We start from the raw sequence: 55,913 nt of genomic DNA, 5'->3' as shown, positions 1-55,913 counted from the left end.
ACCGCGGCCACACCGTCACCGCCGTCGTCCGTGACCCCGCCAAGGTCACCGAACACCACGCGAACCTGGCCATCACCACCGGCGACGTCCTCGACGCCCCGTCGATCGCCGCCGCCGCGAAGGGCCACGACGTCGTCGTCAGCGCTGTCGGCGGCGGTGACGGCCCCGGCCACATCGCCACCATCAAGCCTGCCGCCGTCGCCCTCACCGAAGTACTGCGGACCCTCGGTGAGCAGGCACCCCGCCTGATCACCGTCGGCGGGGCCGGGTCCCTGCGCACCCCCGACGGCAAGCAGGTGTGGGACGCCCCGGGCCTGCCCGACTTCCTGCTGCAGATCATGCACGCCCACGGCGACGCCCTCGACTACTACCGGACCGTCAACGACGTCGACTGGACCAGCATCAGCCCCTCGGCCACGATCGAGCCCGGCACCCGCACCGGCAGCTACCGCACCGCCCTGGACGACCTCATCACCGACGACGACGGCAACAGCGCCATCAGTGTGGAGGACTACGCGGTCGCCCTCCTCGACGAGATCGAGCAGCCCAGCCACCGCCGGCAGCGCTTCACCGTCGGCTACTGACCGACAGGCGCACGGGCTTTTCGGCCCGCCACTTTCCGTGGGAAGTGGCGGGCTTCCCACAGCGTCGCCCTGCGATCAGCGATCGGTATCGCTCCTCGCACTGCCTGGATCGACACATCGACAAGCAGAACACGGCCCCGGCCGTGCGCCCGGCCGCAGCCGTTCGCCGCAAGCCCCGCAGTCCGGCGTCCTCGGACACCAGGCCAGCCTAGGGCTCGCCTGGGTCGCCGTCTGACCGAGGACCTGCGTCATCCATGGGAGAAACCGGCCGCGCGGGGTCGGCTCACTCCCGCCCGCGTCCGGCGCGGGTTTCGAAACCTGCGTCCCGCGCTTGCCCAGCCGGCCGATGAACCCAAATCCTCCAAGCCCGGCCCCGGACGCCCACCCGGCATCCCCAACTGCCGGCCCGCACCCCGCTACGACGTCGGCAAAACCGTCAAACGCGGCCGCACCCTCGCAGCACTACAACAATCCGGAGGATGGCGGGATCTTTTGTGTGCAGGTTGGCGTCGGGGTCACGCCCCTGCCGCATCCGCGATAATCGACGCATGCGCTTCCAGATCCTCGGGCCCACGATCGCGCTGGGCGAGGATGGCGAGCCCGTCGCGCTCGGCGGCCCCCGGGGGCGGGCCCTGCTCACGCTGCTCGCCCTGCATGCCGGGCGCATCGTGGGTGCGGAGCAGCTGGCGGCGGGCATGTACGGCGCTCGTCCCCCAGAGGGCGTGGCCAACGCGCTGCAGTCGCAGGTGTCCAGGCTGCGCCGATCGCTGGGCAGGGACCTGGTGGAGTTCCACCCGGCCGGCTACCGGCTGATCGCCGACCCGCAGGACGTGGACGTGCGGCGATTCGAGCAGCTCGCGCGGGCAGGCGGGCAGGCGCTGGCCGGCGGCGACCCGGGCCGGGCGGCCACGCTGCTGCGGGAGGCGCTGAAGCTATGGCGGGGCGCTCCGCTGGTCGACGCCCCGCACGCCGAGGCCGCCGCGACGGCGCTGGAGGAGCAGTGGCTGGCCGCCGTCGAGGACCGCGTGCAGGCCGATCTGGACCTGGGCCGGCATCGGGAGCTGGTCGCCGAGCTGAGCCGGCTCATCGCCGCTCACCCCCTGCAGGAGCGGCTGCGGGCACAGCTCATGCGCGCTCTCTACGGCAGCGGCCGCCAAGCCGAAGCGCTGACCGTCTACGACGAGGCCAGGAAGATCCTGGACGAGGAGCTCGGCGTCAAGCCGGGTCCCGAACTGGCCGCCGCGCACCTGGCCGTGCTGCGGGCCGACCCGGCGTTGGGCACGTCCGCGCCACGCACGGCCGTTGAACGGCACGGGCTGCGGGCGCAGCTCACCAGCTTCGTCGGCCGCGCCGAGGAGCTCGCCCAGGTCGGCGCGAGCCTGCGGGTCGCCAGGCTGATCACGTTGATCGGACCGGGCGGCGCGGGCAAGACCCGGCTCGCGATCGAGGCGGCCGAGCAGGAGCCGGGGGACGTCTGCTTCGTGCCGCTCGCGCCGGTCTCCGACGTCGCGGACGTGCCCAGGGCCGTGCTGGCCGCACTCGGCATCCGCGACGCCCTGCGCACACCGCCGGCGGGACCGGTCGTGGAGCCGGTCACACGACTGGTCACCGCGCTCGCCGACCGCGAGCTGCTGCTGGTGCTGGACAACTGCGAACACCTCATCGCGGCCACCGCTGAGCTGGCCGACGTGCTGCTGGCCGCCTGCCAGGGGCTGCGGGTGCTGGCGACCGGCCGGGAGGCTCTGGGCATCACCGGCGAGGCGATTCTGCCCGTGGCGCCGCTGCGGCTGCCGCCGCCCGAGGCGGTCTACCCGCTGAACTACCCGGCCGTCCGGCTGTTCGCCGACCGGGCCGCGGCCGTTCATCCGGGCTTTGCCGTGGACAAGGGCAACGCTGCGCAGGTCGTGCGCATCTGCCGGTCGCTGGACGGGCTGCCGCTGGCCATCGAGCTGGCGGCGGCGCGGCTGCGTACGCTGTCGGTGTCCGACGTGGCGGCGCGGCTGGACGACCGGTTCCGGTTGCTGACGCGCGGCAGTCGTACGGCGCTGCCCCGGCACCAGACGTTGCGCGCGGTCGTCGCGTGGAGCTGGGACCTGCTGGACGAGGACGAGCAGCGGATGGCCAGGCGGCTGACCGTGTTCGTGGGCGGCGCGCGGCCCGAGGCGGCCGAGCTGGTGTGCGGTCTGCCGGAGGAGGTGCTGTTCTCGCTGGCGGAGAAGTCGCTGGTGGAGTTCGTGGGCGGGCGTTACCGGATGCTGGAGACCATCCAGGCGTTCTGCGCGGAGCGGCTGGTCGAGTCCGGCGAGGTGGAGGCGATGCGTGACGCGCATGCCGCGTACTACCTGGACCTGGTCGTCGCGGCCGACGCGCGGCTGCGCACCTGCGAGCAGCTGGAGTGGCTGGCCAGGCTGGACGAGGAGAGCGACGACCTCAGCGCGGCCGTGCGCTGGGCGACCCAGTCGGGGCGGCTGGAGACGGCGCTGCGGCTGCTGGCGCACAGCGCCTGCTACTGGTGGATGCGCGGCAACCGCACCGCCACCGCCGGTCTGGCCGACGCGCTGCTGACCATGCTGGGCTCACACCGGTTCGACGGCATGGAGGAGGAGTACGTCATGTGCGTGCTCGTCACTGCCTGGGCCGGCGAGATCGACGACGAGCTCCGTGCCCACCTGCAGGAGGTCCGCGAGCTGCTTCCGCTGACCTACGTGCCACAGCGCGTCGAGTTCCTGATGATGCTGCTGTCGATGTTCACGGGACCGCCCGGCGACTTCATGGACGCCTACGGAGAGGTCATGCGGAAGTCCGCCAGTCTTTCCCCCTGGCAGGCGGCGCTGGCCATGGCCGGCTGGGCGTTCGTGCTCGACGTGCTCGGCGACGTGGAGCAGGCCCTGACCCATTTCGAACGGAGCCTGGCCGCGTTCAAGGCCATCGGCGAGCGCTGGGGCACCGTGCTGGTGCTGTCCGGACTTGGCTCTCTGCACCAGAAGCAGGGCGACCACCGCAAGGCCCACACCCTGGCCGGTGAAGCGCTGGCGACGGCACGCGAGCTGGGCGCCGGGACGGAGATCGCCGAGGCGCTGTGCCGGCGGGGCGACGCCCTGCTGAGCCTGGGCGATCCGGCGGGCGCGGGGGCCGACTACCAGCTGGCCGCCGAGCTGTCGCGCAGATACGGCTCCATGGAGACGATGGCTTGGGCATATCTCGGTATGGGAGAGGTGGAGCTGTCACGCGGCGACCTGGCGGAGGCGCGCGCCCTCCTCGCCCGGGCCCGTGACGAGTGCCCCGCGGAGTGGTACAGCACCGAGGACACCCGCACGCGCATTGACGCCGCGCTGACCGAGATCAGCCGGATGGCCGGCGAACGGTAGGCGCACGGTCGGTACGCCTGCCGGGAACCTGTCGTTGCAGGCACGATCAGTGAGTACCACCACGCCGATTAACCGTAGTTCAGGGCGGCTCGCGCACGGCGTCCGACCGCAAGTCCGACACGGTATGCCGCCGGTCAGTGCGCGGTAGGTGAGTGGTAAGCGCCTGACCCCAAGCTCCGTGCATGACTGATTTCGCGAAACCAGCACATCACGCCACGCCGCCGCCTGCCGTACAGAAGCTGCGGCTGTGGAAGCGCCCCTGGGTCGTGCCGCTGATGCTGGTGGTGCTCGGCTTCCTCGCGTTCTCCATTCCGCCCTATACCTCGCTCGATCCGGCCTTGTCTCGCGTGCCGCCGCCAGAAGGCTTTCCGCTCTACTATCCCTTCCTGGCCGCGCATGTGATGTTCTCCTCGGTGGCGTTACTGACCTGCGGCTTGCAGGTCTGGCCGTGGTTCCGGGAGCGTCACCCGGTCGCGCACCGCAGGATCGGACGCGTGTACATCTTCGGTGGGGTTATACCGGGCGGTCTCGCCGGCTTCGTCGTGGGCGCGAGCACCCCGTACGGCGATGGCGCGCGAGTCAGCAACATGCTGCTCGCGACGCTGTGGACCCTGTTCACCGTCACCGGATTTCGCATGGCCCGCCAGCACAGGTACGCCGATCACCGTCGGTGGATGCTGCGCAGCTTCGCGCTGACCGCCTCGATCATCACCAACCGCATCTGGGGCCTGGTGATGTTCCTCATTCTCCTGCCCGAGTTCGAGACGACCTACGGCGGGGACATGCAGGAGGTGATCAAGGCATCCGCCGGCGTGACGACCTGGCTCGGCTGGACCGTCCCCCTGCTGATCGTGGAATGGTGGCTGGTGGAGCGCGGTCGCGCCCGGCGCCGCGCCGGCGCCGGGCGGCGCTCTGGGCCGGCGGATCCGCCGATGGACGCCGCAGCGGCGATGGCCTCGGACAAGGTCTCGGCAGGAGACACTCAGGCACCGTAGGAGACGAACTGGCGCACTGGCTGTTCCAGCGCTATTCGACTGGTTCTTCGGTATCTACAAGGATGTGGCCGCGAAGATCGCGTCCACACCGTCGGCCCGTTTTCGTCGGCGGCTCTCAGCTCACCGTGGTCCTCCCAGCGCGGATGCCCCGGTGGCGGGCTCTTGGCCGGCGCGATGATCTGAGAGCGTTCGGCCTGCGCGAGACGCGGCTTGCGGCCCGGTCCCGGCAGATCGGTCGACCAGACTATTTCGGTGGCACCCGTGGGTCACCCGCTACATGCGCAGCGGGCTCGGCTACGAGTTCAGCGCCCGCGACGCAGGGTGTCGGCTCCGAGTTGGAGGCGCAGTGGCGGCTCGGGGGCTGCGGCCATCTCCACGATGGAGCGGGCGGCCTTGGCGTGGTTGAGCCCCGTGGCCGCTTCACGCGTGGTGCCGGCGGTGGCCGCGTAGTCGTCGATCAGGTCGGTGCCGGCGTTGTTGGCCAGGACGTCGATGCGTCCGAACCGTTCGACTGCTGCGTCGATGCTCTCGGGGCCGGTCAAGTTCAATGGCACGGTCAGCAGCGCGTCACCGGCGTCGGGGAACTGCTCGCGGACGGTCGTACAGTTGCCGGCACCTGATGTCCTGCCGCGAGCGCCGCGCGTGATTCCAGGCCGAATCCACGAGACGATCTTGTGATAATCCAAACACTTACCGTTTTCTCCTGGGTTTTAGACGGTGTGTGAGTCGTAGAACGCCCGGTTCTGGGCGACGAAGCTCTCGACATCGAGGGGGTCGGTGCCGCCGATCTTCTTCACGAGGTTGTTCGTGCCGGCGAAGATGCCGTTGCGGTAGTCGACCGCGACGGCGAGAAGGTGCTGGATCATGTGGGGCGATGTGCCGCGCTTCTCCAGGATGGCGGCGAATTCGTCGAGGTCGATGGGCACGTAGGTCACCTGACGGCCGAGCGCCTTCGACATCTTCTCGGCGATCTCGTAGTGGTTGAGCTCCACCGGCCCGTAGAGGGGGTAGATCTTGCCGGCGTGTGGGGCGGGGTCCTCCAGGATGGCCGCGATCACCCTTGCCTGATCACTGGCAGCGATCGGGGCGTGCCGTCCGTCGGCGAAGGGAAACCGCAGCTCGCCACTTCCGTCCCACATGTTGATCAGCCACTGGGCGAAGAAGGTGGGACGGATGTGGGTGACGGCCACCGGGAAGCGGTCCAGAATACGCTCGGCGACCCAGTGCTGGCGTGCTGCGTTGCTGGCGGATTCACGGCGAGCGGAGATCTGCGACATGTTCACGATCGCCTGCACCCCGTTCTCCTCCGCCGCCACGGCCACGTTTGCCGTGGCGTCCATCAGGCCGGGAAAGATCGGGTACGTGAAGTACAGGGCATCGATCCCCTTCGCCGCCTCCGTCAGGGAGTTGAGGTCCTGGACATCGCCTTCCACGATCTGCGCCCCGAGGCCGGCAAGTCTCTCGGAGCGCTCGTCGACTCGGCGGACGAGCGCGCGAACGTGGTGGCCGCGCTGAAGCAGCAGTTCGGCGGTGTGGCCACCGGTCTTGCCGGTCGCCCCGATCACCAGAAGATTGCGTTCCGTGATGATTTTCCGTTTCTGGAGAAGTGCCGGTGCGGGGGAGTGAGCCCTTTGAGTAGGCCCCGCACCGGCTTAGGGCGTGTCCTGTAGGTCGGCAAGCAGCCATAACACGATGGCGGCGATGATGATTTCTGAGCGGTAGTAGGTGACGCGTTTGGCGTAGCGGGTGGCGATTGCACGGAACTGTTTGAGTCGGTTGAAGCAGCGCTCGACGACGTTGCGGCCGGTGTAGCGCTCGGGATCGAAGGCGGGTGGGCGTCCGCCGCGGGAGCCCTTGGCTTTGCGGCGGGCGATCTGGTCGCTGCGTTCCGGGCTGGTGAACGCGATCCCGCGAGCTCAACAATCGACCGGCTCCGCTGATCGACATCCACGCCGTTTGAACAGAGTCCCGATTTCACCCACCTCGCCAGACCACGCGGGGTTACACCGAGTGACCGGCCTCGAACGTCGAAACGATGCCGCCGACCGCAGATCGGCAGGTCCGATCGGTCCGAGCGTCGATGCCGTTCCCATTCCCGGCTTCCCAGCGTCGTGTGCGCATAACGCTAGGCTGACCGGCAAAAGAGACACTCATTCATGCGATCACGAAGACCACGCGCGATCCTCGCTGCCGCGTTCTTTGCGGCGGTGACCGCGGTGGTGCTCACCAGACGTTACCGGCCGGCGCTCAAGACGACGGGGCTTCGCAACCCGGTACCCGGCCGGCGGTTATGGGTGTCGGCAGGCTGGCCGTCACAGCCGCGTCCACCAGCGGACTCCAGTTGATCGCCAACGAGCGTGAACACATCTCGAAGTCCATCGCGGCGGTTACCACCGATTCCGATATCGGTGCTGCGCTCACCGTTCGGCCGTCGGTCGCCGGCGCGACTGAGCCGTCCACCGCGTGCACCAGAGCCTGGTAGAGCAGATGCGGGCCGGCGCCGCTGTAACCCGCCGCCGAACACCGTGCCTGAGCAGAAGTGTCGCCGTTATCATTGACCGGTGATCGGCAACCTTGAGTCGTTCCAGGACGAGCTGGCCGCCAGCGGGTTTCCGCCGCTGATCAACAAGCTGGCCGGGGCCAGCTTCCGGGGCGGGATCGCCACCCGTGACCTCGGGCCGCTGCGGCTGGTCTCCCTCGACACGCCCGAGAGCGCCTGCATCGGGCGGGAGCGCGACGCCTCCGACGGCGAGAACCTGGCGGTCAAGGTGATGACCCGGGGCCGGACGCGGATCGAGCAAGGGCGCGGCGACGCCGAACTCGGGCCGACCGACCTGGTACTGCTCGATCCCACGCGTACGCTCCGGTTCGAGAGCACCGCCGCGGCGCACGTCACCATCCTGGTTCCGCGCCGGGAGCTTCGGATCCGGCCCGCGCAGATCGACCGGCTCATCGGCGTACGCATCGACGGCAGCCACGGCCCGGGCGCTCTCGTCTCCGTGCTGGCCCGGGAGTCGGCGTGGTCGGCGACCGAGTTCCGCGAGGCGGAGGCGCTGCGGTCGGCGGCGGCCGTCGTCGAGCTGATCGCGGTCGCACTGGAGGCCCGGCTCGGCGACGAACAACCGGCCCCGGACGAGTGGCTGCGGAGCCGGATCGCCGGCTACATCGAGACCCGGCTGGCCGATCCCGATCTGTCCCCGCCTGGCATCGCCGCCACCCACAACATATCCGTACGCCGGCTGCACAAGCTGTTCGAGGACCAGCCGCTCACCGTCGCGGCCCTGATCCGCCGTCGCCGCCTGGAGCGCTGCCGGGCCGAGCTGACCGGAAGCGGACGTACGGTCACCGCCGTGGCCGCCCGGTGGGGATTCTCCGATCCCACCCATTTCAGCAAGCTCTTCAAGGCGACGTACGGCTACAACGCCCGTGCACTGGTAACCAGCAACCGTGCACAGACGACCAAGACGCGCACAGCCGGCCCGGACAAGGATGGTGGTGACCAAGGCAGGCAATAGCAATAGGAGAAGTCGTGGCGAAGGTAAACATCGTCCGCCCCGGTGAGGGCGAGATCCTCGGCAGCGGGGCGCAGCAGATCCGCATCCTGGAGAACGGCGAGCACACCGACCACCGGCTGGGGTTCGCCGAGGTCACCATTCCGCCGGGCACCCCGAGCCCGTTGCAGCATCGCCACGCCCAGCATGACGAGGGCTTCTACGTGCTGGCGGGAACTTTCCGGTTCACCGTCGGCGAGGACCAATACGACGCCGGGCCGGGCACCTGGGTCATCGTGCCGACCGGGGCGCCGCACACGTTCGCCAACGTCGGCGACGAGAACGCGGTCATGCTGAACACCTTCACGCCGGACCTGTATGTGCAGTACTTCCGCGACTTCAAGGCCATGATCGATTCCGGGCAGCCGGTCAACGCCGAGACCATGCAACCGCTCTGGAAGAACTACGCCACCGAGATCTCGAACGAATACGCCTCGTGAAGCGCCTTCAATACGACCGCTACGGCGGCCCGGAGGTGATGCGGCTCGCTGAGTTCGAGCCACCACGCTCGGGTCCGGATGAGGTTCTCGTCCGCGTCCGAGCGGCGGCTTCCAACGCGCTGGACTGGAAGATGCGCAACGGCGAGATGAAGCTGATGACCGGCCGCTCCTTTCCCCGGGCGATGGGGCACGACTTCGCCGGAGTCGTCGAGGCGGTCGGCGCCGGCGTCACCCGCCTGAAGGCCGGCGACGCGGTACTCGGCCGGGCTCGGTTCCGGCAGGCGGGGGCGTTCGCCGAGATGGTGACGGCCCCGGAGAAGGCGGTCGTGCTCAAACCGGTGGACCTTTCGTACGAGCAGGCCGCCGCCCTGCCGCCCGTGGGCGTGACCGCCTACCAGGCCACGGCGGAAATCCGGCCCGGGCAGGCGGTCTTCGTCAACGGGTACCTGGGCGGGGTGAGCCGGGCCGCCGCCCAGTTCGCCCGGGCGCGGGGAGCCTCGGTCGCCGGCAGCTGCCGCAACCCTGCGGCCGACGAAGCCCACGAGCTCGGCGTCGAGCCGGTCGTGGGTTTCGGCTTCGACCCGGCCGCCCTCGCGGAACGGTTCGATCTCGTCCTCGACACGCCCGGCATGCTTCCCTTCGCCGCGGCCCGAACGCTGCTGAAGCCTGGCGGAACCATCGTCGACATCGTCCCAACCCCGGCCAAAATGATCAGAAGCGCACTGCCCGGCCCGTTCCGGGCGATGATGGGCCGGCCGGTGACCGCCGACCTGGAGGAGGTGGCCCGGACCCTGCGCCTGCCCATCGCCCGTACGGTCCCGTTGGCCGAGGCGATTCCCGCCCTGACGGAGCTGGAGCGCGAGCAGCGCCCGATGGGCGGCAAACTGGTCATCGCCATGGCCGGAAGCTAAGTGGTCTCGCCCGTAAGTTCTTCGGGGGTTCACGTAGCTGCTGGTAGTGCGGCAGGCTGGTGGGCGTAGCCGGTGGGCTGCTGGGAGTGCTCTTTCTGTTCGTGTCGCTCGATCCGGGTCAGCAGGTCCTCGAGGTCGGCGGGCCTTCGTTCTCCTGCCGGAGAGCCGCACCATTGCTGGGTCCCAGACCGATTCCGCCTCGGCGCTCTCACGGTCGCCGACCACCAGCGGGCAGCGGAGGACCGGGCTTTGTCGATCAAGGTGGTGGTCCGGGTTGGAGGTGCCGATAATGGCGTGTGCCCTTCACCGTGAGCCATATTGCAGCGATCTTGCCGATGCGGCGGTGGTTGCCCTCGTCGGCGCTGGCCATCGGGACTGTGATGCCTGACGCGCCGTACTATCTGCCGCTGCCGTTCTCGTCGGCGAGCACGCACGCGTGGTGGGGGCCGCTTGTCCTGGGCCTGCCGGCAGGTGTGGTGCTGCTGGTGCTGTTCCACCGGGTGCTGCGGGCGCCGCTGACCGTGCTGGCTCCTGCCGGGCTGCGTGTCCGGTTGCCGGAGCCGGCGCGGCCGGCGCCTGTGGCGGTGGTGGTGGCGCTGCTGGCCGGGATGGCCACGCATCTGCTCTGGGACGCCTTTACGCAGGTCGGCGGGTTCGCGGTGGCGCACTGGCAGGCGTTGCGGCAGCCGGTCATCGGCGCGCACCGGGTGTTCAACATGCTGATGTACGTCAGCTCGGCAGGCGGGCTGGTGATCCTGGCCGGATGGCTCGTGCTGTGGTATCGGCGCGCGCCGGTCCAGCCTGGGCGGGGCCCGGGGGTGGTGCTGGGCCGGACGCGCGGCGTGGTGCTGGCCGCGGCCGCGCTGGCGATGGCAGCGGGCGCCTCTTACGGGGCGGCCTCGGATCGTGCCGCGGTGAGCGACTACGACCTGGTACGAAGCATGATCTTGGGTGGGGCCGACGGAGCAGCGTTGATTCTTGCCTGCTACGTGCTCGCCTGGCACGGCTGGACGGCGTTGCGGGGCCGGGGGCCGACGCGTGAGGCGGTGGCCGCCGACCAGCCCCGCAGCGGCCGGTGAGGCCAGTATCTCCGCAGGTAATCAGCAACCCTTGAGTTTCGCTGGGCTCGGCGCAACGGCCCGTGCGGCACCAGGGCGCTCGGCCGGCCCCCGACCTCAGACGTCGAACTCGGCCTGGAGATCGCGGTCGGCGAGACCGCTGCCGTCGCCTATTCGAACAGGGACGTGTCTCCCGTGCCCCTGCGGAGAATCTCGGGTTCCTCCTGCGAGAAGTCGACGACGGTCGTCGGGGTGGCGCCGCATTCGCCGGAGTCGATGACCGCGTCCACCACGTGGTCGAGCCGCTCCTTGATCTCCCAGCCCTGCGTCGAGGGTTCGGTCTCGTCGGGCAGCAGCAGGGTGCTGGACACCAGCGGCTCGCCGAGCTCGGCCAGCAGCGCCTGGGTGACGACGTGATCAGGGATGCGAACGCCGACCGTCTTCTTCCGGGGATGCAGCAGTCGCCGCGGCACCTCCTTGGTCGCGGGCAGAATGAACGTGTAACCGCCGGGAGTCGCCGCCTTGACCTGGCGGAACAGCGCATTGCTCAGGTGAACGAACTGACCGAATTGCGCGAAGTCACGGCATACCAGGGTGAAGTGGTGGTCGCTGCCAAGGCCGCGGATCTCCCTGATCCGGTCAAGGCCCTCCTTGTTGCCCGGTCGGCATCCAAGGGCATAGCACGAGTCGGTGGGATAGGCGATGAGCCCGTCCGTCCGCAGGATCTCGGCGATCTGGCTGATCAGGCGAGGCTGGGGATTGTCTGGATGAAGATCGAAGTATCTGGCCACGTCTCGGATCCTAGGGTCCAGCACCATGGCATGACAGGCGGCCCCAGGGCGATGCGGTGTCGCCGCGCGCTGGTCAGGCGATGCTCAGGACGATGCGGCCACCCGCTGTGCCCGCCGCCTGCCGTTGCCACGCCTCTCCGGCCGACTCCAGGGGCACCACCTCGTGAGCCACCGCCAGCCGTCCCAGCGCCGCCTGTTCCGCGATCATGGTGATGGCCGCGGCGCGCTGTTCCAGGGTCAGCCCGTTGTTGGTTTGACGCGCTCCTCGGGGTGAAGCCTGAGGATTCTCGCCCGTGTCGCATGAGTTCATGCGGCACCTCGAAGGCTTCCTGTTTCATCGACCTGCGCCACTGCACGCGGTGGTCTTACCTGGTCTCCGCAGGCATTTAGCCTCTCCGCCCGTCCGGCGGTGAGGATGTTGATCGCAGCATTGACGTCCCGGTCATGGACTGCCCCGCACGAGCAGGCCCATTCCCGGACGTTCAGCGGCATCTGCCCGGCGACGCTTCCGCACGACGAGCACAGCTTGGAGGAGGGGAAGAATCTGCCGATCTTGGCGAACGTTCTGCCGTACAGGTTCGCCTTGTACTCCAGCATGGCGACGAACGTCGACCAGCCCGCGTCGTGCACGCTCTTGGCCAGTTTGGTGCGGGCGAGCCCCTTGACCGCCAGGTCCTCCACGAACACCGCTTGGTTCTCACCGATGATCCGTGTGGAGGTCTGGTGATGGAACTCACGACGCGCGTCGGCGACCTTGGCGTGCTGCCGGGCGACCTTCAGGCGAGCCTTGCCCCGGTTCTTCGATCCCTTCTGCTTGCGCGACAGCGCCCGCTGAAGCTTGCGGAGTTTCTTCTCCGCCCGGCGCAGGAAACGCGGGGAGTCGATCTTCCGCCCGTCGGACAGGACCGCGAAGTGTCCCACCCCCAGATCGATCCCGATTTCCTCCTCGGTCCCAGACAAGGGTTGTCCGTTCGTCTCGACCACGAACGAGGCGAAGTATCGGCCGGCCGCATCCTTGATCACCGTCACGCTGGAGGGGTCGGACGGCAACCGGCGTGACCACCGGACCGTGATATCGCCGACCTTCGGCAGGGACAGTTTCTCCCCAACCTTGAACCGGGCGTTGCGGGTGAACCGGATCGCCTGCCGGTTGTCCTTGCGAGAGCGGAACCGAGGCGCGCCAAACCTTGGGCCTTTCCGCCCTCCGCACAGGCTGGCGAAGAAGTGGCGGTAGGCGGTGTTCAGATCGGCGAGCGCCTGCTGCAACACCACCGCTGACACCTCGCCCAGCCACTCCCGCTCGGGCGAGGTCTTGGCCTGGGTGATGACCCGCTTGGACAGATCCACGTCCGAGATGTACGGCAAACCGGCCTGGCGAGCATCCTGCCTGGCACGCAGCCCGTCATTGAACAGCACACGCGCACAGCCGAACGCGCGGGCCAGCGCTTCACGCTGCGCGGCGTCGGGATACAGCCGGTAGTTGTAACGGAGCTGCACGCGCTGATCATATCGCTGACCTATGACCGAGAGTGGTGACACGAAAACCTAAAGACACGGCGCACGGGTGCGGTCGGCCACCACGGGCGGCCGGCCGCAGGTCTCGATCCGGGCCGTGCGCATCAGGTCGCGATGTCCGGGTACGGCAGCCGCATGTGCGCCAGCCGCCGCGCGTACTCGGTCTGGAAGCCCAGCGGCGGATGGTCGCGCTCGAACATCGCGATGAACAGCGTCAGCGTGAGGAACGGGTGCGCACCCAGCTCGAACAGCTTCGGATAGTCGTGGGTCACCAGCGCCTCGCGCTCGACGTCGTCGAAGCGCAGCCACGTGGACGACTCGCCGGAGTGGCAGCCGAGGATGCGGTTGGCGTATTCGGACTCCCACCAGCCGACGGTGGCGCGCGGCTCCTCGCGGTAGCGCTCGACCAGTTCGGCATCGCGGTCGACGGTGAAGAGGAACTTGTTCAGCAGGTATTTGCTCACGATCGGCCGCCTCCGCTCGGGTACCAGGTGAAGTACGCCTCCATGGTGTGGAACAGGTCGTACGTGTCCACGTAGTCGGCCTTCTGGCCCTCGCCCGCCACGCCCATCATCAGCATGAAGTCCATGAAGCCGTGCGTGGCGTTGCCCGGCAGGTGGAGGCTGTCGAGGGTGACCTCGGCCAGGCAGCCCTCGATGTCGCCGGAGGAGATCCATTCGACGGCGCGCCGGTCGAACTCGGGGTCGGGTCCGTGCGGCCCGAACTGGCGTGGCCCGCCCAGCTCCAGTGACAGATGCCCGGTGCCGATGACCGCGACCCGCCGGCCGGACGGCCACGACTCGACGAGCTGCCGGATGGTCTGCCCGAGCTGCACGAACCGCTTCGGCCGCGGTAAGGGAGGGGCGAAGATGTTGGTGTAGACGGGCACGATCGGCAGGTCGTTCTGCGGGCGCAGAGTGATGATCGGGCACGTGATCGAGTGGTCGATCCGCAGCTCGTTGGAGAAGGCCAGGTCGAAGCCGGCGTCCAGCCCTTCACGCAGGATGTGGGAGGACAGGTCCTCCTGCCCCGTGAACAGCATCCTGGGCAGCCCGAACTCGCGCTCCTCGTTGTAGAAGTTCGCGTCGTAGAAGGGCGCCTTCCCGACCAGGAACTGCGGCATGTTGTCCAGCCACAGCTGGTGGAAGTGGTCGGAGCCGACCATGACCAGCACATCCGGCCTGGCCCTGGTCAGGGTCTCCCTGAACGCCTCCACCTTGCGCACCCACTCGTCGGCGAACGGCGGTCGCTCCTCGCCGGTGGAGGTGCTGGCTCGGTAGTAGAAGGGGTGGTGGGTGGATGCGATGACCGCGACGAGTTCAGCCATGCGGACCTCCGTCAGCGAAGGGCTCGGGCGGGATGGAAACGTTGTTCAGGTCCACCGAGAGGAAGATGTCGTTGGCCACGGGACGCCGCAACTCCTCGGCGAGCTGCCCGATCAGCCCGGCGGTCCTGGCCAGCAGCGCGAACCCGCGCAGCAACTCCAGCGGCAGCCCCAGATCGGCCAGCGCCGCTCCGCAGGCGCCCGCGCCGTTGAGCGGCAGTGTCCTGCCCAGGACCCGCGGGTGCACGCGGCCGACAGCGGCGAACAGCGACAGGTGCGGCCCGAACAGGCCCTCCTCGGCCGCGATCTCGAACAGCCGGGGCGTGCGGGGGTCGCCGTCCTTGTGCACGTGGTGGCCGAGCCCGGGGATCAGCTGCCGAGCCTCCCGCCGGGCCCGTACGGCCTCCAGGGCGAGATCGTCCCAGCCGGCGTCGTCGGCGGGGAGCTCCTCCCGCGCGGTCAGCACGTCGTGGAGGTATCGGCCGCAGTCCTCGGTGACGCCGAGGAAGCGGGAGCCGCCGCCGAGCAGCCCAGCGGCCAGAGCCCCCTGTACGGAGTCCGGCGCCGACAGGTACGTCAGCCGTGTCACGATCGCGGTCGGCGTGAACCCGTGATCGGCCAGCGCGGCCAGCACGGCCTCGAACAGGCGTACCTCTCCCCGGGAGGGACGGCGCTGGGTGGCGAGCCAGAAGGCCAGCTCGCCGAAGCCCACCTCGCCCATCACCTCCGAGGCCAGGTCCCGGCCGAGCAGGGTGATCGACGTCGGCGACGACGCCCCGAGCGCGGTGGGGTATTCCCGCTCCCGCGTCACGTCCGCTCGCCTTCCCCGGGGCCGGTGAGCCACTTGCGCAGCTCCGCGCCGTGCTCGTCCAGCTCCGGTGGCGGCAGTGTGTAGGCGGCCGGCGTCTCGGAGAACCGGATCGGGTGCCGCGTCGTCGGCATCGCCCGCTCGCCCTCGCCCACCACCACGACAGGATCGAGCCCGAACCGCTCCGCCGCGGCGAACCCGCCGTCGATGGTGTTGATCGGCCCGCTCGGCACCCCGGCCTCCACCAGCAGCTCGAACCACTCGTCCGCGGAGCGCAGGACGAGCCGCTCGACCAGGATCGGCCGCAGCTCCTCGCGGTTGGCGGTGCGGCCGGCGTTCCTGGCGAAGCGCGGGTCCTCGGCCACCTCCGGGATGCCGAGCACCTCGCACAGCTTCCTGAACTGGCCGTCGTTCGCGGCCGCGACGATCAGCTCGTGGTCGGCCGTGGGCAGCGGCTCGTACGGGAACACGCTCGGATGCGCATTCCCCATCCGGTACGGCACCACGCCCCCGGCCACGTACGCGGAGCTCTGGTTGACCAGCCCGGTCAGCGCCGACGACATCAGGTTCACCTCGACGTGCTGCCCGCTCCCCGTGGCCTCGCGGTGGCGCAGCGCGGCGAGGATGCCGATGACGGCGTGGTTACCCGCCATCACGTCGAACACCGAGATCCCGGCCCGGTACGGCGGCCCGTCCGGGTCACCCGTGAGGCTCATCAGCCCGGACATGGCCTGCACCATCAGGTCGTAGCCCGGCACCCGAGCCCCGGCCCCGGAGCCGAACCCGCTGATGGAGGCGTACACGATCCCCGGGTTCGCGGCCCGCACCGAGGCATAGTCGAGCCCGTACTTGCCCAGCCCGCCCGGCCGGAAGTTCTCCACCAGCACGTCCGCACGCGCGGCCAGCTCCCTGGCCACCCCGGCGTCGGCTTCGTCGCGCAGGTCGAGCGCGATCGACCGCTTCCCCCGGTTGACCCCGAGGTAGTACGTGGACACCTCGCCGCGCGAGGGTGGCGTCCACGTCCGGGTGTCGTCCCCGCCCGGGCCTTCGACCTTGACGACGTCGGCGCCCAGGTCCGCCAGCAGCATCGTGGCGTACGGGCCGGCCAGGATCCTGGAGAAGTCGGCCACCAGCACGCCGGACAGCGGCCCCGGCACGGTGTCTGTCATCAAGCTCCATCCCCACGTCCGTACAACGGACGTCTGTCCGCTAAAGCGATCCCAGCATCTACGGAAGCTCGCGTCAACACTCTTGACATGGTCGAAGACGCTCATCACAGTGGCGTTGACCGTATGGCGGACAGATGTTCGCAGGCGAGGAGCATGCCATGAACGACTTCGAGGCTGGACGGCCCGTAGTGCTGCGCGGCGGCACGGTGCTGCCCATGGACGGGCGGCAAGGGGAGGGCGGGCGGGTGCTGCCCCGCACGGACGTCCTCGTCATCGGGGACAGGATCGCCGCCGTCGGCCCCGGGTTGGCGGCGCCGCCGGACGCCGTGGAGATCGACGCCTCCGGCGGCATCGTCATGCCCGGCATGATCGACACCCACCGGCACATGTGGCAGACCGCCCTGCGCGGCTACGGCGCCGACTGGACCCTCACCCAGTACTTCGTCTGGTTCTACCTGGAGCACGGCAAGCTGTTCCGGCCCGAGGACGTGCACGCGGGCAACACGCTGGCCGCGATCGAGGCGCTCGACGCCGGGGTCACGACCGTCGTCGACTGGTCGCACGGGCTCCAGACCGTCGACCACGCCGACGCCGCCGCCGACGCGCTCCAGTCCGTGCCCGGACGGTACGTGCTCGCGTACGGCAACCTCCAGCAATCGCCCGCCGAGTGGACGGCCGCGCCGGAGTTCAGGGACTTCGTGCGCAGGCGCGTCACCGGCGACGACCTGCTCGGCTTCCAGATCGCCTTCGACGTGCTCGGCGACCCCGCCTTCCCTGAGAAGGCCGCCTTCGAGGCCGCCCGCGAGCTCGGCGCCGCGGTCACCACGCACGCCGGCGTGTGGGGCGCCACCGGCGACGACGGCATCAAGCTGATGTACGAGCACGGCTTCATGACCTCCGGCACGATCTACGTGCACGCCGCCTCGCTGTCGGCCGATTCCTACCACCGCATCGCGGCCACCGGCGGCTCCATCTCGGTCTCCACGGAGAGCGAGCAGAGCGCGGGCCAGGGCTACCCGCCCACCTGGGCGATCCGCGCCCACGGCATCCCGGTGTCGTTGTCCATGGACACCAGCGTGTGGTGGAGCGGCGACCTGTTCTCCGCCATGCGCGCCACCCTCGGCGCCGACCGGTCGCGCGAGCACCTGGAGGCGCACGCCAAGGGCGAGACCGTCACGCACTGCGGCCTGCGCGCCGACCAGGTCGTCGAGTGGGCCACCCGCGGCGGCGCCCGCGCGCTCGGCCGCGACGACCTCGGCAGCCTGGAGCCGGGTAAGAAGGCCGACCTCGTGCTCATCAAGAACGACCTGTCGCCGGTCTCGTTCCCCTTGCTCAACCCGTTCGGGCACGTGGCGTTCCAGGCGCAGCGCGGCGACGTGCACACCGTCCTGGTCAACGGCCGCGTGGTCAAGCACGAGCACCGCCTGCTCGGGATCGACCTCGCCGCGGCGCGCCACGAGGTCGAGGGGACGGTCGAGTACCTGCGGTCGGAGATGGGCGAGGAGGCCTGGGAGCAGGGCATGAACCCGGACATCCCTGCGACGAAGCTTCTTGATAACCCGTACACATACACCGACTACCGCAGTGACTCCACGCACCGCCTGTGATCGGCCGCTGTGCGGACGTACGACCGTACCGACCGTCTAAAGTCGGATCAACGGATCCGAGCGAGTGAGGGCGTTCATGACACGTGGCGACACCGGACCTGACTTCATCGAGGCGCTGGCCCGCGGCCTCGATGTGATCAGGGTCTTCCGGCCGGGGCGCCCGGTCATGTCCCTGACGGAGGTGGCGGCCGCGGCCGGCCTGGCCAGGCCGACGGCCCGCCGCATCCTGCTCACCCTCCAGGAGCTGGGCTACGCCAGGAGCGAGCAGGGAGGCTTCGCCCTCACGCCCCGGGTGCTGGAGCTGGGCGTCGCCTACGTCCGTTCCATGGGGTTGTGGGAGGTGGCCAGGCCGCACCTGGAGCGGCTCGTCACGCAGACGCACGAGTCGTGCTCGATCGCCCAGCTCGACGGCTCCGACATCGTCTACGTCGCCAGGGTCGCCGTACCGAAGATCGTCACCCTCTCGGTGCAGATCGGCACCCGCTTCCCCGCGCTCCAGACGTCGCTGGGCAAGGTGCTGCTGGCCGCGCTGTCGCCCGCCGAGGTGGATCGGGTCCTGGCTGAGCCGAGCCGCTCGGGCATCGAGCCGCGCTGGCAGCCGGACGCAAAGGAACGCGAGGCGGTGCTGCGCGCGGTGCGCGCCAAGGGGTGGGCGATGACGGACGAGCAGCTCGCCCTGGGGATCCGGTCGGTGGCGGCACCGCTCAGGGACGGGCTGGGCAACGTCATCGCGGCCGTCAACGTCAACGCCCACGCCGCCGAGACCTCCATCGAGAAGCTGACCGAGGAGCACCTCCCGCTGCTGCTGAAGACGGCGAGCGCGATCAGCGCCGACTGGGCCCTGTACGAAGCCGTGCCGCACGTCACGGCTTCCTGATCGGGTCCTGTTTCAAGGCTTTGACCTGGCGTTGGATCTGCGGGGCCCGGGTGCCACGCTGAACTCCAGAGGTCTCATCGTGCTCGACTCCGTATCCGGCGCTCGATCCCGGCCCCAGGGGACGGCTGTCCGGCGGTCACCCGGTTGGCGGGGGAGCGGGGTGAGCGCGCTCGGCGTCGAGGGCGCTGATGGGGATCGTCGTGGAGGGCTTCGGGGCGCTCGGAGGCGTTCAGCGAGACGACAGAGGGCCCGGCCGACATGGTCGATTCCCGCAGGCAACCGGAGCCTCGGCAGGACTCACCCGTTCGCTCTCATAACGCTTTTCCCGTTGCTGACCAAGAAGGGGTGTAGTCGACGAAGGGAGCACGGCCGGTGCGTCGCAGACAGGCGGACATCGCCACAGATCCGGAGGCTTTCGAAGCCTTCTACCGGCGCCACGTCGACGCGATCACGTCGTTCCTCGCCCGCCGGGTCGATGATCCGAACACGGTCGCCGACCTGGTGGCGGAGGTCTTCCTCGCGGTGCTCGACTCCGCCCACACCTACCGGCCCGGACTCGGCAGCGAGATCGCCTGGCTGTACGGCGTGGCGCGCAACACCCTGTCGGCCGAACGGCGGCGGGCGTTCAAGGAGACGAGACTGGCCGATCGCGTAGGCGGACGACGACCGCTCGACTGCGACGACGTCGCCGAGCTCGAAGAGCGGATCGACGCGGAGAGCGTGGCCAGGCGGGCCTTCCAGGCCATGGCCGGATTACCGGACGGTGATCGCGCGATGCTCGAACTGGTCGTCATCGACCAGCTCACGATCGGCGAGGCGGCCACCGCTCTGGGCATCCGCCAGGGCGCCGCCAGGGCCAGACTGCACCGCGCCCGCCACACGCTCAGGAACGTGCCGGAGATGGCTCCCTTCGTCATGGAAGGAACGCGATGAACTTCAAGGAGCACGTACTGATGGAACTCAAAGCCGAAATCGTGGCCCGCAACAAGGCCCGCCGCCTGCTCGTCAGACGACGCCTGCTCGCCACAGGAGCGGTCGCCACGATCGCGGCCACGGCGGCCGTCGCGGTGCCGCTCCTGACCGGATCCGAGACCCCGGCCTACGCGGTCACCAAGAACACCGACGGCACGATCACCCTGAAGATCAACGAATTCAGGGACCCGGACCAGGTGGAGAAGGACCTGGCGAAACTCGGCGTCACCGCCGACGTCTCCTACGTCAAGCCCGGCAGCCGGTGCGCCCCCGGCCGCGGCGAGGGCGAAGGCGCCGCCTCCTTCTCCAAGGAAGAGCTCAAGAGCAAGGATCCCAAGGTCCAGAAGAGAATCGAGGAAGCGATCGCGAACTCGCCGAACGGCAAGACGTTCAAGATGGGCCGCGGCCAGGTACGGATCAACCCGCAGTACATCAAGCCGGGGCAGACGGCCGTCATGGAGTTCACCGAGAACGCGGACCAAACCTCGGGCCCGGACAAGCCCAGAGTCCTGTGGGGGTTCAGCGGCTACCTCGTCACCAGCCCGGCCAAGCCCTGCAAGGTCATCGCCGACCCGTCCTGGGACAAACTGCCCGACCCCAAGACGAACCCCGAGGCATACCCGCCACCCGGCAGCTGACCCTCGCCGGGCGGGGCCGCCTACCGTGCCCCCGCTCGGCGACCACCCTCGCCGCTACCCGGCTCCGGCCTGTGGCGGTCGATGCGCTGGGAGCACACCTGTGAGGCCCGCAGGCGGGCGAATACGCGCTTCCAGTTTGGTCTCTGTTCTGGATTGGATTCCGCATGCGCGTATACCTGACCATGGCCGCGAAGCGTCAAGGGGTGAATCTCAACCCTTATCTCTCTCTGGCTCGTTCGCTTCTGGGTGACGTGTTCCCCGTGCCGTTGGAAACAGTCGACGCCGCTGAATGGGTGGCCACGGGTGCCGCGTTGCTTGCCTGGTTCCAACGAGGAAGGAGCCGACGAGCGCCCACCGCTGATCGTGCGGGACGACCGCGGCGGCCTGGGGGTGAGCGGCACGCTCGCTGGAGAACGCGACGTGCGGTGGCTCGCTCAAGCGTCCGAACTGGGTGATGTGATGGCGGACCTGTCCGGATGCTTGTCCGTCATCCGGGTGACCGAAGAGGGAATTCAGGCCGCCACCGCAAGCACCAGGGCCTTGTCCGTCTTCCACGCCGAGAACGACGACCTGCACCTGGTGGGAACCCGCGCTCTGCACGTGCACCTCGTGGCGAACAACGGCAGGATCGTCTGGAACGAGATCGCCCTTCAAACGATGATCCGCCAGGGATACTTCCTGTCCGATGAAACCCCTTACCGAGGTGTGACAGCGCTTGGGCCGTCCTCCGTCATCACGGTGAAAGGCGGTCGCAGGAGTATCGACACGCGTGCGCTGCCACCGGCGCAACCGATGCCGACCTCGGCCAGGGCCAAGCGCAGGGCGATCAGCCAGTTATGTGATGCTCTCGCCGCCGCCGTCGAGCCACTGCGTACCGGCCCCGAATCGGTGAACCTCGCATTGACGGGCGGGCGCGACAGCCGATTGATGGCCGCGCTTCTCCACGCGGGCCGCGTCCCTTTCCGGGCGACCACCAACGGGCTTGACACGCACCCAGACGTGATCATCCCCAGAGCGATCTCCGCCCGCTTGCGCATCGACCATACGATCATCCCGCCGGTGCGGACTGAGGCGAAGGACGCCGTCCTCGTCCCGCACCCGAGCATGCGCACCTATGAGGTCATCCGCGCCTGCGAAGGCATGACCTCTGCGTACGAGAGCATCGTGGACTACCGTCCGTACTCCACAACGCCGACCATGTCCGGGCAGAGCGGCGAGATCCTCAGAGGCGGCTTCCTGTACAGCCAGGGCCAGCCCACCGGCAAGGCGATGCATCGCAGGGTCAATGACTTCTTCCTCAAGAACGAACCCTTCTTCACCGATCAGGCGAATGAGCATGCACGCGAATTGGCGGCGCCATGGCTGCGACAAGCCGTCGAAAACCCGTGGGAAGTGCTCGACCACCTGTACGTCACCTACCGAGTAGGACGTTGGCATGCCGCGGCAAGGGTCGGATCGCTGCGGCGCGGAGATCCCGTTCAGCCGTTCCTCGACAACCGCGTGGTGCTTGACGCGCTGTCGCTCGATCAACGGTGGCGCCATTCAGAAGAAGTCGTCTACGAGCTGATCAGGCGACTGGCACCCGGCCTGGACAAGATCGAACTTGACGGCAGACCCTGGCGCTTCCAAGCCGGGGAAGTGGAAAAGCGCAGATGGTGGCAATGGAAGCCGTCCGTCAGCACCGCTGTGGAACCAGCCGGGAAAAACGGCTGGAATTGGCGCACCAGCCCAGGGCCGCGCCTATCCGCTCTTCTTGGCGAATTCGTACTGGAACGAGCCGATGCTCTGAGTTCCCTCGTGCGAGGCGACGAATTGAAGGCCTTCTTCTCCGATCCCGTCGTCAAACAACCTGCACTGGCATGGAATCTCCATACCGTCGCCGCCCTGCTCACCGGCGCCTTTCCAGGAAAACCTCCGGCGGCGGCAGAACCGGTGCGAATCGAGATCCCTTACATCTAGCGGGACGTGTCTATGAATCAGTCAGTGTGCTGATGGCCGCCGTTCTGGCCGGAACGGCTGGCTGGGTGACAGCCGGGGCATCAGGAGGGAGTTTCACTCTCGTCACGGGCGACCGCGTGGTGACGGGCGAGGGCCGGTTCAGGGTGGAACCGGGGCCGGGCAGGAAGGTGCGGTACGCCACGCGGTACCGCAAGGGGCATCTCTCTCTGGATCGAGAAGAACCCCGGGGCGCCCGAGGCCGCGGTGCGGTCGGTCCAGTTGGAGATGTCCACCGACGACGGCGCGAACTGGCGCCAGGTCCCCGTCGTCCCGTCGGGAACGGGGTGGACGGCGCTGCTCTCCAACCCACGCACCCCGGGCTTCGTCTCGCTGCGCGTCACCGCGACGGACGCCGCCGGTGGCCGCGTCAGCCAGACGATCGCCCGCGCCTACGCCGTCGGATGACGAAGGAGGAACGGGGGCTGCAGCTCTGTTGAACCCCGAAGTGGCGGCCCTTTCACCTTCAGCAGGGGCCGCTCACAGCAACTGTGCGGCAAGCTCCTGCCATTGACGCAGTGGTGGCTCGTCTGGTGTGGCCGTGAGCACGTGCAAGCTGACATGGTCCGCACCGGCGTCGAGATGCTCCTCAACTCGCCGGGCGATGTCCTCGGGCCCGCCGATGGCCACCAGGGCATCGACCAGCCGGTCGTCGAGGGATTCGGCATCGTCGAATCCCAGGTCGCGCAGCAGTGTGAGCCGGTTGGGCAGGGCCGCGGCCGCGTGGGCGCGGGCCAGCTCGGCCGCGATGCGGCGGGACGGGTCCAGGACGACGAGCTGGGTGACGGCCAGCATGGTCTGGGGTCCGAGCAGGCTTCTGGCGTGGCGGGTGTGCTCGATCGGCATGCCCAGCGGGTGGGCGCCCCACGCGCGTTCGGCGGCGAGCTGGAGCATCTTCCGGCCCAGTGCGGCCAAGACCCGGGGCGCTGCGGGGATCGCCGGGCCGAACGGGGCGGTGTCCATCGCGTCCAGATAGGCGCGCATGGTCGCCACCGGCGGGCCGAACCGGTGGCCGCGCACGTCGGTCACCAGGGCGGGGTGGCTGACGCCGAGGCCGAGCAGGAACCGCCCAGGGAATGACTCGGCAAGGGTGCGCTGTGCGGCCACGGCGCTGATCGCGTCGCGGGCGTAGATGCTGGCGGTACCGGTGGCGATGACCGTCTGCCGGGTGGCCGACAGCAGCAGAGCGGCCTGGGTCATGGCCTCGCGGCCGGTCGTCTCGGGAAACCACAGGGCCGGGTAGCCGAGGTCCTCGATGGCGGCGGCTGCTTGGCGCAGGGCCGGAGCGGGATAGCGATCCATCTCGCCCGCCCAGATGCCGACCCGTCCGAGGTCGAGCGTGCTCATTGGTCCTGCTTGGCGGTGTCCTGGGCGGTCAGGAAGCCGGCGATCTGGGCGGCTCCGGTCCGCTGCAGCCAGGCGCGCAGGTCCAGCAGGCCGGGGTGTAGCGCGCGGGTGAAGGCTATGTCGGCGCGATAGCCGCGTTCGTTGAGCCAGGTGTAGGCGTAGGCGAAGTCCTCGCCGATCTGCGCGATCACTTCGATCGGGATCTGAACGTAGGGCAGCGGTCGGCCGGTGGCCTCGGAGATGGCCGCCGCGATCTGTACTGGGGTCAGTTCGTCCCCGGCCAGGTCGACCGCGCGCCCGATCCACTCGCCTGGCTGGGCGAAGGCCAGTGCGGCGAAGACGCCGACGTCGTCGACGGCCATGATCTGCTGCGGTACGTCGGCGGCGAACGCGGTGGCCACGGTGCCGTCGCGCAGGTGGTAGGCGCCGGTGTAGTTCTCCATGAAGGAGACCGGGCGCAGGAACGTCGCGGGCAGGCCCAGCCGGGTGATGTGCTGCTCGATCCGCCACTTGTTGATCGTGTTCTGCGGCAGCTTCTCGGTGTTGTGACGGCCCGCGCCGGCGAGGGAGGCGTATACCAGGTGCCGCACACCTGCGGCGTGCGCCGCGTCGGCGACGTTGCAGCCCCAGCGGACCTCGTCCTCGGCGGAAAAGCCCGCCGGGGTGCCCGGGGAGCCGACAGTGGGCTGCACGCTGAACAAGCCGTCGGCGCCTTCGGCCGCGGCGATGAGCGAGGCGACGTCGTCCATCTCGGCGCTGACGAGCTCGGCGCCCGCCAGCGCCAGCGCCCTGGCCCCAGCGGCGTCCGGATCGCGCGTCACAGCTCGTACCCGCCAACCGTCGGCGAGCAGATGCGCCGTCACGGCCCGACCCTGCAGGCCGGTCGCCCCCACCACCACGATGGTCTTCACGATGTGTCTCCAAGTAGTCGGCATGCTGAGGCCGTCCCCATAAATGGGGTGGCCCTCCGATTCTGAGTGAGTACGATATGGAGGACCACCCCACTTTTGCAAGCCCACCGGAGACCACATGCCGCAGCGCGCGCCGAATACCCATTCAAGGCCGCTGACCGCGCTGGCTCCTGCCGGGCTGCGTGTCCGGTTGCCGGAGCCGGCGCGGCCGGCGCCTGTGGCGGTGGTGGCGGCGCTGCTGGCCGGGATGGCCACGCATCTGCTCTGGGACGCCTTTACGCAGGTCGGCGGGTTCGCGGTGGCGCACTGGCAGGCGTTGCGGCAGCCGGTCATCGGCGCGCACCGGGTGTTCAACATGCTGATGTACGTCAGCTCGGCAGGCGGGCTGGTGATTCTGGCCGGATGGCTCGTGCTGTGGTATCGGCGCGCGCCGGTCCAGCCTGGGCGGGGCCCGGGGGTGGTGCTGGGCCGGCGGACCACCACCCTGCTCCGCGGCACCGCCCTCCTCTGAGGAGGTCGCATTCTCGAAAATCGCGGACGATCGACGCTTGCGTTCTACGGTGATCAATGTCCGGTGACAGCGAACCGTATGCCTATGTCATCGACGTTTGAGCTGTTCAGGAGCTGTCAGGCGTAGTGGTGGAAGCTGATCGTGCCGGACAAGGCGAAGGTGTCGGATGAACCGCATCAGGCCGGCGAGATTCGCCGGCTCAGATCGTCCAGGAAGCCGCTCAGCGCGGCATTGACCTCCTGGGGCCGCTCCAATGGCGGCAGATGTCCCGTTGCCGGCAGGTCGAGCCGCCGGGCTCCCTTGATCTTCTCTGTCAGCAGATCCGACACCGCCTGGATGCCCGGCACATCCGACAGCCCGTTGATGACCAGAGTGGGCGAGGTGATCTCGTGCAGCCGATCCTTGGCCGACAGGTGCCGCTCCGTTACGGGCCGACGATTCCAGGAACGCTCGAACACCCGGCGCATCATGGCGAACGCCAACTCCCATACCTCCGGATCGAGATCGTCCATACCGCGGTCGGGCCCGGCCACCTGCCATAGCGCATGGGCCCGGGCGAAGGCGTCGAGATCGGCGGAAACAACCTCTGCCGTCCCGCTCCGATAACGGGCCAGCCGGTCGGCAGGGACGGTGCTGTGCACCCGCTCCCGCGCTTGGGCGATCATGTCATCGGGCCATGAGTGGCCCGACAGTCCGGAGGAGATCAGCACGAGCCCGGCCACTCGGTGCGGCGCCGCCAACGCCGCCTCCACCGCGTGCGAGCCCCCCATCGAATCACCCACCAGCGCCGCCCGTTCCACGCCGAGTCCGTCCATCAGGCGCAGCAAGTCTTCATGGTGTACGAGTTCGCCTGCCGGATCGGCCGACTCGCCATACCCGCGCCAGTCGTAACCGATCACCCGGTAACGGTCGGACAGCGCGTCGCGCTGGTGTCTCCACATGCGTCGATCGGCGATCCCCGCGTGGATGAGCACCACCGCAGGACCCTCACCCACCTCGTCATAGGCCAGACCATCGATCTTCATCACGCCCCGGATCGTATGAGCCCAATCGAGGCGCCACAGCGGAGTTCGCAGCCGGCGTACCTGGTGAACCCCTGAGCCCGCTCAAACCGCGACGGGCACGAGCTCGGGTCTGTCTGCCCTGGTCATCGAGGATGTCAGGGACGAGCACGACTTCATTCGGATGATGACCCGTACTTGCGACGAGCCGGCACCGTAGACATTCCGTGAGCAGGTGCCTGGACCGCTGGAGCGCTACCAGCGGCACCAGCAGGCTCACCCGGCTGGCCGGGCGGGTAAGCGGCACCGATAGCCGTTGTTGTTCTTCCAGGCCCGACTCGGCCGAGTTGGCACGTGCGAGACTGGGTCCATGGCGACCGGTGTAGGCGCGCAGAAACGTCGAGCGGGCAGGGGCACGGGCCGGCTCCCGACGATGAAAGATATCGCGGACCATCTAGGGGTTTCGCGGCAGCTGGTGTCGCTCGTGATGAGGGGCGTTCCGGGGCCGAGTGAGGAGTCAAGAGAACGGATCCTGGCTGCGGCTGATGAGCTTGGCTACCGGCCGAATGCGTCAGCGCGGCTGCTGCGCCAGAACCGTACGCGTCTGATCGGTGCGCTTTTCTGGATGCGCAATCCGTTCCAGGTGCGCGTTATCGAGCGCTTGTTCGTTCACGCTGCGGAGCGAGGTTTCGGGCTGGTGCTGGGGCCGGCGACGTCGGATCGGCCGACCGATGTGGTGGTCGCGGAGCTGATGGAGGAGCGGGTTGAGGCGCTGGTCGCGTTCAATCCAGATCCGGCCTCGCGCGCCTTCGCGGATGCGCGCGAGCTGGTGCCTGTGGTGTGGCTCGGGGAATGGGTGGACGCGCTCGATGTCGACAATGTCCATGTCGACGAGATCGAGGGGCTTCGTCTGGCGGTCGAGCACCTCGTGGAGCTCGGGCATCGCGACATCGTCTATGTCGGCGGACGAGGTGGAACTGTGGGCCATGTTCGTGCGGAGGCGTACCGGAGTGCGATGGCCGCGGTTGGGCTCACAGAGCGCGCCGAGGTGCTCGAGAGCGATTTCTCCGAGGAAGACGGTGCCACTGCCGCGCGGTATATCTTGGGACGAAGTCACCGGCCGACGGCTGTGGTGTGTTGCGGTGACCAGTGTGCGGCGGGTGTGCTGGCGGTGTTCGCGCGGGCGAACGTCCATGTGCCGGGCGAAATCTCGGTAGTCGGGTTTGATGACAGCTATGTGGCATCGCTGTCGTATCACCAGCTGACGTCCGTGCATCAGGATGTCGAGGCGACAGTCGAGGCGACATTGTCGTCGGTGCTGGATCGGCTGGAGGGTCATGACGGGCCGCGCCGGGTCAGCGCTACGCCGACGAGGTTGGTGGTTCGGGAGTCGACGGGCCCAGCCCGGACCGGCCGGTGAACGCTCGCGCGCGCATTCACGAGCCGGCCCAGCCGGCTAGCGGACGCCTCGGATGGGGATGACGACGAGCGCGCCGACGAGCGACACGATCCCAGCGCCCCACAGGAGCGCCGGGTAGTTGTCGCCGCCGCCGATGCCGAGCAGGAGGAGTCCGCATGCGGGCGCGAGGGATTGCGGCAGGGAGTTGGCGATGTTCATGACGCCGAGATCCTTACCTGGATTGTCGGCGTCGGGAAGGACGTCGACGACGAGGGCGGTGTCGACGGCGGCATAGATGCCGAACGCGAGGCCCATGACCACCTCGGCCAGGTAGAACCCGCCGATGCTGGCCACGTAGGCGAGCATGACCAAGCCGACGCCGAACACGAGGGTGGAGCCGGCGACGAAGATCTTCCGGTGGCGCAGCCTGTCCGAGAGCCACCCCGAGACGGCCGTGCCGATCATGAGCGCGATCGTGTAGAAGAGCACGCCGTTCGCGACCGCGGGGACGGCCTCCTCCGCATTGAGGCCGAGGTGGTCCTGCATGTAGAGGAGCCGGTAGGTGGCGAACAGCATCGAGGCGAAGATGATCAGGAACCTCGACCACCACGCGAGCCCAAAGTCGGGGTGCTTGATCGGGTTCGTCCAGAACATGCCGATGATCCGCGCGAACGAGAACGGCCGAGGCGGCGTGTCAGGGATGCGCTCCGGCGAGACAAGTACGTAGACGACGACGCAGACGACACCGACGATGCCGGGGACGATGAACAGGACCGGCAGGTTGTGGACGAGCAGGACAGCGCCGTAAATGCCGGCGAGGACCGACAGGTTCTGAGCCAGTGCGAATACGCTTGAGGCGCGTCCTCGTTGCGCCTCAGGCACGTTGTCGGCGAAGCTCGCGATCAGGGCCGCCGAGGCGGCGTTGGAGGCGAGCTGACACACCAGCCAAGCGAAGGTCAGCATCAGCACGCTCGTGCTGGCTGCTACCCACGCCAGGCCGGCGAGAAGTGCGATGATGCCGCCGACGAGCCACGGCTTGCGCCGTCCCCATCGGGTCTTCGTCGCGTCGCTGAGGGCTCCGAAGACCGGATTGCCGATGAGAGCACCGAACGCGCCGATGGGCAGGACCGTGCCGACCACCGATGCGGGGTCGGCCGGGTTCATCTCCTGCGCTTTGAGCTGCATGCTGATGAACACGGGTGAGAGGATCGCCACGAAGATCCCGAACTGCGCGAGCCCGAGAGCGCCGAGATACCAGTTGCGTACCGGCTCCGCTGGGATCGGGGTCGTGGACGGGTGAGCCGGCAGATCTGTAGCCACCGACGCCTCCTTAGACGGAGTGGAGCCCTCAGCGACGCGGTCAACCGTGACCGATTTAGCTCGTGCTAACCTGAAGGTCGTCCTTACGTTAGCTCGTGCTAACTCCTTTTTCTATAGTGTTGTGAAGTGGAGCGTGGGGCATGCTGCCTTCCCATCTGCCCGACCCTGACCTCTACCTTCCCGACAGCGGCGAGCCGTCGCTACGGTGGGGGATCGTCGGGCCGGGTTGGATCGCGGGCGAGTTCGCGAAGGCTCTGCGCACTCACACGGCGCAGCGGTTGGTGGCGGTGTCGTCGCGCTCGGTCGAGCGGGCGGAGGCGTTCGCGGCCGAGCGCGGAATCGAGTACGTACTGGGTTCCACCGAGCAGCTCGTGCGCCATCCGGAGGTGGATGTCGTCTATGTGGCGACCCCGCAGAGCGCGCATCTCGCGGTCGGGCTGGCGGCGATCGCGGCGGGCAAGCACGTGCTCATCGAGAAGCCGATCACCGTCACCGCGGCGGAGGCGCGCACCCTCTCGGAAGCGGCGCAGGCTGCCGGCGTGCTGGTGATGGAGGCGATGTGGAGCCGGTACCTGCCGCAGACCTCGGTGATCCGCAAGCTCCTCGCCGACGGAGTGCTCGGGGACGTGCGGGCGGTACTGGCCGACCACGGGCAGGCGATCACCCCGGATCCGCGGCACCGGCTCTACCGTCCCGAGCAAGGTGGTGGGGCATTGCTGGATCTGGGCGTCTACCCGGTGCAACTCTCCTCCATGGTCCTCGGCGCCCCCACGCAGGTTCTCGCGGTCGGCGGGATGACGGATACCGGGGTGGACGCGTACTCGACGCTCGTGCTCACTCACGAGCAGGGCGCGCTGTCGACGCTGTACTCGTCCATCCAGGCGCGCACCGCGATGACCGGAGTGATCGCCGGGACCGAGGCGACGGTCAGCATCGATGGCGCCTTCTACGCGCCGACCTCGTTCACTCTGTCCGGTGCTGACCACTTCTCACCGACGCTGCGGTGGAGCGACCAGACCGGGCTGCGCGGCTTCGACGGACTCTCTTGGGAGGCGACCGCCCTGGCCCGATTCGTCGGCGAGGGCCGCACCGAGTCGCCCGTGCACACGCTGGAGGAGACCGTCTCGATCATCGCCACCATCGACCAGGCCCGCGCCCAGCTCGCCGGGTCCTGAAAGGGAGAGCCTGCCCATGACGAATCTGATCACCACGCTGGAGCAGCAGGAACAGGAGCTGGCTTTCGACGCGTTCGACCACGCCGATGCCTGGCGGCTCGGCTCCCGTATAACCGCGATCGCCCAGGAAGCCGGGCACAAGGTCGGCATCGACATCCGCCGGCCCGGTCTGATCCTGTTCCGCGCCGCACTGCCGGGCATCACCCCTGACCAGGACGTGTGGATCGCCCGCAAGGCCGCAGTGGTGCTGCGCATGGAGAACAGCAGCGCCCTGGTCGACGCTCGCCTGTCCGCTGCCGGTGTGAACCCGGCGGCGATCGGATGGCTGGGTGCGGACTACGCGGTCACCGGCGGATCGTTCCCCATCCGTGTCCGCGGGGTCGGTGTCGTCGCCGCCGCGACCGCGTCCGGCCTGTCGTCGATGGAGGACCATGACCTCATCGTCGCCGGGATCCGGGTTCACCTGGCGGAGGAGGCCGGCAAGTGAGTGACGAGGAGATCCCGCGGCGGGTGCTGCAGCCTGGTCAGTCCGCGCGCATCCGCATCTGGGACCGCGCGACCCGCACCGTGCGTACCGTGTTCGAGTCCCGCGACCGGCTCTACGAGGCGCCGAACTGGACAACGGACGGGCAGTTGCTCGTCAACGGTGACGGCAAGCTCTGGCTCTTGCCCGCCGACGGCCCCGCGACGGCTTCGCCACGTCAGATCCATGCGACGGGCCTGCCCGACGTCAACAACGACCACGTGCTGGCCCCCGATGGCGCCACAGTGTTCGCATCCGCGAACGACTGGCACATCTGGGAGGCCCCCCTCGCCGGTGGGGCGGCTCGCCGCGTGACTGTCGAGGATGGAGGGATGCACTTCCTGCACGGCGTCAGCCCCGACGGGCAGCGCCTCGGCTACGTGCGCTTGGCACCGGAAGGCGACAACTGGTGGGCGTCGGCGACCATCCACACTGTCGGGCTGGATGGGCAGGACGACGTCGCGGTCACCACCGACCCGGGCCCGGCGGACGGGTGCGAGTGGACGCCCGAGGGTGAGTGGATCGTGTTCAACACCGAACAGTTCTCCACCGCCCCAGGGCACGCGCAGCTGGCCCGGGTGCGGCCGGACGGGACCGGGCTGGAGCAGCTCACCTTCGACGAGCGGGTGAACTGGTTTCCGCACGTCGCGCCCACCGGGGATGTCGCCGTGTACCTCAGCTACCCGCCCGGTACGACCGGGCACCCCGCTGACCTCCCGGTCGAGCTGCGGCTCGTGTCAGTCGACGCCTGGCAGGAGCCGACGACGCTGGTGGCGCTGCGCGGTGGGCAGGGCACGATCAACGTCCCCAGCTGGGCGCCGGACGGGTCGGCGTTCGCTTTCGTGGACTACCCCACAGGCTCCCGGAACGACCTGGTGGCGGAGTGACCGACAAGGAGAATCCTGTGAGCACCACCCTGAAGCATCGAACCGCGATCAACCCGCTGCCGTGGATCCTCGGCGACGGCGGCTACCGCCTCGACCGCGGCATCCTTCAGGAGGCGATGACCGCCCTCTCCCAGGTCGGGTTCACCCATCTCACCATCGAACTGCCTCCGGACATGACCCCTGCCGAGTATGGGGCGCTGCTGTCGGAGCATTCGCTCGCCGCGGCGCCGGGGTACTTCTCCGCGCCGTTCCACGACCGGCAACGGCATGCCCAGGCTGTCGAGGACATCAAGCGGCACGCGCACGCGCACCTGGAGCTCGGTGTCGACAGCGCCTTCATCGCCGCCGACCTGATCCCTGACCGCATCGCGCACCCCGCCGTCGGGCTCGCCCCGGACGCCGACCGCACGCTCGTGATCGCCGAGGGGCTCGCGGCGGCCGCGGAGGCCGCCGCTGCCGAGGGTGTCCGGTACGGGCTGCACCCGCACGTCGGTTCCCCCGTGGAGGTCGAGGAAGAGGTGCGGGCCGTGCTGGAGGCCACCTCGGGCAGTGCGCTGTGGTTCGGTCCCGACACCGGCCATCTGCGCTGGGCCGGCGCCACCCCGGAGAAGGTCATCGCCGACTACGCCGACCGGGTCCTGAACGTCCACCTCAAGGACGTCGACGCGACCGCCGCCGCCGGGGCCCGGCAGCGCGACGAGGACTACATGACCGCCACCGGCCGGTCCAAGGTGTGGATCGAACCGGGCCGCGGCGTCGTCGACTTCGACGCCGTCCTCACCGCGCTCCCCGATGGCTTCGACGGCTGGTTCGTCATCGAAGTGGACGTTCCCCACCTCCCGACCCCCACTGAGAGCAGCGCCGCGTCCCTGTCGTACCTGCGCCGGCACCCCTACTTCGCCACGGCCACCTGACCTGCGGCACGGAAACGTCGCGGGTCGCGATCACCGGGATGATCGCGATGCCGGCGCCACCGTGATCGGCATGCTCAAGTCCAGCACGGAACGGTCCCACGGCGCCGCCGAGGCAGTTGGGTACATCCGGTCGCTGCTGTGGAAGCTACCGGAGGCGTCGTTCAGTGAGAGTCGAGGGAGATCGGCGATGGAGATTGAGATGTTCGACGACGACGGCTTCGTCCCGCTCTTCGACGGGAGCACGCTGAAGGGCTGGCATGCGGCGCCACGCGTGTACCTCGTCAGCGACCTCGCGTTCGGCGACTTCGAGCTCTCCCTCGAAGCCAGACCCGACTGGCCCGCCGACACGGGCATCATGATCCGGCGGCGGCCGGACCCCTGGGAAGGCTTCCAGGTCCTGCTCGACCACCGGGAGTCCGGTGGCATCGGCGGGTTCTTCGGCAACGGTTTGGCCAGCTTCTCCGCCGTCCCCTTCGCAGTCCGGTCCCGGCGCGACGCACACGGGGACGTCGTCGGGCTCCAGGCGGACGATCCCGCCACCAGCACAGAGCCCGTCACGCCCGACAAGATCGGCAGGCTTGGTCATGCGGCCGATGTCGAGGACTTCCTGAGCGTGTGGCGATGGGGCAATTGGAACGAGCTGCGTATCCGGGCCGTCGGTGCCCTACCCGTGATCACCACCTGGGTCAACGGGCTCAAGATCGCCGAGCTGAACACGGCCACCCTCGAGTCTCCCGACTACGACCCCGAAGCGGTGCTCGCCACCCTCGGCAGCAGCGGCCACATCGCGTTCGAGGTGCACGACAATGACGCCGTGTTCGGCGACGCCCGCTGGGGACACGGTGCAGCGTGCAGATGGCGAAATATTCGGATCAAGGAACTTGGCTAGCTGCCTTCCACGCCCCGGCGCTCGCGGAAGGCAGTAAGAAGGGCGCTGCTTCGGGTCAAGTAGCTCGCTCGACGTCAACGATCGGAGACGGCGGCGCCGGCTCTGGCCCATCACAACGACAACGCGGCCATGAACGCCATGCTGGCCGCCATTCCGGCCGAGCACAGCTCCTGGCCGATCCCCCTTCGGTTCACGCCCCGCTCGGGCAGAACGCGGATGAGCCGCGCGCAGGTCCAGACCAACCCGATGACCAGGCCCATCGTCGCCGGCGAACCACCCGCGTGCACGTGCCCAGCGAGAGTGCCGCCGAGAGGAGGTCCGCCGAACGCCGTCAACACTAAAAGGACGGACATGACCACGAAGTCCGGGATGTGATGACCACTTTTTGCGCGGCGGGACGGGGAACCGCACAGCCAGCCGGCGGTCAGTAACGCGAGCACCCCGACCAAGAGGAACAACCCGCCCAGATGCCCGGCCGCCATACCGAGCGCCATGACGACGTGCGGCCACCTCCGGGTGGGTTGTACAGAGGGCAACAGGGCCGGCACGAGGGCCAGGACGCAGCCGACCGATATTCCCACCGTGTGGAGGAGGGTCATGATGCACTCCTTGCCCTCGTCGGATCCGCAGTCTGTCAGGGCGTCGCCGCGGCCGGTGGTGCGGTGTGCAGGGGGCAGGTGGACGCGGTCCATCCGTCCGGCAGGGGGCCGAGGTCGTCGTCGCGCCCGGCCCGCAGGCGCGACCATTGGGCGGCCGGCCGGCCGTCGAGCTGGAACTGGCCGCCCATGGAGCCCCAGCGCTGCGGCCAGCCGTCCGGCGAGTCCTCCCAGTCTTCTTGCCGCCCGTAGACGGTGCGATCCAGCAGTCCGTACGACGGTGCCATCGCTTCGTTGCCGCGGCCGGTGGTCCAGTAGGTCTCATACACCTGGTCACCGTCTCGCAGATAGCAGGCCAGGATGCCGAAGTGCCGGCCGGCGATCAGCCGGTCCACGGAGTCCTGCGGCACCGAGTACCAGGGAACGGGGTAGCCCATGAAGTCGCGGTAGCGCGAGGCCTCCTCGTAGGACCCCTCAGCCAAGACGGCGTAGCTGACGTCGCGGGAGTGCAGGTAGGCCAGCTCGGTGACGTGGGAGGTGCTGAAGGTGCAGCCCTCGCACTGCTGCGCGGCGGGCCGGCCGGGGTGCCACATGTGGTAGTAGGCGATCAGCTGCGACCGGCCGGCGAACAGGTCGATCAGCGGCACCGTCCCGTCCGCCCCGGTCAGCGGGGTCTGTGGATCGATCTGCACCATCGGCAGGCGGCGGCGGGCGGCGGCGATCGCGTCGCCCTCGCGGGTGTGGGCCTTTTCCCGGGCCCGGAGCCGGTCCAGTTCGGCCTGGAACGCGGCCCGGTCGTCGACCGGGGGCTTGGCCGCGTCGCTGATCGGTGAAACATGGGGTTCGGTCATGGTGAAATCCCCTTCTTGTCAATCCGGACCGGTTCTGCGTGGAGAACGTCCATCGCAAGCGCATCGCCTGGCCCAGGCGATCACGTCTTACTTGTCGGCTGGCGCGTACACCAGTTCGAGGATTCCGGACGGGAAGGCCGTGCTGTCCACCAAGCGCAGGTTCACCGGCTGATCCAGCTCGGGGAACAGCGGCGCGCCCTTGCCGGTGGCGGCAGGCAGCACCCACAGCCGGTATTCGTCGACCACGCCGAGCTTGATCAGGGAGTGCATGAACGCGGTGCCGCCGGCGGCGACGAGGTCCTTGCCGGGCTCGGCCTTGAGCTTGGCGATCTCCTCCGCCGTGTCACCGCCTGCGATCCGGGTCTCGGGCCAGTCGTCGGCCGATGTCAGGGTGCGGGAGAACACGACCTTGGGGATCTCGTTCATGGCCTTGGCGGACGGGTGGTCGGAGGTGGGCCAGTATCCGGCCATGCTCTCGTAGCTGTTCCGGCCCATGAGGAAGGCCCCGGCCTCCCACAGCCGGCTGACAAAGTAGTTCTCCTGCTCGGGGTCGTCGATGCTCATCATGACGTCCCGGATTCCATTGTCCGCGTCAGCGCTTTTTCCGTCGAGCGAGACATAAAAACCTAGAATCAACTTTCGCATTCCGGTGTCTCCCTGTGTTTCTTCCTGCGCTGGGATGGTCCCAGCACAGGTTCACCGCCCCTTTGCGGGCGCTTACGTAGTTTCCCGAGGTTCAGGGCCGCCGGGTTCTCCGCGATTTGACGAGGCGGGGCTACGTGAGTCCAATCCTCCACGTGAGACCTCGGAGCAAACAGATGTAAATGTCACACGACGGGCGATGAGTTTCGCCACAGAGTCCGCGGCCCTTCGGGATCGCCGGGGGCCGGTAGATTGTGCGCTGGCCCGGCCTGTGCCGCGTTACTCAAAGCAAGTGGAATTGGCCTCTGGCCAGGAGCCTTAAGCAGGCGGATTGTCGTGGCAGGAGAGTTTGCGCCATGACAAACCTTTTGCCGACCCCGGGCGGTCTCAGAAGCGCGGCGTTGGACTTGGCCTCGGCGCGGTCAGAGCCAGCCCGCGTCGCGGGAGATGCGGATGGCGTCGATGCGGTTGCGCCCGCCGACCTTGCTGATCGCGTTGGACAGGTAGTTGCGCACAGTGGCCTGCGACAGCGACAGGTGGACGGCGATCTCGGCGGTGCTGATGCCCGTACCGGCGGCGCGCAGCACGTCGGTCTCCCTGGCGGTGAGCGGGCTGCTGCCGGTCTCGAGCGCGGCGGCGACGAGTTCGGGGTCGATCACCCGCTCGCCTCTGGCGATGCGGCGGATCCCGTCGGTGAGGGTCTGGGCCGGGGCGTCCTTGACGATGAACCCCTTCACGTGGACCTTCAGCGCGCGCAGCAGGTTGCCGGGCTGGCTGAGCCCGGTGAGCACGAGGGTGCGGCAGCCGGGCAGGCGCTCGGAGAGCTGCTCGGCGGCCGACAACCCGTCCAGGCCGGGCATGTCGATGTCGAGCACCGCGACGTCGGGGCGTACCCGCAGGGCGGCGGCCAGCACCTCGTCGCCGCGCTCGATCTCGGCGACGACCTCCATGTCGTCTTCCAGCGACAGCAACGCGACCAGGGCGGACCGGATCATGTGCATGTCCTCGGCGATGAGTACGCGGATCACAGGGCTTCCTCGGGGACTTCGACCGACAGCCGGAAGCGACCGTCGCGGACGGTGGTGGCGGAGGTGCCGGACACGGCGCGGGCGCGCTCGCCCACCCCCGCGAGCCCCGAGCCGGGAGCCGCGACGCCCCGCACGCCGTCGTTGACGATCTCCAACCGTACCGTCCCGTTGTGCCGGGACAGGGTGATGGAGCAGGTCTGGGCCTCGCTGTGGCGCAGCAGGTTGGTGGTGCCCTCGCGGATCGCCCACGCCAGCGCGTTCTGCGCGGGGCCGGGCAGCGGCGGCAGGTCGGCCACGTCGAACTCGGTGTCCACCCCGGCCGCGCCGAGCAGGGCCGCGGCACCCTCGATCTCGGTACGCAGCGAAACGGCGTGCTCGTCGCGGGCGATCGCACGTACGCCCCGCAGCGCCTCACGCGCCACCCCGGTCAGGCTCTCGACCTCGCCGCGGGCGGCGGCGGCGTCCTTGGCCAGCAGCCGCAGCGCCAGGTCACCCTTGAGCGAGATCGCCGACAGGCTCTGCCCGAGCAGGTCGTGCAGGTCGCGCGAGACCCGGACGCGCTCCTCGCCGACCGCCGTGGCGGCCAGCTCGGTGCGAGTGGCGTACAGCTCGTTCACCAGCCGGACCAGCCGGGCGCCGCCGACCAGCGCGGTGGCGAACAGGGGCGGGACGACCGTGGCGTAGATCATCATGGTGACGATCTCCAGGAGCGAGGCCCCCATGACCGACTTGATCTCGATCGTCACCGGGACCAGCATCTGCGCGGCGCACACCGGCAACGCCGTCCGCGGGCGCAGCAACATCACCGTCGAGGCGAGGGCCAAGATGCCCATGGCCTGCCAGTTCGCGCCGATCCAGATCACCGGCACGTACGCGAGCAGCAGTAACGCCGCGTAGCTCCAGCGCCAGCCCGCGGGACGCTCGCCCCGGGCGGCGGCGAGGCTGTGCCGCAGCTGGAGCGCGCCCAGCGCGGCGGCCGCCGGGATCATGATGAGCGGGGCAGAGGGCCGGCCCTCCATGCCGATGATCGAGTAGACCGGCGCCTGCACGGTCAGCGGCACGTGCAGCGCGACCAGCGGCCAGTGCGGGCGCCGCAGCACCCACGCGGGCAGGATCGACGGGGTCGCCGACCGGGTCATGGACGGGGTCATGACGCCACCTCGATGATCTCGGCGGCATCGTCCGCGCGTAGTTCCAGCCGAACCCGGCCACCCAGGGAGGTCACCGTGATCGTGCAGGCCCGCACCGCGTGGTCACGCAGCAGGCGCGTGATGGCCGCACGCAGGGCGGCCCGCGACGGCTGGGCGATGGTGTCGGGCAGGGCGCTCCGTGGAAGTTCCAGGCGCGTGGCGATGCCCGCCGCGAGCAGTAGCGCGGTGGCGGTCTCCAGTTCGGCGCGCAGCGACGGCCGCCGGTAACCGCGCACGCGCCGCCTCGTCTCGGCGAGCGCGCGCCTGGAGTCGGCGGACAGCCCCGTCAGCTCGTCCGCCAACTCGGTGGGTTCTCTCGGCTCTGCTGCTGGTGGGTCACTCTGGGCGAGGCGGTGGCCGAGCCGATGGCCACGGTCGGCGATGGACTCCAGCGCGGCGCCGACCGTGTGGCGCAGCTCGGCGTCGATCCTGCGGCGCTCCTGCGCGACCGCCTGTTGGGCCAGCGCCTCCCTGGCCGTACGCAATCGGGCCAGCGCCGCCGGGAGCCAGACCAGCAGCAGCAACGCCATGCTGCCGCACACCACCGAGAACACCAGCCATGGCGCGGTGTCCCAGGGCGTCCCCAGCGCGTGGCTCACCGGGGCCACCGCTACCACTACCGCCGCATAGACGACGTACGACCACGGGCCGGGCAGCACCAGCACCGCCGAGACGATGAGAGCCGTGTAAGACCGCATCCACATGGCCCCGGCCAAGGGCGTGGCGACGAGGATGACGACGGCCATCCCCGCCAGCGTCCAGTAGCCTGACGGCGGCCGGACCCCGCGCGCGGCGAACCAGACGTGCCGAAGATGCAGCGGGAGGTACACCGTGGTCGCCGCCAGGCTCCACAACCCGGTCCGCAGATCGCTGCCCCGGTAGCCGAACGCCAGCGCCACCTGCACCAACGGCAGCGCGGCGCTCCAGCCGATCGCCCCCAGCGGGGCCAGCAGCAGCATGCGCTCGGAGCGCCGGAACTCCGCCAATCCGCCCACCACCCGCTCTTCGGTACCGGCTGACCAGGGTAGACGTCCTGGCCGCGCGGCGGTACCGGCCGCCGGCGGCCGCCTGGTCGGTGCGAGCGAAAGGGTCATGCGCGGGTCTCGCCTTCCTGCCGCCGGAGGCGTGGACTGGGTGATCTCCACCCTGCACTGGCGGGCCGCCGCGCAACAGATTCAAATGTCACAGGCCCCCGGGAACGTCACTCCAGCCGGGCCGCGGCCTCCAGCGGCTCGGACGAACGGAGGAAGCGCAGGTCCTCCATGACCAGGGCGACATCGGTGGCGCCGCCGCGGCGGAGGGCCGGGGCCAGCCCGTCCAGGTCGGACCAGCGGGACGGGCGGAGGAGGACGCGGTAGCCGTCTCCGGCGGGCTCCAGGGTGAGGGCTTCGCCGATGGCGAGTCTGCTCTCCGGGAGGTGGGCCGCGGTCGCTCCGGCGGCTCGTTCCATGGCGGTGACCGAGGTGACCCCGGCGGCTATGGGCAGGGTCGTGTCCGGGCTGGTGACGTGTTCGTGCAGGTCACGCAGGCGGGCGGCGGCGGTCGTACGGGCGGGGTGGTCCTTGGGCAGGCGGTCGGCCAGGAGCCTCGCAGCGTGGGCGATGTGACCCAGCGGCGGTACGGACGGACGCTCCCCGAGCAGGGCGATCAGCGCCTCCAGGGCGTCTTCGGCGCCGGAGGCGAGGGTGACCCACTGCCCGCTGGTGAGCGGGGTGATCCTCGGGTGGCGTTCCGTCCAGTACGCGACCGCCCGGTCCAGGTCGGGGCCCGTACGCCAGAGGTCGGCGGGGTCGTCGGGCATGAGCAGCTCGACGACGTCGACGGCCTCGTCGGTGGTGGTGAGCGCCTCCAGGGAGAGCGCGGCGATGCGCAGTTCGATCTCGGTCAGGTCGAGTTCGCGGGCGCGGGCGGCGTCGCCCTCGTGGAAGGCGGCGACGCGGCCCCGCGCCCAGCCGTCCGGCCAGGAGAGCGTGCGGGCCGAGGTGGACAGCAGGATCAGGCACTGGGCCGGTGACAGGCCGGTGGCCTCGGCGAACGCCCGTACGGTCGCCTCCCGGTCCACGGGCGGCGGGCCGTTCTCGGCGATCAGGTCGAGCGCCCGCCGGAGCCGGTGCGGGTCGCCCCAGCCGCGGCAGGTCCGCAGCTCGACGGCGCGGTTGCGGGTGAACAGGAGCGGGTCGGGGCCGTCCGGGGTGTAGAGGAGCGCCGTGACCGCGTACCCGTGTCCCACCTGCTCGTAGTCGGCGACGGCGGCGGCCGCGATGGGGCCGCGGCCCGAGTGGATCTGCCCGAGGTCGTACTCCGGGCGCAGCCGGGCGACGTGCCAGGTGCCGTCGGTACGGAGGAGTTCGGGGACGGCGGCCAGTTCCAGAAGGTGCGCGCGCCCGCCGCCGTTGCCCCACGCGGCCTCCAGGACGGTGGCGCCGAGGCGGCCCAGCGTGTTCTCGATCCCCTTGACGGCGGGGGCGTCGAACATCGCGATCTTCTTGTCGTACGGCACATCGACGGCGGCACGGGTGAAGTGGACGATCCTCTCGTACGCGGACTCAGGCCCAGGATCGTCCGGCTCGGGGGACTTCTCGGACTGGACGGTGGGCGCCGCGAAGGCGGGCGCCGGGCGCAGGTGGAGCGGCGGGGTCAGCGCCAGGCGTTCCAGCAGGGTGAACGCGCGCTCGCGGCATTCGACGGCCGTCCACACCAGGAACGTGACGCCCTTCCAGAGCGACTCGTCGGTGATCTCCGGCAGGAGCGGGCGGAGCCGTCCCGCCAGCTCGTCGCGGGCGGCGGCCTTCTCCGCGTACCTGCTCTCGGGGTCCAGCACCCGCATGAGGTCGGCGGCGAGCGCGGCGTCCGCGACGTCGATCAGGGCCTGCGCCTTCTTCTCGTCGACGGCGCGCAGCGCCCTGGATCCTTCGGGGTCGCGCGGCCGCATCGCCGACCACCGGCCGGGAGGCGCGACCAGGCGGGTCCCGGACGCGTAGCGGTGGTGCGCGACCGTGCTGATGTTCTCGGCACCGTCGTGCTCGGGCACCCTGCCCCAGCCCCGGACGTAGCGGCCGATGGTCCGCCCGGCCGGGTCCCGCAGCTCGATGGTCCGCCCCTGGCCGCGCCACACGGTGGCCTCGGCGCCACCGGGGAAGGCGACCCGTTCGCCGTCGGCCGGTACGACGCGGCGGGCGGCGGGGTGCGCGCTGCCGTGTGGGCAGTGCGGGCCGCCGTGGTCCAGGACGGTCACCCGGCCGTTCACGGAGATCAGGCAGCGGTCGTAGAGGTCGCGCGCCTCGGTCCGTTCGTGGGACCGGCTGGAGATGTACTCGTACGTGCCGAAGCCGTGGGACGGGCCGGCTCCATCCGGTGTGACGACGCAGGCGCGGAACTGGTGCTCCCAGAGCCGGCCGGACTCGATCAGGAGCAGGTCGGTGCCGCTCTCTTCCAGGTAGTCGGTGATGGTGTTGACGTGGCCGGGGACGAAGGCGGGCAACTCCAGTTCGTCGAGGACGCCGCCGCTCAGCGTGGTGGCGAGGGCGCGGGCCGGGTCCGTCCCGGTCGCGATCGTCCGGACGCTGTCCAGGAGGGGGCCGGGGACTCCGGCGATGGTGAACCGTTCGGCGTCGCACAGGGCGGCGTGCGCGTCCGGAAGCCCTTGATGTGGGACCCGCTCGGCATGCTCGGCCAGGATGGCGGCGACAATCTGCGCCGTTCCCGGTGTCGCGGTCAGGGCCCGTACGGTCTCGGGGGCGGTCTGCTTCGGGACGGCGGGCTCGGTGACGTTGAGCTGGTTGGTCACGTTGCCCACGATCGCGTCGCGCAGCAGCGGAGCCCAGTCCGGGTCGGCGGCGACGGCGGCCAGGTCGGTGCCCGCTCCGGAGGCGAGCCGGTCGTACAGCTTGAACGTGTGCAGCAGCCGGGGCCGCGCGAGCGGGACGCCGCGGTCCAGGAGGAGATCGAGGAGCGGGAGGTCGGCGGCGGTCTCCTCCCAGCGGTTGACCTCGTCCTCGTCCACTCCCAGTGCCGCCTCATGGGCGTCGCAGGTGAGGCCCTCCGCGCGCAGCCGCGTACCGGCGTCGTGCAGGAGGTCGCCGAGACCGGCGACGGGGAGTGCGAGCCCGGCGTACAGCTTCAGGAAGCGGCCGAGCCAGTCCTTCGCCGCCGCCCCGGGGGACGTGGTGAACGGGGCGGTCAGGCCCGCGCCCGCGAGGTTGCCGAGGAGGAGCGATACTGCCGCGCTCTTCGCCTTGGGGGTGTCCTTGGCGGGCAGCGGCAGGATGCCGAGGAGCGCGCGGCCGATGCCCGCGTCCGCCCGTGCCATCGGGCCGAGCAACGGAAGGATGAACGTCCAGAGGGCCTGCGGTGCCGACTCCATGCAGCCGCTCTCCAGCAGGGCCCGTACGGCGCGTTCGTCCTCGGGCCCGCCGAGCGCGTGCCCGGCGGCCTTCGCCAGCGCCGCCCAGCCGTCGGCCAGGGCCAGCGCGCCGTCCGCGCCGTCGGGGACTTCCTCGCACCACTCGGTGAGCAGGCCGCGGTGCCAGCGGTACGCGCCGGGGGCGGAGTGGCGGGCGGCGAGCCGCTTGCCGTGCTTCTTGAGCGTGGCCGTTCCGGCGGCGTCCGGTCCCGCGGCGAGGTGCGCCGCGACGAGCGTGGCCTCGTCGACCGGCAGCGCGTGCGCGTCCTCGGCGGCGCGGGCCTTGTCGAAGAAGGCTGCGGCGAAGCGGGCGCTGCCCGCGGCGGCCAGGATCCGCGCGCACTCCTCATAGAACGGCGGCAGCAGCTCGGGCGCGTGCGTCTCCAGGTCGTCGCCGGTACGGGTGAGCGCGGTGCGCGCGAGGCCGGGCTTACGGGCGGCCAGGCCGCGGGTGGCCCGCAGGTCGGTGTGCGCGGCCAGGATGCGGGCGCGCTGCTTCGGGTGCCTGTGCAGGGCGGAGGCGAGGAAGCCGAGCGGGCCCGCGTGCACGGTGCCGACGCCGTTCTCCGCCACCGGGTCCAGGTCGTACAGCGACTTCTCGGCCTTGTCGCCGTCGACGGCCGCGCGGCGGACGAGTTCGACGAACGGCTCGTCCAGGACGGAGTGCTCGTAGCGGACGGCGACGCACGTGTCCTCGTCGGTGCCGGCGGGCGTGCCCGGCAGCACCGCCCCGGCGCGCAACAGCATGTCGCGTGTCGGGCCGGTGATGCCGGAGGGCACCACGGTGCCGGGCTCGCCTTGGTGGGCGTCGCAGTAGTGGGAGTACGCCTCGGCTGCCTCCACCAGCGGCTCCGTCTCGTCCACGGTGCGGTCCGCGTACAGGGCCATGAGAATGCGGACGCCCTCGGACCAGGCGATGTCGCCGATCTCCCGGCCGCCCGCGGTGAAGCTCAGCCCCGCCATGTAGGCCGGGCTCATCGGCCCGCTCCAGTGCAGGTCGATCTCGATGCCGAGCGGCTCGGGCGCGTGCACGGTGAACCGCGCCCTGTTCCCCTTGATGCGCCCACCCAGCTCGTGCACGCGGCGCTCGAACGCGGCGCCGCTCTCGTAGTGGGCGCCCATGTATCCGAAGGTGTCGACCACGCCGAACGTACGGTCCATGCTCGCGGGACGCGTCCACACCTCGCGGCGTACCTGCTCGACAACCTGCGTGGGGTTCCGTCCCCGCCAGATGGGCAGCTCGTCGCCGAGCAGCAGCGGGTGCGGGATCGCGAAGGCGTCCGTGCCCGTCCACGCGCCCTCGCGCAGGAGCGCGCAGCGGCCGAGGTCGGGCGCGCCGTCGACGATCGGGGCGATGACCAGGTCGGTGAGCGTCTCGCGCCACACCGGGTCGTCCCACACGGCAGCGAACACCGCGGCCGGGACGGGCAGCGACCGCACCATCCAGGACTCGACCCGGTCGTGCACCGCCCGCGCGTGCTCGCCGAGCCGGTCGCAGAGGGCGGCGAGCCGTACCGCGGCCGGATCCTTCCTGACGTTGGCGGGCACCTTGGCCAGCACGCGGCCCGCGGCCGTCCGGCAGGCGAGCACCGGCCGCCGCGTCCCCTCGACGGTGAGCTGGTGGCCCGTCGCGATCCCGATCCATCCCATGGCACGCCATTCTTGATCATCCCTAGGACATTCTGCGGGAAACTGATGATTTACGACGGTGAGCGTGTGGCTCCGGCGACCAGCCGGAGGCGCTGCAGCCACGCGTCGACGACGGCGTCGGCATCGTTGACCTCCTCGCCGCGGACGGCGAGGCCTTCGGCGATGGTCGCGCCCGGGCATGAGGCGGCGTAGTCGCGCGCTGTGGTTCCCAGCCCGCTCATGGCGTGGGTGGTGAACGGGACGACCGTCTTGCCGCGCAGGTCGAGGCCCTCCGTGACCGTCGACATGATCATGGGTGCTCGGACGTTCCAGACAGGGCTGCCGAGCAGCACCGTGTCGTAGCGGTCGATCGAGGGCAGGGGGCCCGCGATGGCAGGGCGGGCGTCGGTGTCCTGTTCGCGTACGTTCCGTGCGACGGTCTCCTCGTAGTCCTCGGGGTAGGGATCGGCGGGTTCGATGCGGTGGACGTCGCAGTCGATTCGGCTGCTGATCATCTGGGCGAGTACTTCGGTGTTGCCGACCTTCAGGTTTCGGCGTCCTCCGTTGTAGTAGTTCTCGCCCGCTCGGGAGAAGTAGGCCAGCAGGATGGACTTCGCGGCAGGTATGGAACGGGCGGGCCGGTCTGCCGGCTCGGGGCTGGAACGGCGGGGCGAAGAGGAACCGATGATCGGGACACCGGCCATGACGACCCCTCCTGCCAGGAACGCGCTTCGAAGGAACGAGCGCCGCTCCAGCGTGGCGCTGTGATCGTCGCTGGGGTTCGTCATCACATGCTCTTGGTGGGGTCAGTCGTTGACGCGCAGTTGTCCGAGCCGGCTGACCATGGCCGGGTCGCGGTGGTCGAAGAACTGTGAGTTTCCGGTGTCCAGGGTGGCGATGCGGGCCAGTTGGTCGTCGGTGAGCTCGAAGTCGAAGACGTCGATGTTCTGGGCCATGCGATCGGGGCGCACCGACTTGGGGATCACGACGACGCCTCGCTGGATGAGCCAGCGCAGCACCACCTGCGGCACCGACTTGCCGTGCGCGTCGGCGATCTCGCTCAGGATCGGGTCCGTGAACAGGTTGTTCCTGCCTTCGGCGAAGGGGCCCCACGATTCGATCTGGACACCGCGCTCGCGCATGATCTCCTGGTCGGTGGTCCGCTGGAAGAACGGGTGGGTCTCGATCTGGTTCACCGCGGGGGTGATGTCGTTGTGGTCGATGAGGTCGACGAGCCGGTCGGGGGAGAAGTTGGAGACCCCGATCGCCTTGATCCGGCCCTGGTGGTGCAGGTCCTGCATGGCGCGCCACTGGCTGTAGACGTCGCCGAAGGGCTGGTGCATCAGGTACAGGTCGAGGTAGTCCAGGCCCAGCTTGCGCAGCGAGGCCTCGAAGGCGCGCTTGGTGTTGTCCCCGCCGGGGTCCTGGACCCACAGCTTGGTGGTGACGAACAGATCCTCGCGCGCGACGCCGCTGCTCTTTATCGCGCGGCCTACGGCCTCTTCGTTGCGGTACGCGGCGGCGGTGTCCAGCGACCGGTAGCCGGCGGCCAGGGCGTCGGTGACGGCCTGCTCGGTCTGTTCCGGCGGGATCTGGTAAACGCCGAAGCCGAGGATCGGCATCTGTACGCCGTTGTTCAAAGTCACTGTCTGCATGGGATCTTCTTCGTGCTCAGGGGCGGATGAGAGCTTTGAGCGCGCGGCGCTCGGCCATGGCGCGGTAGGCGTCGGGAACGTCGTCGAGGCCGACGGTGCGGTCGAAGACACGGCCCGGATTGATGGCGCCGTTCAGGATGTCGGGCATGAGTTCTTCGATGTAGGCGCGGGCGGGGGCGGCTCCGCCGGTCAGGGTGATGTTGCGCATGATCAGGTCGAGGCCGAGGGGGCCTTGCTCGTACTGAGGCACGCCCAGGCGGCTGATCGTGCCGCCGTCGATGACGGAGCCGAGGGCGGTCCGCAGGCTCTGCAGGGTGCCGACGGCCTCGATGACACGGTCGGCGCCGTCGCCGCCGGTCAGCTCGCGTACCTTGGCCGCGGCTTCGTCGCCGCGTTCGGCGACGACGTCGGTGGCGCCGAAGTCGCGGCCCAGGTCGGTACGGTCGGTGTGGCGGCCCATGAGGATGATCTGTTCGGCGCCCAGGCGCTTGGCCGCGATCACGGCGGACAGGCCGACCGCGCCGTCGCCGATGACCACGACCCGGTCGCCGCGGCCCACCCCGGCGGTGACGGCGCCGTGGTGGCCGGTGCACAGCACGTCCGACAGGGTCAGCAAGGACGGCAGCAGAGGTGAGGTCTCCTCAACGGGAAGCTTGACCAAGGTGCCGTCGGCCACCGGGACGCGGACGGCTTCGCCCTGCCCGCCGTCGACGCCGTCCAGACCGTAGCGGCCGCCGTGCCGGCAGGAGGACTGCAGGCCCTTACGGCAGAAGTCGCAGGTGTTGTCGCAGTAGGTGAACGGCGTGACGACCAGGTCGCCTGCCTGCAAAGTCGCGACGTCGGAGCCGGTCTCCTCGACGACGCCGAGAAACTCGTGTCCCATCGGGCGGCCGATGCCGGTGGCGGGCATGGACGCGTACGGCCACAGGTCGCTGCCGCACACGCAGGACAGTACGACGCGGACGATCGCGTCGGCGGGCTGCTGGATCTTCGGGTCGGGCCGGTCCTCGACGCGGACGTCGCCGGCGCCGTACATGACGGTCGCACGCATGATGTCAGCGCTCCATCATTCGCAGGCCGGCTTCGTGGTGGGTGTCACCCTCGGCCGGAGGCAGGCTGGAGAGCTTGTCGATCTGCTGAGCGGTCAACTGGATGCCGTCGGCGGCGGTGTTCTCCTCGACGCGGCTGACGCGCTTGGTGCCGGGGATGGGGGCGATGTCGTCGCCCTGGGCCAGCAGCCAGGCCAGGGCGACCTGGGCCGGGGTGGCGCCGGCCTCGGCGGCGACGGCCTCGACCTCGTCGGCGATGCGCAGGTTGCGCTGGAAGTTCTCGCCGGTGAAGCGCGGGTTGCCGTGGCGGAAGTCGTCTTCCTTGAAGTCGTCGGTGGAACGGATCTTCCCGGTCAGGAAGCCGCGCCCCAACGGCGAGAACGGCACCAGGCCGATGCCCAGCTCGCGCAGCAGCGGCAGTACCCGCTCCTCCAGGCCCCGGGTCCACAGCGAGTACTCCGACTGCACGGCCGTGACCGGGTGGACGGCGTGGGCGCGGCGGATGGTGTCCGGGCCCGCCTCGGACAGGCCGATGTGGCGGATCTTGCCCTGCTCGACCAGTTCGGCGAGCGCGCCTGCGGTCTCCTCGATGGGTGTGTTCGGGTCGACGCGGTGCTGGTAGTACAGGTCGATGTGGTCGGTGCCGAGCCGCTTGAGCGAGCCTTCGACCGCGGTGCGGACGTTGGCCGGGCTGCTGTCCAGGTTCCAGGGGCCCGCGCCGCCGTGCGAGACCAGGCCGAACTTGGTGGCCAGCACGACCCGGTCGCGGCGGCCCTTCAGAGCCCGGCCGAGAAGCTCCTCGTTGGTGTACGGGCCGTAGATCTCGGCGGTGTCGATCAAGGTGACGCCGAGTTCCAGCGCCCGGTGAATGGTACGGATCGACTCGGCCTCGTCGGTGCCGGCGCCGGTGTAGCCATGGGACATCCCCATCGCGCCCAGACCGATGCGGGAGACCTCCAGGTCGCCCAGCATGATGTGCTTCATCGGGGTTTCTCCGTTTTCTGAAATGGATGTCGTGCGGCGTAGAGAACAGATGTCGCTCGTTGGTCGCGACAGATATCCACTTTCGTGTCGTCCCAGCTCCGGTGCCAGGGCGGGTCGTACCGGGGAGTGGCGTTCGGGGTAATGGCAGGGCCTCCCACCCGGCCACCGAGCACACCTGCGCGGTGTGAAACTGAAGACATGGCACTTCAGCGCACCACCAGCGGCAGCGATTCGGAGCTGGGCCGGTTCCTGCGCGCCCGCCGTACGCAGACCAGCCCCGAGCAGGTGGGCCTCATCATCGGCATGGGCCTGCGCCGGACTCCTGGGCTGCGCCGGGAAGAGCTGGCCACCCTCTCCGGGATCAGCATCGACTACTACGTACGTCTCGAGCGCGGCAAGGAGACCCGTCCCAGCCCTTCAGTGATCGACGCCCTCGCCCGCGCCCTGCAACTCGACGACCAGGAACACCAGCACCTGCGCGAGCTGGCCGCCCGCGCCGCCCACTACGCCTCCGAGCCGCCGCCTCCACCCAGCCGCACCGTACGCCCGCACCTGAAGCTGCTGCTGGAGACGATGCGCCCCAGCCCCGCCTACATCGTCAGCCGCAGCATGGACTTCCTCGCCTGGAACCCCGGCGGGCTCGCCCTGTACGCCGGCCTGGACGACTGGCCGCTCAAGCAGCGCAACCTCGCCCGGTACCTCTTCCTGCACCCCGCCTCCCACGACCTGTTCCCCGACTGGGACAACCAGGTCCGCGGCTGCGTCGCCCGCCTGCGCGCCCAGGCCGGCATCGCGCCGGACGCGCCCGACCTGACCAGCCTCGTCGGCGAACTCCTGCTGAAAAGCCCCGACTTCGCCAAGCTGTGGGAACGCTACGACGTGACCGGCCGCAAGCACACCCACAAGACCTTCCACCATCCCCACGTGGGCACCATCAAACTCAGCGCCCAGTCCATGAACCTGGAGGGCACCCCCGGCCAGCGCCTCGGCGTCTATGTCGCCGAGCCCGGCACCCCGGACCACGACGCGATGCTGCTGCTCGACATGAGCGCACCCCAGCGTGCCGCGAAGAACGAGACACAGCCTCACGCGCAGTCCTGACCCGCGCCTTCGAGACCCGACGAGCGCACGCCCACCCTGGCTCGCTAACGCCACGTTGCTGCTCACCGCCCCGTGGCGGAGTTCGTGTGGCGGGCGATGGATCTGCCGGAAGGAACCGCGGCGGTGCCGTGCTGTCCCGTGAAGCCGTGGCGAGCTGCTGGTGCTCTCGCGCTTGGCGGTCAGGATGGCTGGACTTCTTCGAAGATGGCGAGGGCTTGAGTGGGGTCCGGGCTCACGAGGCGTTCCAGACCGGCCGTCGTGATTTTCGCCCATCTGCCGGCCCGTTCCCACATCTGCTCCTCGAAGGCGCGGACGGCCTCGTCCAGATCTCTAGGGGCGGCGGCGATGGACTCGGCGAGTTCTGCGCCTTCCAGCATCGCGAGGTTCGCACCCGCCCCCAACGGGGGCATCAGGTGGGCGGCGTCGCCCAGCAGCGTCACCCCGGGGACGTGCGCCCAGGTGTGGGACACGGGCAGGACATAGAGGGGGCGGTGGACGAAAGCGGTGCCGTGGCGGAGGAGGTCGAGGACGGGAGCGGCCCAGCCGTCGAACACGGCCAGCAGGCTTGATCGCACGGCCTCGACGTCGTCCAGGTCCAGGCCAACGTCCAGGCCTGCGCGCCCGTTCAGGCCCATATGCCGGTCCAGGTTCGTGTGCCAGTCCAGTGGCGCGCGGAACTGGGCGCCCACCTTGATGTGGCCGCCGCTGTTGCGCTGGGCGACGAGGTTGCGGTTCACGCCGTACACGGACATGGAACCGTCGCCGATCAGCCGGGCGAGGTCGGGGTGGCGGGTGTCGATGTCGTCCAGGGAGGTCTCGACGCGGGTGACGCCGGTGTAGTGCGGCGTCGCGGACGAGATTGCCGGGCGAACTCTGGACCAGGCGCCGTCCGCGCCGATCACGAGGTCGAAGGTCTCCTGTCGCCCGTCCGCGAAATGGACGAGCACGCCGTCCCGGGTCCCCGGCACTACCTCCGTCACGCCACGTCCCCACTGAATGTCGAGGGGGCCGCGCAGCAGGTCGCGGAGTTGCCCGCGGTCGATCTCGGGATTGGCCCGTTCACCCGGACGGGGTTTCCAGTCGCGAAGGACGGTCCCGTTCGTGTCCAGGATGCGCATGGCCTGCCCCTCGGGACGGGACAGCTTCTGGAACTCCGCCAGTAGCCCCGCCTTCTCCAGTGCGAGCTGGCCCATCCCTTCGTGCAGGTCCAGCGTGCCGCCCGGGGGACGGGCGTCGGGGGCGGGATCACGTTCGAGGACGGTGACGGGGTGACCATGGCGGTGCAGGACGCGGGCGAAGGTAAGGCCGGCGGGGCCGCCCCCGATAACGGCGATACGGTGTCTCATGGCGATACACTGTATTTGTTCGTGACGGTGTAACGCAACAGTACGACGTAGCGGCCATGCGCGCATACTCTTCGACGCCGACCACCAGGTCCTCACCGACCACCGGATGACCTGGGCGAGAGCGTGATGGGGGAGTAGCGTGAGGCAATGGATCGTCGCATCTTCGGCCTGGAGAACGAGTACGGCGTCACGTGCACGTTCCGGGGACAGCGCAGGCTGTCCCCGGACGAGGTGGCCCGCTACCTGTTCCGGCGGGTCGTGTCCTGGGGCCGGTCGAGTAACGTCTTCCTCCGCAACGGCGCCCGTCTGTACCTGGACGTCGGCAGCCATCCCGAGTACGCCACGCCCGAGTGTGACAACGTGATCGAGCTGGTCACGCATGACAAGGCGGGGGAGCGTATCCTGGAGGGCCTGCTCGTCGATGCCGAGAAGCGGCTGCGCGAAGAGGGCATCGCCGGTGACATCTATCTCTTCAAGAACAACACCGACTCCGCGGGAAACTCCTACGGCTGTCACGAGAACTACTGTGTGGGCCGGCACGGCGAGTTCGGGCGGCTGGCCGACGTACTGATCCCGTTCCTGGTCACCCGGCAGATCATCTGCGGCGCGGGCAAGGTGCTGCAGACCCCGCGCGGCGCGGTCTACTGCGTCTCGCAGCGCGCCGAGCACATCTGGGAGGGCGTGTCGTCGGCCACCACCCGGTCCCGGCCGATCATCAACACCCGGGACGAGCCGCACGGTGACGCCGAGCGGTTCCGCCGCCTGCACGTGATCGTCGGCGACTCCAACATGAGCGAGACCACGATGCTGCTCAAGGTCGGCGCGACCGATCTGGTGCTGCGCATGTTCGAGGCGGGCACCGTCATGCGCGACCTGTCGCTGGAGAACCCGATCCGGGCGATCCGCGAGGTCTCCCACGACATGACCGGGCGGCGGCGGGTGCGCCTGGCCAACGGGCGCGAGGCCTCCAGCCTGGAGATCCAGCAGGAATACCTGTCGAAGGCGAAGGACTTCGTCGAGCGCCGCGGCGGCGACGCGATCGCGCACCGGGTGCTGGAGCTGTGGGAGCGCACGCTGCACGCGGTCGACACCGGCAACCTCGACCTGGTGGCGCGCGAGATCGACTGGGTGACCAAGTACCAGCTCATCGAGCGCTACCGCAATAAGTACGACCTGCCGCTGTCCTCGCCCAGGGTGGCGCAGCTCGACCTCGCCTACCACGACGTGCACCGCAAGCGCGGCCTGTTCTACCTGCTGCAGAAGCGCGGCTCGGTGGAGCGGGTGACCTCCGACATCAAGATCTTCGAGGCCAAGTCGGTGCCGCCGCAGACCACCAGGGCGCGGCTGCGCGGCGAGTTCATCCGCAAGGCGCAGGAGAAGCGGCGCGACTTCACCGTCGACTGGGTGCACCTGAAGCTGAACGACCAGGCCCAGCGCACCGTCCTGTGCAAGGACCCGTTCCGCAGCGTCGACGAGCGGGTGGACAAGCTCATCGCCGGCATGTGAACGAGCGGCCGGCCGGCACCTGGAGCTGAACGGCCGCACGCCGCCGGAGGATCGCCGTGGCGCTGAGTTACGGCAGGGCGACGGCGATGCCGCGGCCGCCGAAGAAGCTGTCCGTAGGTCGGAGGGATTGGCGGTCCTCTTTCTGGCGTACCTCTACAAAATGAGCCACACGGAGCCACGACAACAAGCCGAAGACTGAGCCGCTCTCTTGAAGCGCTCGCGGAAAGGAGATCATCAGGTGTCACAAGTGCTCGTCATCCTGACGTCCCACGGACAACTGGGCTCGACAGGACAGGCAACGGGCGTGGGGTTGCAGACGTTCGCGTCACCGTACTACGCACTGAAGGAGGCTGGCGTCGAGGTTGTCGTCGCATCACCCCTTGGTGGCGACCCGCCGGTCGATCCGTTGAGCTTCGGCGAGGGCGTCGAGACGGTGGCATTGCGGAGGTTGAACGAGGATGTCGACGCGCGAGCGCTACTGCGTGCGTCGCTGCCCCTGCGGAACGCGGCATCGACTGACTACGACGGCCTCTTTTTCGCGGGTGGCCATGGCGGGATGTGGGACTTCCCCGATGATCCCGTGGTCGGTGGCCTCATCGCCGCAGCGCTGAACGCGGGCAAGCCCGTCGCCGCGGTGTGCCACGGTGTTGCCGCATTGTGCGGGGCCGATCCGGTGAGCGGCCGACCATTTGTCGAGGGTCGGAAGGTGACGGCACTGACGAACCGGGAGGAGGCCGCACTCGAACGCGACGCTCTCGTGCCGTTCTTGTTGCAGGAGCGACTCATGAAACTGGGTGCCGAGTTCGAGGAGGCGGCCGAATTCACCTCGCACGTCGTGGTCCACGGCTCTCTGATCACCGGGCAGAACATGCGGTCGGCAGACGAAGCTTCGCGCGCCTTCCTAGCCGCACTCGCCTCGCGGTGCGCATAGGACCAGGTCGCACCGACCCACAGCCAAGAGTCGAAACCAACCTCCTCGACAACGCGGCCGGAGCGGTTGAGGAAACGCTCTCCGGCGGAGTGCTGATGGTCCGTAACACCGGCCCGCACGTTCCCCAGGAACGCTTGCGCGTCCCGATTTGAGGGCTCATAGCCGGGCGCTGGCTCGTCGGTCAGAGGGTGTCAAGGCAAGCGTGATGGGGCTCATCGACGCGGTCGACACGCTGATTCTCGGCGCGAATACCTACGCCCAGGCCAAGGGCTACTGGCCGACGCCCCTGGGGCGACTTTCCTGCCGCGACCGTGACGCGCGACCCTGCCGCCACCATCCGGGAGCTCAAGGAGCAGAGCGGTAAGGACATCTGGCTGTGGGGGAGCTTGAAACTCATGCACTCCCTGCTGGACGCCGGCGTCGTCGACGTAGTCCAGATGCTGGTCTGCCCGGTGTCACGCGGCAAGGGAATGCGCATTTTCGAGGATCGGCAGGACCTGAAGCTCGTTCGAAAACGGCGTGGCACTTCTGCGCTACGAGATCAAGAAATATGCGGAAGGTCCGCACTTTCGAAGAATCGGACGCCGTCACAGACAGCAGCCATCCCGCCGCGGCCGCACTTACCCCACTGTCCTGGAAAGCCTGGCCTTCACATGTGTGCCGCGACTCCCGACGTCAAGGAGACGGCATGGTGATCGAGGAACAGCCGGGCGACCAGGTCGCCGCGTGAACCGGTGCCCGACTTGGCGAAGATCGACTTCAGGTGGTCCTGCACGGTGTACGACGACACGTGCAGCCGACCGGCGATCTGCTTGGTGGACAAGCCCTTGGCCACCAGCCTGGGTGCGCGCTCGGGCCCTGGCCGGCCGGAGATCGGTCGGCGCAGGTGCCGCACTCGTTGCCGGGCCGCAGAGGGAACGGGCCTGGCGGGCGACAGCGGAGATCACCAGAGGCAGCCGAGCGCCCGCTCTGTCACCGGTGCCCAGCTCGTCCAGCAGGCGATCCGCTGCCTTGTCGGACATGCGCACGCCGTCATCGGCGTCGAGGATCAGCAGACCGACGTCGTCGTCACCGGCCTGTGCGTCACCGAGCAACAGGCCGCGCCGTAGTCCATCGGTGATCAGGGGGCGATCGACGATACGAACTCCACCTCGGCCAAGGAGAAGTACGGGCGCTTGGCCTCCCGGAACACGGTCAGCTGCCCCCAGGTCCCCGTGCTGCCGGCGAGCACCACCCGCAACTCATCGGAGAATCCTCCGGGGCGACGGATCTCCCGCTGGCGCAGGCTACGGTCGAGGTCACCGGCGGGTCCGCCGCAGCGCCGCCTCATTGTCGATCTGCCCGGGCGGCAACGCGGCCGCGGCCACGCCGTCGGCAATGCCGATAAAGGCTTGATTCTCAGAAACCCTCGATTTCCAGAGAAGATCACCAGACGGCTTCGCAGGGCTGGTGCGCAAGGTCATCGCGTACGGAATCGGCGTCCCCCACGCGGTGCGCAGGCGTTTTGCGGTCGTGTTCACCAGCAGAACTCATCGCCTGCGCGGTGACATTTGTATCTGTTCACCGGGGCGGCCACGGCGACAAGGTGGACTTCATCGGAGACCGCCCGGGCAGGCCGGGCCGCACAAAGGGAGCCCAACGCCATGATCACCGTCGATAGCACCCTCGCCGCCGGCGCCTGGGTCGGCGATCCCGTTCATTCCGACATCTCGTTCAAGGTCCGCCACATGGGCGTCGGCAAGGTCAGGGGGAAGTTCGCGCTCGCCTCGGCGGCGCTGAGCGTCGGCGAGGGCGGCGGCCGGGTGACCGCCCTCATCGACCCCGCCTCTGTGCACACCGGCAACGAACAGCGCGACCAGCACCTCCGGTCGGCCGATTTCCTGGACGTGGAGAAGTACCCGCAGATCGAGTTCACCTCGACCGAGGTCCGCGGCTTCGACGGCGAGACCTTCATCCTGGTGGGAGAGTTGACCCTGCACGGTGTCACCAGGACCGTCGAGATGGAGGCCGAGTTTCTCGGCGTCGTCGACGACCCGTCAGGCGCGGAGCGGACCGGGTTCTCGGCGACCACCACCATCAGCCGCGCCGCGTTCGGCGTCGACATCCAGCTCGGCTTCGGCGCAGGCAACGTCGTGGTCGCCGACACCATCGAGATCGCCATCGAGATCGAGTTCACGGCCACCGAATCGGACCCGCGATGACTCTCGTGGCACCGCGTTGGACGAACTGAAAGGACCGGAAACGTGAGTAAGACCGTGCTGTACATGTCGATGTCGGTGGACGGGTTCATCGCCGGGCCGAATGCGGGGCCGGGCAACGGGCTCGGTGACAAAGGGCATCGGCTGCATGAGTGGTTTCTGCCGGATGCCGACGCCGATCACAGGAGAGACCTCGGCCGCCTGGCGGGCGTGAACCGTGAGGTCATGGACGAGGTCATGGCCACCGGGGCGGTCGTCGTCGGCCGGCGGACGTTCGAGCTCGCCGACGGCTGGGGCGGCGACCACCACGATGGCGTGCCGATCTTCGTCCTGAGCCGCCATCAGCCCGATCCAGAGCTGCGATGGCCCAGGGTCACCTATGTGAGCGACGTAACGGCCGCGATGAACATGGCCAAGGACGTGGCCGGCGACAAGGACGTACTGGTCCACGGAGCCCGCACCGCTCAGCTGGCACTTGCCGCCGGCGTCCTCGACGAGTTGCAGATTCACCTGGTCCCGGTCCTGATCGGACAGGGTGAACCGCTCTTCGAGGACATGCCGCCCGACCACATCGAGCTTGAACTGCTCCGTGCCGCGGACGGGCCGGGCGTGACGCACCTGCGTTACCGCGTGAGGACGGGGGGCTGAGGCGATGGCGCTCATCCGGCTGTACATGACCATGTCCCTGGACGGTTACGTCACCGGGCCGCAGGACAGCCCGGACACCCCGCTGGGAATCGGCGGGTTCCGGCTTTTCAACTGGCTCGACCGGCGCAACGCCCCGGGACCCAGCGGACAGGTGTACACCGAGGCGCTGGCCACCCGCGCCGTCATCGCCGGCCGCCGCACCTACGAGCACGCCGACCGCTGGCAGGGCGACCATCACGACGGCGTCCCCGTCTTCGTCCTGACCCACGACGTCCCGGACGACCCGCCGCCGGGCAGCGTCCGCTACGTCACCGACGTCGGCGAGTGCGCCGCACAGGCCCGCGCGGCGGCGGGGGACGGCGACGTGATGGTGCACGGTGCCGGGGCGGCGCAGGCGCTGCTGCGGGCAGGGCAGCTCGACGAGTTGGAACTGCATGTCGTACCGGTCCTGCTCGGGCAGGGACGCCGGCTGTTCGACGACCTGCCGGCCGAGCACATCGAACTCGACCCGGTCCGCCGGTTGACCACGCCGCAGGTCGAGGACCTCACGCAGCACGTCACGCACCTGCGCTACCGCATCCACCGCCCATGACCCCGCGAAGCCCCGGCTTCAACTGCGTCACCCTGTGACAGATACATCACGGAGAGTGAAGCGACTACCTGACCGAGGAGGAACT

At 69.3% G+C, this 55,913-nt stretch carries 57 protein-coding genes (2 of these 57 running past the window's edge); 29 read left to right on the top strand and 28 right to left on the bottom strand.

The features are described from left to right. The 3 genes from ACGFNP_RS47880 to ACGFNP_RS47870 all read left to right on the top strand — a co-directional run. Positions 1 to 584, top strand: partial view of an NAD(P)-dependent oxidoreductase gene (locus ACGFNP_RS47880; protein ID WP_393329739.1) — the 3' portion only. 67 nt of this gene lie to the left of the window's left edge; 584 of the gene's 651 nt are visible here — the last part of the coding sequence; the start codon falls outside the window, past its left edge; its stop codon occupies positions 582 to 584. Between the two features lie 548 nt (positions 585 to 1,132). Beyond that, the gene (locus ACGFNP_RS47875) at positions 1,133 to 3,952 is read left to right on the top strand and encodes an ATP-binding protein (protein WP_393329737.1); all 2,820 of its coding nucleotides are present in this window, start codon (positions 1,133 to 1,135) and stop codon (positions 3,950 to 3,952) included. A gap of 182 nt (positions 3,953 to 4,134) precedes the next feature. Next, complete coding sequence (locus ACGFNP_RS47870; RefSeq protein WP_358327359.1) at positions 4,135 to 4,947, top strand: DUF2306 domain-containing protein; 813 nt, start codon at positions 4,135 to 4,137, stop codon at positions 4,945 to 4,947. A 302-nt stretch (positions 4,948 to 5,249) separates the two neighbouring features. Here the strand turns inward: ACGFNP_RS47870 and ACGFNP_RS47865 are convergent, their stop codons facing one another. Both ACGFNP_RS47865 and ACGFNP_RS47860 read right to left on the bottom strand, forming a co-directional pair. After that, on the bottom strand, positions 5,250 to 5,633 hold the full coding sequence (locus ACGFNP_RS47865; protein WP_393329735.1) for a hypothetical protein: 384 nt from the start codon (positions 5,631 to 5,633) through the stop codon (positions 5,250 to 5,252). Positions 5,634 to 5,657: 24 nt separating this feature from the next. Further along, positions 5,658 to 6,512: an NmrA family NAD(P)-binding protein gene (locus tag ACGFNP_RS47860; RefSeq protein ID WP_393329733.1), complete on the bottom strand. Its 855-nt coding sequence runs from the start codon at positions 6,510 to 6,512 to the stop codon at positions 5,658 to 5,660. Positions 6,513 to 7,508: 996 nt separating this feature from the next. Between ACGFNP_RS47860 and ACGFNP_RS47855 the strand changes: the two genes are divergently transcribed. The 4 genes from ACGFNP_RS47855 to ACGFNP_RS47840 all read left to right on the top strand — a co-directional run bounded on the left by ACGFNP_RS47855 (position 7,509) and on the right by ACGFNP_RS47840 (position 10,928). After that, entirely contained in the window at positions 7,509 to 8,462 is a 954-nt protein-coding gene (locus tag ACGFNP_RS47855; protein WP_393329732.1) for a helix-turn-helix domain-containing protein, read from the top strand. A gap of 14 nt (positions 8,463 to 8,476) precedes the next feature. Continuing rightward, positions 8,477 to 8,938 (top strand): cupin domain-containing protein, encoded by a 462-nt coding sequence (locus ACGFNP_RS47850; RefSeq protein ID WP_024494953.1) that lies wholly within the window; start codon positions 8,477 to 8,479, stop codon positions 8,936 to 8,938. After that, positions 8,935 to 9,849, top strand: coding sequence for an NADP-dependent oxidoreductase (locus ACGFNP_RS47845; RefSeq protein ID WP_393329730.1), 915 nt, complete (start codon positions 8,935 to 8,937; stop codon positions 9,847 to 9,849). The genes ACGFNP_RS47850 and ACGFNP_RS47845 overlap by 4 nt, the downstream gene beginning before the upstream one ends. 296 nt (positions 9,850 to 10,145) lie before the next feature. Then, positions 10,146 to 10,928 (top strand): DUF4184 family protein, encoded by a 783-nt coding sequence (locus ACGFNP_RS47840; RefSeq protein WP_393329729.1) that lies wholly within the window; start codon positions 10,146 to 10,148, stop codon positions 10,926 to 10,928. A gap of 149 nt (positions 10,929 to 11,077) precedes the next feature. On the opposite strand, the gene ACGFNP_RS47835 is transcribed toward ACGFNP_RS47840, so the two are convergent. The 7 genes from ACGFNP_RS47835 to ACGFNP_RS47805 form a co-directional block, all read right to left on the bottom strand. Beyond that, positions 11,078 to 11,698: an L-threonylcarbamoyladenylate synthase gene (locus ACGFNP_RS47835; protein ID WP_393329727.1), complete on the bottom strand. Its 621-nt coding sequence runs from the start codon at positions 11,696 to 11,698 to the stop codon at positions 11,078 to 11,080. 73 nt (positions 11,699 to 11,771) lie between these two features. After that, on the bottom strand, positions 11,772 to 12,008 hold the full coding sequence (locus ACGFNP_RS47830) for a hypothetical protein (RefSeq protein WP_393329726.1): 237 nt from the start codon (positions 12,006 to 12,008) through the stop codon (positions 11,772 to 11,774). Next, a complete protein-coding gene (locus tag ACGFNP_RS47825; protein WP_393329724.1) occupies positions 12,005 to 13,195 on the bottom strand; it encodes an RNA-guided endonuclease InsQ/TnpB family protein in 1,191 nt (396 codons plus the stop codon). The genes ACGFNP_RS47830 and ACGFNP_RS47825 overlap by 4 nt, the downstream gene beginning before the upstream one ends. Positions 13,196 to 13,317: 122 nt before the next feature. Further along, the gene (locus ACGFNP_RS47820) at positions 13,318 to 13,677 is read right to left on the bottom strand and encodes a hypothetical protein (RefSeq protein WP_358327341.1); all 360 of its coding nucleotides are present in this window, start codon (positions 13,675 to 13,677) and stop codon (positions 13,318 to 13,320) included. After that, positions 13,674 to 14,540: an extradiol ring-cleavage dioxygenase gene (locus tag ACGFNP_RS47815; RefSeq protein WP_358327339.1), complete on the bottom strand. Its 867-nt coding sequence runs from the start codon at positions 14,538 to 14,540 to the stop codon at positions 13,674 to 13,676. The genes ACGFNP_RS47820 and ACGFNP_RS47815 overlap by 4 nt, the downstream gene beginning before the upstream one ends. Beyond that, on the bottom strand, positions 14,533 to 15,348 hold the full coding sequence (locus ACGFNP_RS47810; RefSeq protein ID WP_358327337.1) for a citryl-CoA lyase: 816 nt from the start codon (positions 15,346 to 15,348) through the stop codon (positions 14,533 to 14,535). Before ACGFNP_RS47810 ends, ACGFNP_RS47815 begins: the two co-directional genes overlap by 8 nt. Next, positions 15,345 to 16,514 (bottom strand): CoA transferase, encoded by a 1,170-nt coding sequence (locus ACGFNP_RS47805; protein WP_358327335.1) that lies wholly within the window; start codon positions 16,512 to 16,514, stop codon positions 15,345 to 15,347. Before ACGFNP_RS47805 ends, ACGFNP_RS47810 begins: the two co-directional genes overlap by 4 nt. A 158-nt stretch (positions 16,515 to 16,672) precedes the next feature. Between ACGFNP_RS47805 and ACGFNP_RS47800 the strand changes: the two genes are divergently transcribed. The 6 genes from ACGFNP_RS47800 (at position 16,673) to ACGFNP_RS47775 (ending at position 23,011) form a co-directional block, all read left to right on the top strand. After that, positions 16,673 to 18,121 carry an amidohydrolase family protein gene (locus ACGFNP_RS47800; RefSeq protein ID WP_393329722.1) on the top strand — a complete coding sequence of 483 codons (1,449 nt, stop codon included), beginning with the start codon at positions 16,673 to 16,675 and terminating at the stop codon, positions 18,119 to 18,121. A gap of 76 nt (positions 18,122 to 18,197) precedes the next feature. Next, complete coding sequence (locus ACGFNP_RS47795) at positions 18,198 to 18,998, top strand: IclR family transcriptional regulator C-terminal domain-containing protein (protein WP_393329720.1); 801 nt, start codon at positions 18,198 to 18,200, stop codon at positions 18,996 to 18,998. A gap of 372 nt (positions 18,999 to 19,370) precedes the next feature. After that, a complete protein-coding gene (locus ACGFNP_RS47790) occupies positions 19,371 to 19,931 on the top strand; it encodes an RNA polymerase sigma factor (protein WP_358327329.1) in 561 nt (186 codons plus the stop codon). Then, the gene (locus ACGFNP_RS47785; RefSeq protein WP_393329718.1) at positions 19,928 to 20,608 is read left to right on the top strand and encodes a hypothetical protein; all 681 of its coding nucleotides are present in this window, start codon (positions 19,928 to 19,930) and stop codon (positions 20,606 to 20,608) included. Before ACGFNP_RS47790 ends, ACGFNP_RS47785 begins: the two co-directional genes overlap by 4 nt. 315 nt (positions 20,609 to 20,923) lie before the next feature. Further along, positions 20,924 to 22,567 carry a hypothetical protein gene (locus ACGFNP_RS47780; RefSeq protein ID WP_393329716.1) on the top strand — a complete coding sequence of 548 codons (1,644 nt, stop codon included), beginning with the start codon at positions 20,924 to 20,926 and terminating at the stop codon, positions 22,565 to 22,567. 264 nt (positions 22,568 to 22,831) lie between these two features. After that, a complete protein-coding gene (locus tag ACGFNP_RS47775) occupies positions 22,832 to 23,011 on the top strand; it encodes a hypothetical protein (RefSeq protein ID WP_393329714.1) in 180 nt (59 codons plus the stop codon). 72 nt (positions 23,012 to 23,083) lie between these two features. On the opposite strand, the gene ACGFNP_RS47770 is transcribed toward ACGFNP_RS47775, so the two are convergent. Together ACGFNP_RS47770 and ACGFNP_RS47765 are read right to left on the bottom strand one after the other, a co-directional pair. After that, positions 23,084 to 23,950, bottom strand: a complete 867-nt coding sequence (locus tag ACGFNP_RS47770; protein ID WP_393329712.1) for a TIGR03620 family F420-dependent LLM class oxidoreductase — start codon at positions 23,948 to 23,950, stop codon at positions 23,084 to 23,086. Then, entirely contained in the window at positions 23,947 to 24,861 is a 915-nt protein-coding gene (locus ACGFNP_RS47765; RefSeq protein WP_358327320.1) for an NmrA/HSCARG family protein, read from the bottom strand. The genes ACGFNP_RS47770 and ACGFNP_RS47765 overlap by 4 nt, the downstream gene beginning before the upstream one ends. Positions 24,862 to 24,979: 118 nt before the next feature. Between ACGFNP_RS47765 and ACGFNP_RS47760 the strand changes: the two genes are divergently transcribed. Further along, the gene (locus ACGFNP_RS47760) at positions 24,980 to 25,372 is read left to right on the top strand and encodes a DUF4184 family protein (protein ID WP_358327318.1); all 393 of its coding nucleotides are present in this window, start codon (positions 24,980 to 24,982) and stop codon (positions 25,370 to 25,372) included. Between the two features lie 176 nt (positions 25,373 to 25,548). Here ACGFNP_RS47760 and ACGFNP_RS47755 read toward each other — a convergent pair whose 3' ends face one another. Further along, positions 25,549 to 26,397, bottom strand: a complete 849-nt coding sequence (locus ACGFNP_RS47755) for an alpha/beta hydrolase (RefSeq protein WP_358327885.1) — start codon at positions 26,395 to 26,397, stop codon at positions 25,549 to 25,551. A gap of 346 nt (positions 26,398 to 26,743) precedes the next feature. Between ACGFNP_RS47755 and ACGFNP_RS47750 the strand changes: the two genes are divergently transcribed. After that, positions 26,744 to 27,793: a LacI family DNA-binding transcriptional regulator gene (locus tag ACGFNP_RS47750; RefSeq protein WP_358327316.1), complete on the top strand. Its 1,050-nt coding sequence runs from the start codon at positions 26,744 to 26,746 to the stop codon at positions 27,791 to 27,793. A gap of 36 nt (positions 27,794 to 27,829) precedes the next feature. Here ACGFNP_RS47750 and ACGFNP_RS47745 read toward each other — a convergent pair whose 3' ends face one another. Beyond that, positions 27,830 to 29,092, bottom strand: coding sequence for an MFS transporter (locus tag ACGFNP_RS47745; RefSeq protein WP_393329711.1), 1,263 nt, complete (start codon positions 29,090 to 29,092; stop codon positions 27,830 to 27,832). A gap of 140 nt (positions 29,093 to 29,232) precedes the next feature. On the opposite strand from ACGFNP_RS47745, the gene ACGFNP_RS47740 reads away from it, so the two are divergent. The 5 genes from ACGFNP_RS47740 to ACGFNP_RS47720 all read left to right on the top strand — a co-directional run bounded on the left by ACGFNP_RS47740 (position 29,233) and on the right by ACGFNP_RS47720 (position 33,480). Further along, on the top strand, positions 29,233 to 30,267 hold the full coding sequence (locus ACGFNP_RS47740) for a Gfo/Idh/MocA family oxidoreductase (RefSeq protein ID WP_358327312.1): 1,035 nt from the start codon (positions 29,233 to 29,235) through the stop codon (positions 30,265 to 30,267). A gap of 16 nt (positions 30,268 to 30,283) precedes the next feature. Next, entirely contained in the window at positions 30,284 to 30,754 is a 471-nt protein-coding gene (locus tag ACGFNP_RS47735) for a heme-degrading domain-containing protein (RefSeq protein ID WP_393329710.1), read from the top strand. Beyond that, on the top strand, positions 30,751 to 31,677 hold the full coding sequence (locus ACGFNP_RS47730) for a TolB family protein (protein ID WP_393329708.1): 927 nt from the start codon (positions 30,751 to 30,753) through the stop codon (positions 31,675 to 31,677). Before ACGFNP_RS47735 ends, ACGFNP_RS47730 begins: the two co-directional genes overlap by 4 nt. A 17-nt stretch (positions 31,678 to 31,694) precedes the next feature. Then, complete coding sequence (locus tag ACGFNP_RS47725) at positions 31,695 to 32,591, top strand: sugar phosphate isomerase/epimerase family protein (RefSeq protein WP_393329706.1); 897 nt, start codon at positions 31,695 to 31,697, stop codon at positions 32,589 to 32,591. A gap of 187 nt (positions 32,592 to 32,778) precedes the next feature. Next, the gene (locus tag ACGFNP_RS47720) at positions 32,779 to 33,480 is read left to right on the top strand and encodes a DUF1080 domain-containing protein (RefSeq protein WP_393329704.1); all 702 of its coding nucleotides are present in this window, start codon (positions 32,779 to 32,781) and stop codon (positions 33,478 to 33,480) included. A 110-nt stretch (positions 33,481 to 33,590) separates the two neighbouring features. Here ACGFNP_RS47720 and ACGFNP_RS47715 read toward each other — a convergent pair whose 3' ends face one another. From ACGFNP_RS47715 to ACGFNP_RS47665, 11 genes are all read right to left on the bottom strand, one after another. After that, positions 33,591 to 34,079 (bottom strand): hypothetical protein, encoded by a 489-nt coding sequence (locus ACGFNP_RS47715; RefSeq protein ID WP_393329702.1) that lies wholly within the window; start codon positions 34,077 to 34,079, stop codon positions 33,591 to 33,593. A gap of 35 nt (positions 34,080 to 34,114) precedes the next feature. Continuing rightward, positions 34,115 to 34,927, bottom strand: coding sequence for a DUF899 family protein (locus ACGFNP_RS47710; RefSeq protein ID WP_393329700.1), 813 nt, complete (start codon positions 34,925 to 34,927; stop codon positions 34,115 to 34,117). A gap of 87 nt (positions 34,928 to 35,014) precedes the next feature. Then, entirely contained in the window at positions 35,015 to 35,572 is a 558-nt protein-coding gene (locus ACGFNP_RS47705; RefSeq protein WP_358327298.1) for a dihydrofolate reductase family protein, read from the bottom strand. 419 nt (positions 35,573 to 35,991) lie between these two features. After that, a complete protein-coding gene (locus ACGFNP_RS47700) occupies positions 35,992 to 36,597 on the bottom strand; it encodes a response regulator transcription factor (protein ID WP_358327296.1) in 606 nt (201 codons plus the stop codon). Continuing rightward, entirely contained in the window at positions 36,594 to 37,748 is a 1,155-nt protein-coding gene (locus tag ACGFNP_RS47695; RefSeq protein ID WP_393329698.1) for a sensor histidine kinase, read from the bottom strand. The genes ACGFNP_RS47700 and ACGFNP_RS47695 overlap by 4 nt, the downstream gene beginning before the upstream one ends. Further along, positions 37,745 to 38,782, bottom strand: coding sequence for a hypothetical protein (locus tag ACGFNP_RS47690; protein ID WP_393329696.1), 1,038 nt, complete (start codon positions 38,780 to 38,782; stop codon positions 37,745 to 37,747). The genes ACGFNP_RS47695 and ACGFNP_RS47690 overlap by 4 nt, the downstream gene beginning before the upstream one ends. Positions 38,783 to 38,988: 206 nt before the next feature. Then, positions 38,989 to 43,839 (bottom strand): DUF4132 domain-containing protein, encoded by a 4,851-nt coding sequence (locus ACGFNP_RS47685; RefSeq protein ID WP_393329694.1) that lies wholly within the window; start codon positions 43,837 to 43,839, stop codon positions 38,989 to 38,991. A 50-nt stretch (positions 43,840 to 43,889) separates the two neighbouring features. Next, the gene (locus tag ACGFNP_RS47680) at positions 43,890 to 44,606 is read right to left on the bottom strand and encodes a flavodoxin (RefSeq protein WP_393329692.1); all 717 of its coding nucleotides are present in this window, start codon (positions 44,604 to 44,606) and stop codon (positions 43,890 to 43,892) included. Between the two features lie 18 nt (positions 44,607 to 44,624). Beyond that, entirely contained in the window at positions 44,625 to 45,473 is an 849-nt protein-coding gene (locus ACGFNP_RS47675) for an aldo/keto reductase (protein WP_393329690.1), read from the bottom strand. Positions 45,474 to 45,489: 16 nt separating this feature from the next. Continuing rightward, on the bottom strand, positions 45,490 to 46,524 hold the full coding sequence (locus ACGFNP_RS47670) for a zinc-binding dehydrogenase (protein ID WP_393329688.1): 1,035 nt from the start codon (positions 46,522 to 46,524) through the stop codon (positions 45,490 to 45,492). Between the two features lie 4 nt (positions 46,525 to 46,528). Next, complete coding sequence (locus ACGFNP_RS47665) at positions 46,529 to 47,506, bottom strand: aldo/keto reductase (RefSeq protein WP_393329686.1); 978 nt, start codon at positions 47,504 to 47,506, stop codon at positions 46,529 to 46,531. Between the two features lie 198 nt (positions 47,507 to 47,704). Between ACGFNP_RS47665 and ACGFNP_RS47660 the strand changes: the two genes are divergently transcribed. Continuing rightward, positions 47,705 to 48,607: a helix-turn-helix transcriptional regulator gene (locus ACGFNP_RS47660; protein ID WP_358327280.1), complete on the top strand. Its 903-nt coding sequence runs from the start codon at positions 47,705 to 47,707 to the stop codon at positions 48,605 to 48,607. Between the two features lie 179 nt (positions 48,608 to 48,786). Here ACGFNP_RS47660 and ACGFNP_RS47655 read toward each other — a convergent pair whose 3' ends face one another. Then, the gene (locus ACGFNP_RS47655) at positions 48,787 to 49,953 is read right to left on the bottom strand and encodes an FAD-dependent oxidoreductase (protein WP_393329685.1); all 1,167 of its coding nucleotides are present in this window, start codon (positions 49,951 to 49,953) and stop codon (positions 48,787 to 48,789) included. 147 nt (positions 49,954 to 50,100) lie between these two features. Between ACGFNP_RS47655 and pafA the strand changes: the two genes are divergently transcribed. From pafA to ACGFNP_RS47640, 3 genes are all read left to right on the top strand, one after another. Further along, entirely contained in the window at positions 50,101 to 51,459 is a 1,359-nt protein-coding gene (gene pafA, locus ACGFNP_RS47650; RefSeq protein ID WP_358327276.1) for a Pup--protein ligase, read from the top strand. A 247-nt stretch (positions 51,460 to 51,706) separates the two neighbouring features. Further along, a complete protein-coding gene (locus ACGFNP_RS47645) occupies positions 51,707 to 52,390 on the top strand; it encodes a type 1 glutamine amidotransferase domain-containing protein (RefSeq protein ID WP_358327274.1) in 684 nt (227 codons plus the stop codon). 311 nt (positions 52,391 to 52,701) lie between these two features. Continuing rightward, the gene (locus ACGFNP_RS47640; RefSeq protein WP_393329683.1) at positions 52,702 to 53,085 is read left to right on the top strand and encodes a dihydrofolate reductase family protein; all 384 of its coding nucleotides are present in this window, start codon (positions 52,702 to 52,704) and stop codon (positions 53,083 to 53,085) included. Here the strand turns inward: ACGFNP_RS47640 and ACGFNP_RS47635 are convergent. Next, on the bottom strand, positions 53,040 to 53,213 hold the full coding sequence (locus ACGFNP_RS47635; RefSeq protein WP_393329681.1) for a LuxR C-terminal-related transcriptional regulator: 174 nt from the start codon (positions 53,211 to 53,213) through the stop codon (positions 53,040 to 53,042). The two genes, ACGFNP_RS47640 and ACGFNP_RS47635, sit on opposite strands and share 46 nt — an antisense overlap. On the opposite strand from ACGFNP_RS47635, the gene ACGFNP_RS47630 reads away from it, so the two are divergent. Then, on the top strand, positions 53,206 to 53,499 hold the full coding sequence (locus ACGFNP_RS47630; protein WP_358327268.1) for a hypothetical protein: 294 nt from the start codon (positions 53,206 to 53,208) through the stop codon (positions 53,497 to 53,499). The genes ACGFNP_RS47635 and ACGFNP_RS47630 overlap by 8 nt on opposite strands. 11 nt (positions 53,500 to 53,510) lie before the next feature. Here ACGFNP_RS47630 and ACGFNP_RS47625 read toward each other — a convergent pair whose 3' ends face one another. Next, positions 53,511 to 53,720, bottom strand: a complete 210-nt coding sequence (locus tag ACGFNP_RS47625) for a hypothetical protein (protein WP_358327266.1) — start codon at positions 53,718 to 53,720, stop codon at positions 53,511 to 53,513. Then, the gene (locus ACGFNP_RS47620) at positions 53,689 to 53,910 is read right to left on the bottom strand and encodes a hypothetical protein (protein ID WP_358327264.1); all 222 of its coding nucleotides are present in this window, start codon (positions 53,908 to 53,910) and stop codon (positions 53,689 to 53,691) included. The genes ACGFNP_RS47625 and ACGFNP_RS47620 overlap by 32 nt, the downstream gene beginning before the upstream one ends. Positions 53,911 to 54,033: 123 nt before the next feature. Here ACGFNP_RS47620 and ACGFNP_RS47615 point away from each other — a divergent pair, with 123 nt between their 5' ends. From ACGFNP_RS47615 to ACGFNP_RS47600, 4 genes are all read left to right on the top strand, one after another. Beyond that, complete coding sequence (locus tag ACGFNP_RS47615; protein ID WP_358327262.1) at positions 54,034 to 54,591, top strand: YceI family protein; 558 nt, start codon at positions 54,034 to 54,036, stop codon at positions 54,589 to 54,591. 42 nt (positions 54,592 to 54,633) lie between these two features. Beyond that, positions 54,634 to 55,236 carry a dihydrofolate reductase family protein gene (locus tag ACGFNP_RS47610; protein ID WP_393329678.1) on the top strand — a complete coding sequence of 201 codons (603 nt, stop codon included), beginning with the start codon at positions 54,634 to 54,636 and terminating at the stop codon, positions 55,234 to 55,236. A gap of 4 nt (positions 55,237 to 55,240) precedes the next feature. After that, positions 55,241 to 55,828, top strand: a complete 588-nt coding sequence (locus tag ACGFNP_RS47605) for a dihydrofolate reductase family protein (RefSeq protein WP_358327259.1) — start codon at positions 55,241 to 55,243, stop codon at positions 55,826 to 55,828. 68 nt (positions 55,829 to 55,896) lie between these two features. Then, positions 55,897 to 55,913, top strand: the 5' end (the start) of a protein-coding gene (locus ACGFNP_RS47600; protein WP_358327883.1) for a Tn3 family transposase. The gene runs 184 nt beyond the window's last position; 17 of the gene's 201 nt are visible here — the first part of the coding sequence; it begins with the start codon at positions 55,897 to 55,899; its stop codon lies beyond the right edge, outside the window.

This window comes from Nonomuraea sp. NPDC049269 (assembly GCF_043197155.1).
In the GTDB taxonomy this organism is placed as follows: domain Bacteria; phylum Actinomycetota; class Actinomycetes; order Streptosporangiales; family Streptosporangiaceae; genus Nonomuraea.
Note: the sequence above shows the minus strand (reverse complement) of the source record. Positions and strands in the feature narration are given on the sequence as shown.

What these genes read in the sequence shown, in the direction of transcription:
- ACGFNP_RS47875 (WP_393329737.1), top strand. Translation starts at nt 1,133, where the DNA reads ATGCGCTTCCAGATCCTCGGGCCCACGATCGCGCTGGGCGAGGATGGC.
- ACGFNP_RS47870 (WP_358327359.1), top strand. Translation starts at nt 4,135, where the DNA reads ATGACTGATTTCGCGAAACCAGCACATCACGCCACGCCGCCGCCTGCC.
- ACGFNP_RS47830 (WP_393329726.1), bottom strand. Translation starts at nt 12,008, where the DNA reads ATGAACTCATGCGACACGGGCGAGAATCCTCAGGCTTCACCCCGAGGA.
- ACGFNP_RS47815 (WP_358327339.1), bottom strand. Translation starts at nt 14,540, where the DNA reads ATGGCTGAACTCGTCGCGGTCATCGCATCCACCCACCACCCCTTCTAC.
- ACGFNP_RS47805 (WP_358327335.1), bottom strand. Translation starts at nt 16,514, where the DNA reads ATGACAGACACCGTGCCGGGGCCGCTGTCCGGCGTGCTGGTGGCCGAC.
- ACGFNP_RS47800 (WP_393329722.1), top strand. Translation starts at nt 16,673, where the DNA reads ATGAACGACTTCGAGGCTGGACGGCCCGTAGTGCTGCGCGGCGGCACG.
- ACGFNP_RS47795 (WP_393329720.1), top strand. Translation starts at nt 18,198, where the DNA reads ATGACACGTGGCGACACCGGACCTGACTTCATCGAGGCGCTGGCCCGC.
- ACGFNP_RS47785 (WP_393329718.1), top strand. Translation starts at nt 19,928, where the DNA reads ATGAACTTCAAGGAGCACGTACTGATGGAACTCAAAGCCGAAATCGTG.
- ACGFNP_RS47775 (WP_393329714.1), top strand. Translation starts at nt 22,832, where the DNA reads ATGTCCACCGACGACGGCGCGAACTGGCGCCAGGTCCCCGTCGTCCCG.
- ACGFNP_RS47770 (WP_393329712.1), bottom strand. Translation starts at nt 23,950, where the DNA reads ATGAGCACGCTCGACCTCGGACGGGTCGGCATCTGGGCGGGCGAGATG.
- ACGFNP_RS47760 (WP_358327318.1), top strand. Translation starts at nt 24,980, where the DNA reads ATGCCGCAGCGCGCGCCGAATACCCATTCAAGGCCGCTGACCGCGCTG.
- ACGFNP_RS47755 (WP_358327885.1), bottom strand. Translation starts at nt 26,397, where the DNA reads ATGAAGATCGATGGTCTGGCCTATGACGAGGTGGGTGAGGGTCCTGCG.
- ACGFNP_RS47750 (WP_358327316.1), top strand. Translation starts at nt 26,744, where the DNA reads ATGGCGACCGGTGTAGGCGCGCAGAAACGTCGAGCGGGCAGGGGCACG.
- ACGFNP_RS47740 (WP_358327312.1), top strand. Translation starts at nt 29,233, where the DNA reads ATGCTGCCTTCCCATCTGCCCGACCCTGACCTCTACCTTCCCGACAGC.
- ACGFNP_RS47735 (WP_393329710.1), top strand. Translation starts at nt 30,284, where the DNA reads ATGACGAATCTGATCACCACGCTGGAGCAGCAGGAACAGGAGCTGGCT.
- ACGFNP_RS47720 (WP_393329704.1), top strand. Translation starts at nt 32,779, where the DNA reads ATGGAGATTGAGATGTTCGACGACGACGGCTTCGTCCCGCTCTTCGAC.
- ACGFNP_RS47715 (WP_393329702.1), bottom strand. Translation starts at nt 34,079, where the DNA reads ATGACCCTCCTCCACACGGTGGGAATATCGGTCGGCTGCGTCCTGGCC.
- ACGFNP_RS47710 (WP_393329700.1), bottom strand. Translation starts at nt 34,927, where the DNA reads ATGACCGAACCCCATGTTTCACCGATCAGCGACGCGGCCAAGCCCCCG.
- ACGFNP_RS47705 (WP_358327298.1), bottom strand. Translation starts at nt 35,572, where the DNA reads ATGCGAAAGTTGATTCTAGGTTTTTATGTCTCGCTCGACGGAAAAAGC.
- ACGFNP_RS47695 (WP_393329698.1), bottom strand. Translation starts at nt 37,748, where the DNA reads ATGACCCCGTCCATGACCCGGTCGGCGACCCCGTCGATCCTGCCCGCG.
- ACGFNP_RS47685 (WP_393329694.1), bottom strand. Translation starts at nt 43,839, where the DNA reads ATGGGATGGATCGGGATCGCGACGGGCCACCAGCTCACCGTCGAGGGG.
- ACGFNP_RS47680 (WP_393329692.1), bottom strand. Translation starts at nt 44,606, where the DNA reads ATGACGAACCCCAGCGACGATCACAGCGCCACGCTGGAGCGGCGCTCG.
- ACGFNP_RS47675 (WP_393329690.1), bottom strand. Translation starts at nt 45,473, where the DNA reads ATGCAGACAGTGACTTTGAACAACGGCGTACAGATGCCGATCCTCGGC.
- ACGFNP_RS47670 (WP_393329688.1), bottom strand. Translation starts at nt 46,524, where the DNA reads ATGCGTGCGACCGTCATGTACGGCGCCGGCGACGTCCGCGTCGAGGAC.
- ACGFNP_RS47665 (WP_393329686.1), bottom strand. Translation starts at nt 47,506, where the DNA reads ATGAAGCACATCATGCTGGGCGACCTGGAGGTCTCCCGCATCGGTCTG.
- ACGFNP_RS47660 (WP_358327280.1), top strand. Translation starts at nt 47,705, where the DNA reads ATGGCACTTCAGCGCACCACCAGCGGCAGCGATTCGGAGCTGGGCCGG.
- ACGFNP_RS47655 (WP_393329685.1), bottom strand. Translation starts at nt 49,953, where the DNA reads ATGAGACACCGTATCGCCGTTATCGGGGGCGGCCCCGCCGGCCTTACC.
- pafA (WP_358327276.1), top strand. Translation starts at nt 50,101, where the DNA reads ATGGATCGTCGCATCTTCGGCCTGGAGAACGAGTACGGCGTCACGTGC.
- ACGFNP_RS47625 (WP_358327266.1), bottom strand. Translation starts at nt 53,720, where the DNA reads ATGAGGCGGCGCTGCGGCGGACCCGCCGGTGACCTCGACCGTAGCCTG.
- ACGFNP_RS47615 (WP_358327262.1), top strand. Translation starts at nt 54,034, where the DNA reads ATGATCACCGTCGATAGCACCCTCGCCGCCGGCGCCTGGGTCGGCGAT.
- ACGFNP_RS47605 (WP_358327259.1), top strand. Translation starts at nt 55,241, where the DNA reads ATGGCGCTCATCCGGCTGTACATGACCATGTCCCTGGACGGTTACGTC.